Annotated in this window: 47 protein-coding genes (1 of these 47 running past the window's edge); 31 read left to right on the top strand and 16 right to left on the bottom strand. The window is 70.9% G+C overall.

Annotated features, from left to right (window positions below):
• Positions 1–239: the 5' portion of a 4-aminobutyrate--2-oxoglutarate transaminase gene (gene gabT / locus NBY69_RS00235; RefSeq protein ID WP_250297474.1), read on the bottom strand. The gene continues 1,093 nt to the left of window position 1, outside the view; only the first 239 of its 1,332 coding nucleotides appear in the window; the start codon lies at positions 237–239; the stop codon falls past the left edge of the window.
• Positions 240–464: 225 nt separating this feature from the next.
• On the opposite strand from gabT, the gene NBY69_RS00230 reads away from it, so the two are divergent.
• The 13 genes from NBY69_RS00230 to NBY69_RS00170 all read left to right on the top strand — a co-directional run bounded on the left by NBY69_RS00230 (position 465) and on the right by NBY69_RS00170 (position 18,740).
• A complete protein-coding gene (locus NBY69_RS00230; protein ID WP_250297473.1) occupies positions 465–2,837 on the top strand; it encodes an ATP/GTP-binding protein in 2,373 nt (790 codons plus the stop codon).
• Between the two features lie 103 nt (positions 2,838–2,940).
• Positions 2,941–4,509 (top strand): PucR family transcriptional regulator, encoded by a 1,569-nt coding sequence (locus tag NBY69_RS00225; protein WP_250297471.1) that lies wholly within the window; start codon positions 2,941–2,943, stop codon positions 4,507–4,509.
• A 260-nt stretch (positions 4,510–4,769) separates the two neighbouring features.
• Entirely contained in the window at positions 4,770–6,215 is a 1,446-nt protein-coding gene (locus NBY69_RS00220; protein ID WP_250297470.1) for an aldehyde dehydrogenase family protein, read from the top strand.
• A gap of 169 nt (positions 6,216–6,384) precedes the next feature.
• Positions 6,385–8,322, top strand: a complete 1,938-nt coding sequence (locus NBY69_RS00215) for an acyl-CoA dehydrogenase family protein (protein ID WP_250297468.1) — start codon at positions 6,385–6,387, stop codon at positions 8,320–8,322.
• 73 nt (positions 8,323–8,395) lie between these two features.
• Positions 8,396–9,625: a 3-phosphoshikimate 1-carboxyvinyltransferase gene (aroA, locus tag NBY69_RS00210; RefSeq protein ID WP_250297467.1), complete on the top strand. Its 1,230-nt coding sequence runs from the start codon at positions 8,396–8,398 to the stop codon at positions 9,623–9,625.
• Between the two features lie 88 nt (positions 9,626–9,713).
• The gene (locus NBY69_RS00205) at positions 9,714–10,490 is read left to right on the top strand and encodes a hypothetical protein (RefSeq protein WP_250297465.1); all 777 of its coding nucleotides are present in this window, start codon (positions 9,714–9,716) and stop codon (positions 10,488–10,490) included.
• A gap of 21 nt (positions 10,491–10,511) precedes the next feature.
• Positions 10,512–11,771 (top strand): 1-deoxy-D-xylulose-5-phosphate reductoisomerase, encoded by a 1,260-nt coding sequence (dxr, locus tag NBY69_RS00200; protein ID WP_250297464.1) that lies wholly within the window; start codon positions 10,512–10,514, stop codon positions 11,769–11,771.
• Positions 11,768–13,072, top strand: coding sequence for an RIP metalloprotease (locus NBY69_RS00195; protein ID WP_250297463.1), 1,305 nt, complete (start codon positions 11,768–11,770; stop codon positions 13,070–13,072). Before dxr ends, NBY69_RS00195 begins: the two co-directional genes overlap by 4 nt.
• Positions 13,073–13,253: 181 nt before the next feature.
• Complete coding sequence (gene ispG, locus NBY69_RS00190; RefSeq protein WP_250297462.1) at positions 13,254–14,408, top strand: flavodoxin-dependent (E)-4-hydroxy-3-methylbut-2-enyl-diphosphate synthase; 1,155 nt, start codon at positions 13,254–13,256, stop codon at positions 14,406–14,408.
• 105 nt (positions 14,409–14,513) lie between these two features.
• Complete coding sequence (locus NBY69_RS00185; protein ID WP_250297461.1) at positions 14,514–15,374, top strand: GNAT family N-acetyltransferase; 861 nt, start codon at positions 14,514–14,516, stop codon at positions 15,372–15,374.
• A 155-nt stretch (positions 15,375–15,529) separates the two neighbouring features.
• The gene (locus NBY69_RS00180; protein WP_250297460.1) at positions 15,530–16,264 is read left to right on the top strand and encodes a DUF1684 domain-containing protein; all 735 of its coding nucleotides are present in this window, start codon (positions 15,530–15,532) and stop codon (positions 16,262–16,264) included.
• Between the two features lie 88 nt (positions 16,265–16,352).
• Complete coding sequence (locus NBY69_RS00175) at positions 16,353–16,976, top strand: GNAT family N-acetyltransferase (RefSeq protein WP_250297458.1); 624 nt, start codon at positions 16,353–16,355, stop codon at positions 16,974–16,976.
• 69 nt (positions 16,977–17,045) lie between these two features.
• A complete protein-coding gene (locus NBY69_RS00170; RefSeq protein ID WP_250297456.1) occupies positions 17,046–18,740 on the top strand; it encodes a proline--tRNA ligase in 1,695 nt (564 codons plus the stop codon).
• A gap of 120 nt (positions 18,741–18,860) precedes the next feature.
• Here NBY69_RS00170 and NBY69_RS00165 read toward each other — a convergent pair whose 3' ends face one another.
• The 3 genes from NBY69_RS00165 to NBY69_RS00155 are packed head-to-tail and all read right to left on the bottom strand — an operon-like array spanning position 18,861 to position 20,739.
• Complete coding sequence (locus tag NBY69_RS00165) at positions 18,861–19,763, bottom strand: aminoglycoside phosphotransferase family protein (protein ID WP_250297455.1); 903 nt, start codon at positions 19,761–19,763, stop codon at positions 18,861–18,863.
• Positions 19,760–20,212, bottom strand: a complete 453-nt coding sequence (locus tag NBY69_RS00160; RefSeq protein WP_250297454.1) for a ferritin-like domain-containing protein — start codon at positions 20,210–20,212, stop codon at positions 19,760–19,762. The genes NBY69_RS00165 and NBY69_RS00160 overlap by 4 nt, the downstream gene beginning before the upstream one ends.
• Positions 20,212–20,739 (bottom strand): hypothetical protein, encoded by a 528-nt coding sequence (locus NBY69_RS00155; RefSeq protein ID WP_250297453.1) that lies wholly within the window; start codon positions 20,737–20,739, stop codon positions 20,212–20,214. The genes NBY69_RS00160 and NBY69_RS00155 overlap by 1 nt, the downstream gene beginning before the upstream one ends.
• Positions 20,740–20,888: 149 nt before the next feature.
• Here NBY69_RS00155 and rimP point away from each other — a divergent pair, with 149 nt between their 5' ends.
• The 9 genes from rimP to NBY69_RS00110 all read left to right on the top strand — a co-directional run bounded on the left by rimP (position 20,889) and on the right by NBY69_RS00110 (position 32,702).
• On the top strand, positions 20,889–21,386 hold the full coding sequence (rimP, locus tag NBY69_RS00150; protein ID WP_250297452.1) for a ribosome maturation factor RimP: 498 nt from the start codon (positions 20,889–20,891) through the stop codon (positions 21,384–21,386).
• 2 nt (positions 21,387–21,388) lie between these two features.
• Positions 21,389–22,381 (top strand): transcription termination factor NusA, encoded by a 993-nt coding sequence (gene nusA, locus NBY69_RS00145; RefSeq protein WP_250297451.1) that lies wholly within the window; start codon positions 21,389–21,391, stop codon positions 22,379–22,381.
• A 109-nt stretch (positions 22,382–22,490) separates the two neighbouring features.
• Positions 22,491–22,769, top strand: a complete 279-nt coding sequence (locus NBY69_RS00140) for a YlxR family protein (RefSeq protein WP_250297450.1) — start codon at positions 22,491–22,493, stop codon at positions 22,767–22,769.
• 147 nt (positions 22,770–22,916) lie between these two features.
• The gene (gene infB / locus NBY69_RS00135; RefSeq protein WP_250297449.1) at positions 22,917–26,036 is read left to right on the top strand and encodes a translation initiation factor IF-2; all 3,120 of its coding nucleotides are present in this window, start codon (positions 22,917–22,919) and stop codon (positions 26,034–26,036) included.
• Positions 26,037–26,206: 170 nt separating this feature from the next.
• Entirely contained in the window at positions 26,207–26,503 is a 297-nt protein-coding gene (locus NBY69_RS00130) for a DUF503 domain-containing protein (protein WP_250297448.1), read from the top strand.
• A 26-nt stretch (positions 26,504–26,529) separates the two neighbouring features.
• Complete coding sequence (gene rbfA / locus NBY69_RS00125; protein WP_250297447.1) at positions 26,530–26,988, top strand: 30S ribosome-binding factor RbfA; 459 nt, start codon at positions 26,530–26,532, stop codon at positions 26,986–26,988.
• Positions 26,985–27,911: a tRNA pseudouridine(55) synthase TruB gene (gene truB, locus NBY69_RS00120; protein WP_250297446.1), complete on the top strand. Its 927-nt coding sequence runs from the start codon at positions 26,985–26,987 to the stop codon at positions 27,909–27,911. Before rbfA ends, truB begins: the two co-directional genes overlap by 4 nt.
• A 227-nt stretch (positions 27,912–28,138) precedes the next feature.
• Entirely contained in the window at positions 28,139–31,711 is a 3,573-nt protein-coding gene (locus NBY69_RS00115; RefSeq protein WP_250297445.1) for a serine protease, read from the top strand.
• 37 nt (positions 31,712–31,748) lie between these two features.
• Positions 31,749–32,702 carry a bifunctional riboflavin kinase/FAD synthetase gene (locus NBY69_RS00110; protein WP_250297444.1) on the top strand — a complete coding sequence of 318 codons (954 nt, stop codon included), beginning with the start codon at positions 31,749–31,751 and terminating at the stop codon, positions 32,700–32,702.
• Between the two features lie 57 nt (positions 32,703–32,759).
• On the opposite strand, the gene NBY69_RS00105 is transcribed toward NBY69_RS00110, so the two are convergent.
• A complete protein-coding gene (locus tag NBY69_RS00105) occupies positions 32,760–33,722 on the bottom strand; it encodes a helix-turn-helix domain-containing protein (protein WP_250297443.1) in 963 nt (320 codons plus the stop codon).
• Between the two features lie 59 nt (positions 33,723–33,781).
• Here NBY69_RS00105 and NBY69_RS00100 point away from each other — a divergent pair, with 59 nt between their 5' ends.
• Positions 33,782–34,984, top strand: coding sequence for an MFS transporter (locus tag NBY69_RS00100; RefSeq protein ID WP_250297442.1), 1,203 nt, complete (start codon positions 33,782–33,784; stop codon positions 34,982–34,984).
• 33 nt (positions 34,985–35,017) lie between these two features.
• Here the strand turns inward: NBY69_RS00100 and NBY69_RS00095 are convergent, their stop codons facing one another.
• The 9 genes from NBY69_RS00095 to ctaD form a co-directional block, all read right to left on the bottom strand.
• A complete protein-coding gene (locus tag NBY69_RS00095) occupies positions 35,018–36,022 on the bottom strand; it encodes an ABC transporter ATP-binding protein (protein WP_250297441.1) in 1,005 nt (334 codons plus the stop codon).
• Positions 36,019–37,029 (bottom strand): ABC transporter ATP-binding protein, encoded by a 1,011-nt coding sequence (locus NBY69_RS00090; protein ID WP_250297440.1) that lies wholly within the window; start codon positions 37,027–37,029, stop codon positions 36,019–36,021. Before NBY69_RS00090 ends, NBY69_RS00095 begins: the two co-directional genes overlap by 4 nt.
• Positions 37,026–37,931, bottom strand: coding sequence for an ABC transporter permease (locus tag NBY69_RS00085; RefSeq protein ID WP_250297439.1), 906 nt, complete (start codon positions 37,929–37,931; stop codon positions 37,026–37,028). Before NBY69_RS00085 ends, NBY69_RS00090 begins: the two co-directional genes overlap by 4 nt.
• Complete coding sequence (locus tag NBY69_RS00080; protein ID WP_250297438.1) at positions 37,928–38,998, bottom strand: ABC transporter permease; 1,071 nt, start codon at positions 38,996–38,998, stop codon at positions 37,928–37,930. The genes NBY69_RS00085 and NBY69_RS00080 overlap by 4 nt, the downstream gene beginning before the upstream one ends.
• Before the next feature lie 3 nt (positions 38,999–39,001).
• Positions 39,002–40,876: an ABC transporter substrate-binding protein gene (locus NBY69_RS00075; RefSeq protein WP_250297437.1), complete on the bottom strand. Its 1,875-nt coding sequence runs from the start codon at positions 40,874–40,876 to the stop codon at positions 39,002–39,004.
• Between the two features lie 179 nt (positions 40,877–41,055).
• Complete coding sequence (locus NBY69_RS00070) at positions 41,056–44,262, bottom strand: SCO5717 family growth-regulating ATPase (RefSeq protein ID WP_250297436.1); 3,207 nt, start codon at positions 44,260–44,262, stop codon at positions 41,056–41,058.
• A 398-nt stretch (positions 44,263–44,660) separates the two neighbouring features.
• The gene (locus NBY69_RS00065) at positions 44,661–44,954 is read right to left on the bottom strand and encodes a DUF397 domain-containing protein (RefSeq protein ID WP_250297435.1); all 294 of its coding nucleotides are present in this window, start codon (positions 44,952–44,954) and stop codon (positions 44,661–44,663) included.
• Between the two features lie 119 nt (positions 44,955–45,073).
• Complete coding sequence (locus NBY69_RS00060) at positions 45,074–45,382, bottom strand: hypothetical protein (RefSeq protein WP_250297606.1); 309 nt, start codon at positions 45,380–45,382, stop codon at positions 45,074–45,076.
• Between the two features lie 62 nt (positions 45,383–45,444).
• Complete coding sequence (ctaD, locus tag NBY69_RS00055; protein WP_250297434.1) at positions 45,445–47,175, bottom strand: cytochrome c oxidase subunit I; 1,731 nt, start codon at positions 47,173–47,175, stop codon at positions 45,445–45,447.
• 298 nt (positions 47,176–47,473) lie between these two features.
• On the opposite strand from ctaD, the gene rpsO reads away from it, so the two are divergent.
• The 5 genes from rpsO (at position 47,474) to NBY69_RS00030 (ending at position 52,926) form a co-directional block, all read left to right on the top strand.
• On the top strand, positions 47,474–47,764 hold the full coding sequence (rpsO, locus tag NBY69_RS00050) for a 30S ribosomal protein S15 (protein ID WP_250297433.1): 291 nt from the start codon (positions 47,474–47,476) through the stop codon (positions 47,762–47,764).
• A gap of 305 nt (positions 47,765–48,069) precedes the next feature.
• Entirely contained in the window at positions 48,070–50,295 is a 2,226-nt protein-coding gene (locus NBY69_RS00045; protein WP_250297605.1) for a polyribonucleotide nucleotidyltransferase, read from the top strand.
• Complete coding sequence (locus tag NBY69_RS00040) at positions 50,292–51,692, top strand: pitrilysin family protein (protein WP_250297432.1); 1,401 nt, start codon at positions 50,292–50,294, stop codon at positions 51,690–51,692. The genes NBY69_RS00045 and NBY69_RS00040 overlap by 4 nt, the downstream gene beginning before the upstream one ends.
• A 19-nt stretch (positions 51,693–51,711) precedes the next feature.
• Complete coding sequence (gene dapB, locus NBY69_RS00035; protein WP_250297431.1) at positions 51,712–52,467, top strand: 4-hydroxy-tetrahydrodipicolinate reductase; 756 nt, start codon at positions 51,712–51,714, stop codon at positions 52,465–52,467.
• A 6-nt stretch (positions 52,468–52,473) separates the two neighbouring features.
• Positions 52,474–52,926, top strand: coding sequence for a tetratricopeptide repeat protein (locus NBY69_RS00030; RefSeq protein ID WP_250297430.1), 453 nt, complete (start codon positions 52,474–52,476; stop codon positions 52,924–52,926).
• A 27-nt stretch (positions 52,927–52,953) separates the two neighbouring features.
• Here NBY69_RS00030 and NBY69_RS00025 read toward each other — a convergent pair whose 3' ends face one another.
• Together NBY69_RS00025 and NBY69_RS00020 are read right to left on the bottom strand one after the other, a co-directional pair.
• Complete coding sequence (locus NBY69_RS00025; protein ID WP_250297429.1) at positions 52,954–53,514, bottom strand: hypothetical protein; 561 nt, start codon at positions 53,512–53,514, stop codon at positions 52,954–52,956.
• A gap of 93 nt (positions 53,515–53,607) precedes the next feature.
• A complete protein-coding gene (locus tag NBY69_RS00020) occupies positions 53,608–53,847 on the bottom strand; it encodes a hypothetical protein (RefSeq protein WP_250297428.1) in 240 nt (79 codons plus the stop codon).
• Positions 53,848–54,046: 199 nt separating this feature from the next.
• Here NBY69_RS00020 and thyX point away from each other — a divergent pair, with 199 nt between their 5' ends.
• From thyX to NBY69_RS00005, 3 genes are all read left to right on the top strand, one after another.
• Entirely contained in the window at positions 54,047–54,787 is a 741-nt protein-coding gene (thyX, locus tag NBY69_RS00015; RefSeq protein ID WP_250297427.1) for an FAD-dependent thymidylate synthase, read from the top strand.
• Positions 54,788–54,965: 178 nt separating this feature from the next.
• Positions 54,966–55,865, top strand: a complete 900-nt coding sequence (dapA, locus tag NBY69_RS00010; RefSeq protein ID WP_250297426.1) for a 4-hydroxy-tetrahydrodipicolinate synthase — start codon at positions 54,966–54,968, stop codon at positions 55,863–55,865.
• A gap of 110 nt (positions 55,866–55,975) precedes the next feature.
• Complete coding sequence (locus NBY69_RS00005; protein WP_250297425.1) at positions 55,976–57,661, top strand: ribonuclease J; 1,686 nt, start codon at positions 55,976–55,978, stop codon at positions 57,659–57,661.
• Positions 57,662–57,671: the final 10 nt, after the last annotated feature.

Raw genomic sequence — 57,671 nt, 5'->3', positions numbered from 1 at the left:
CGGCGCACCACGGCCTCGGCGGACGCGCCGACCGAGGTCACGGCGATGCCGGAACCGAAGTCGATCAGCCGGTTGCCGTCGACGTCCTCGATGATGCCGCCGCCCGCGCGGGTCGTGAAGACCGGCAGCACGGAGCCGACACCCGCGGCGACCGCGGCGTTGCGACGGACCTGCAGCTCCTGCGACTTCGGGCCGGGGATGGCGGTGACGACGCGGCGCTCCTGCGGGAGAGCGGACATGGGGGGCTCCTGTGGGACGAAATCGGACGCTTCCTCTTTTCAGCAGGCTAGGGGTGCGCTCCGGGCCGCGGCATGCTCCGTTCGGGAGTGATCGGGGCGTGTCGTTGTCCGTGACGGACATAGGCGCGTGACGGCGCCCGGCAGTGGGCACGTGGCACTAGATTGAGGCGCGAGATCGAGGCGCACCGCACAGGGCAGACCTGGCTGGTACAGGGGGCAGGGGTCATGGACACCGAAGGCACGTACGACGCACGCGGCACCCGGGGGGCCACCCCCTTACCGCGTCCTGCCGGGCCGCCCGTGGTCCCGCCCGCGCCGACCTACGCACCCGCGACCGGCCCGGTGCTCACCGAGTGGCTGGACGCCCCGCGCCATCACGCGGGGCCGGGCGTCTGGGCGTACGGACACGTGGAGCGCCCGCCGGAGTCCGCGCACGTCCCCGGCCGCACCCTGGTCAGCGGCGCGGTGATCTCGCTGCTGGCCTGTGTGCTGGTCTGGTCGTTGTGGCGCAACGGCTACATCCCGTACTGGCGCATCCCGCTGGAACTCTTCACCCCCGGCGACTGGTGGAGCCGCCAGCGGATGGGCGAACCCGCGCCGGAGGGTGCCGTCCGGGCCCTGGAGTTCTACCGGTTCCTGATCGCCGGTGCGCTGCTCTACGGATTCGGCCGGCTGGGGAACTGGCGCGCGCTCTTCGAGCGCACCGTCGACGGCCGGGGGCCGCGCGTCCGCGCGGTGGCCGCGGCGGCCGTCGGGTTCGTCGTCTGGATGTTCGTCTGGGCGGGCACCCTGCCCGGTCTCGACCTGGTCTTCATGCTGCTGCCGCGGCCCTGGCTGACCGGCGGCGGCGACCCGGTCGCGGCGGCGGCCGTGGCGTACACGGTGTACGCGCTGATCACACTCGCCATCGCCTGGCCGTTCGCCAGGCTCGGCCGCTGGGGTTCGCTGCTGCGGACCGCCCGCCACCCGCAGGACCGCCCCGCGCCGCCGCACGCCGCGACCGCGCACCGCGCCGCGCCGGACGCACCTGCCACCGGCCCGGCCGACTGGCCGGAGCTGCGGGCCCAGGGCCTCGTCGAACTCGCCGACCGGCTCTCCGACGAGGTGCGCTCCGGGCGGATGAACGACGTCGACTACACCCGGGTCCGCCGCGCCTGGCGCTCCGTGCAGGCGGATCCCTCCCGGCTCGAATCCTTCACCGACGCGGTGCGCAGGATGGGTTCGGCGGCCTGTGTGCACCCCTCCGGCGCCCGTGACCTGCCGGTGCGTGCGGCCCGGCACGATCTGTTCGAACGCCAGGTCAGGCTCGGCACGGTCGAGCCCGGCGAGCGCAATCCGTACGCCAGGCGCGGCACCGGACTCGCCCTCGACCCCGAACTGCTCGGCACCTCGCTGCTGGCCGTCGGCCCGCCCGGCACCGGGAAGACCCGCCATCTGGTGCGGCCCGTGGTCGAATCGCTGGCCCTCCAGGCGCTCGCGGGCCAGGCCGCCGTCATCGTCGTCGCCGCGGCGGGCACCCAGCTCGGGCCCGACGACGCGTACGACGTGGTGGTCAAGTTCGGCGACCCCGCCTCCGTGTACGACTTCGACCTCTACGGCGGCACCACCGACCCCGACGAGGCCGCGGCCGTACTCGCCGAGGCCTTCACCGGCGACCTCCCCGAGGTGGACAGCAGGCGCGCGTCCACCGCGCTCGCCCAGCTGCTCGGCCCCTACCGCGCGGCCCACGGCCACTTCCCCTCCGTGCCCGAGCTGCGCGAGCTCCTCGACGGAGTGCCCGCGGCGCTCGCCACCCTGCGCGAGGCGCTCGACGCGGGCGGCCACTTCGGCCTCCAGCGCGAACTCGACGCCCGCGCCCGGCAGTCCGGAGCGCCCGGCGATCCCGGACCCGCGCTCGCCGACCGGGTCGCCACCCTCGACCGGCCCGCTTTCGCCGGGTTCTTCGACACCGACGGCAGGTCCAGGCCCTTCTCGCTGCGTTCCCTGGAACACCCCGTCCGGGTCCGGATCGACCTGCCCGAGCGCGGCCACGCCGAGGCCTCGCGGGTGCTCGCACGGCTGGTGCTCGCCCAGTTCACCGCGAGCGCGTCGGTCCGCGCCGACCGCTCGCTCTTCGCCTGCCTCGTCCTCGACGACGCGACCCGTACCGTCACCGCCGACTCGGTCCGCTCCGTCCAGCGGCTGCGCTCCGCCCACGCCGGGGCGGTACTCACCCTGCGCAGTCTCAGCGACGTCCCGGAGGAACTGCACACCGCGCTGCTCGGGGCCGTCGGCTGCCGGATGGCCTTCTCCGGTGTGACCACCTGGGAGGGCCGGTCGTTCGCGGAGGCGTGGGGCACCGAGTGGGTGGAGACCAGGGACGTCACCCAGCGCACGGTCTTCGCAGATCAGCCGCTGACCCGGGCCATCCACTCGTTCAGGAAACTTGTCACAGGGAAGGCGGTGACGACGGACGCGGTGACGGTACGGAAGGTCGAGCGCGAGCGGTGGTCGGCCTCCGACCTGGCACATTCCGTGCCCGCGAGCCACGCGGTGCTGTCCCTGACCACGGTGCGCGGCGAACACGCGCCACCGCTCCTGGTGGATCTGCGCGGCTGATCCGGTACAGCGACTCGTACGCCCTGGCAGAATCGGGGGAGCCGTTCATACGGGACGGCGCACTTCTCACCCGTTCTTCAGCCGAAGGTCCTACGGTCCTGCCATGCCGCCCACGCTCGCCTCGCTCGTCCACCACTCCACGCTCAAACTGACCGTGCGAGCGGGGGAGGGCCGCCTGGACACGCCGGTGCGCTGGGCCCATGTGAGCGAGCTCGCCGACCCCGTTCCGTACATGGAGGGCGGTGAGCTCCTCCTCATCACCGCCATGACGCTGGACACCGAGGACCCGGAGGCGATGCGGCGGTACGTACGACGGCTCGCCAAGGCCGGAGTGGTCGGGCTCGGCTTCGCGGTGGGCGTCCACTACGAGGACATCCCGGCAACTCTGGTCACCGCGGCCGAGGAGGAGGGCCTGCCCCTCCTGGAGGTGCCCCGCCGTACGCCGTTCCTGGCCATCAGCAAGGCGGTCTCGGCGGCCATCGCGGCCGACCAGTACCGCTCGGTGACCGCGGGTTTCGAGGCCCAGCGCGAGCTGACCCGGGCCGCGCTGGGCGGCGACGGCCCCGGCGACCTGCTGGCGCGGCTCGCCTCGCACGTGAACGGCTGGGCCGCGCTGTACGACGCGTCCGGAGCCGTCGTGGCCGCCGCCCCGGAGTGGGCCGCCCGCCGGGCCGCCCGGCTCACCCCCGACGTGGCGCGGCTCGGCGGGCGCCCGGCCCCGGCGAGCGCCGTCGTCGGAGGCTCGGACGACCGCGTCGAACTCCAGTCCCTCGGCACCGGCCGCCGCCCGCACGGCGCGCTCGCCGTGGGCACGGGCGCGCCCCTGGGCACCGCCGAGCGGTACGCCGTGCACTCCGCGGTCGCCCTGCTCACCCTGACCACGGAGCGCTCGCGTGCACTGCGCGCGGCCGAGCAGCGGCTGGGTGCGGCGGTGCTCCGGATGCTGCTGGCCGGGGAGCCCGACCACGCGCGGACGGTCGCCGGGGACCTCTACAACGGTCTGCTGGACGCTCCGTACCGACTCCTCATCGCCGAGGGCGCACCGACCGCTCTCCACGAACTGGCCGAGGCCCTGGAGTCCGGTGCGTCCCGCGCGGGCGAGATGGTGCTCGTGGTCCCCGAGGGCGAACGGCTGGTCGTGCTGGCCGCCGACGCGGGAGCGGCGGTCACGGCCTGCACGGCGTACGCCCGCGGGCTGGAGGCCGACCGCGCTCGTGTGGAGCCCCCGGTCCCCACGGGCGAGGAGAGCGAGGTGGTCGTCGGCCAGTCGGCCCCGGCCGGCACGATCGCCGCGGCCTCCGCGTACCGCCAGGCCGAACAGGCGCTCTCGGTCGCCCGCCGCCGGGGCCGGGTCCTGGTCGAGCACGAGGACCTGGCGGCCGGTTCGGTGGTCCCGCTGCTCGCGGACGACGCGGTACGGGCGTTCGCCGACGGGATGCTGAGGCCGCTGCACGAGCACGACGCGACCGGCCGCGGCGACCTGGTGGCGTCCCTGCGCGCCTGGCTCGCCCACCACGGCCAGTGGGACGCGGCGGCGGCGAACCTCGGGGTGCACCGCCACACGCTGCGCTACCGGATGCGGCGTGTGGAGGAGATCCTGGGGCGGTCGCTGGACGATCCGGACGTACGCATGGAGCTGTGGCTGGCGCTGAAGGCGACCAGCATGCCGTGACCAGCGGTGCCGTGCCCGGCCGACTCGTGCCCGGCCGACCCGCGACCGGCCGAGCCGTGACCAGGCAGGAGGCGGCGGACCCGCGATCGGGGAACGGTCCGTGGTGACGGGGCGGGGCGCAACTCACCGCCCCGCCCTGTCACGCGACATTCCGTCACCCCGCACCGCCCCCACCACTCCACCCCGGACAAACACAACGCCGCTCCGGTACCCCTACCGTTGGAATCAACCACCCACCACCACGGAAGGGCCGGAATCTCATGACTTCCACCCATGCCTTCTGGCTCGCCGGCCGCCAGGCCACCGGCGAGGACACCTTCGACGTCACCTCACCCTGGGACGGCCGGACCGTCGGCACGGTCGCCGTTCCGACCGACGCGCAGGTCGAGGAGGCCGTCGCCGCCGCCCACGCGGTCCGCGACGCATTCGCGGCGACCCCCGCGCACGTACGCGCCGCCGCCCTCGACCACGTCTCGCGCCGCCTGGTCGAGCGCACCGAGGAGATCGCGCAGCTGATCACGGCCGAGAACGGCAAGCCCATCAAGTGGGCCCGCGGCGAGGTCGGCCGGGCCGTCTCGGTGTTCCGGTTCGCCGCCGAGGAGGCCCGCCGCTACAACGGCGGCGAGGCACAGCGCCTGGACACCGACGCCGGTGGCGTGGGCCGCCTCGCGCTGACGCGCCGCTTCCCCCGTGGTGCGGTCCTCGGCATCGCGCCGTTCAACTTCCCGCTCAACCTGTGCGCCCACAAGATCGCCCCGGCGATCGCGGTCGGCGCGCCGATCATCCTCAAGCCCGCCCCGGCGACGCCCCTGTCGGGACTCGTGCTCGGCGAGCTGCTGGCCGAGACCGAGCTGCCCGCGGGCTCCTGGTCGGTCCTCCCGGTGAGCAACGACCGGATGCCCGCCCTCGTCCAGGACGAGCGGCTCCCGGTCATCTCCTTCACGGGTTCCGACAAGGTCGGCTACGCGATCATGGATTCGGTTCCGCGCAAGCACATCACGCTGGAGCTCGGCGGCAACGGCGCGGCCGTCGTCCTCGCCGACTACGCCTCCGAGAAGGACCTCGACCAGGCCGCGTCCCGGATCGCCACCTTCTCGAACTACCAGGGCGGCCAGTCCTGCATCTCGGTGCAGCGGGTGATCGCCGACGCCTCGGTGTACGACCGGCTCGTCCCGAAGATCGTCGCGGCCGTGGCCGCGCAGGGCACCGGCGACCCCGCGGACGCCGCCACCGACGTCGGCCCGCTGGTCAGCGAGGACGCGGCCAGGCGCGTCGAGACCTGGGTGGACGAGGCCGTGAAGGCGGGCGCCCAGCTGCTCGCCGGCGGTACCCGCGACGGCGCCGCCTACGCGCCGACCGTGCTCGCCGACGTACCGGCGGACACCACGGTCGCCCGCGAGGAGATCTTCGGCCCCGTCATGACCCTCACCAGGGTCGACGGGGAGGAAGCGGCGTTCGCCGCCGTCAACGACTCCAAGTACGGCCTGCAGGCGGGCGTGTTCACGCACGACGTGCAGGCGGCGTTCCGCGCCCACAGCGCCCTGGAGGTCGGCGGCGTGATCGTCGGCGACGTCCCGTCGTACCGCGCGGACCAGATGCCCTACGGCGGTGCCAAGCAGTCCGGCGTCGGCCGCGAGGGCGTGCGCTTCGCCATGGAGGACTACACCTACGAGCGGGTCATGGTCTTCACGGGCGTCTCGCTGTGACCGTAGTGACCGCGTGACCTGAACGGACGCAGCTGTTCCCGGCCCGGCCACTCCTCGTACGCGCGAGGGGTGGCCGCAGTGGCAGGAATGGGGTAGATACGGACGAGTAGCACCACCCTGGTCGCAGGCAGGTGTGTCCACCCCACATCCGCGGTGAGGAGTACCCCTCATGACCGCACCACTCGACAAGCCCCGGGTCACCGAGCGTGAAGCGCGCCAGGTCGCCGAGGCCGCGCGGGAGCAGGACTGGCACAAGCCGTCCTTCGCCAAGGAGCTGTTCCTCGGCCGCTTCCGCCTCGACCTGATCCATCCCCATCCGCTGCCCGACGCGGAGGCCGCCCGGCGCGGCGAGGCCTTCCTGGCGAAGCTCCGCGTCTTCTGCGAGACGCGGATCGACGGCGCGCTGATCGAACGCGAGGCGCGGATCCCCGACGAGACGGTCGACGGGCTCAAGAAGCTCGGCGCGCTCGGCATGAAGATCGACACCAAGTACGGCGGTCTCGGCCTCACGCAGGTGTACTACAACCGGGCACTGTCCCTGATCGGTTCGGCCAGCCCGGCCGTCGGCGCGCTGCTCTCCGCGCACCAGTCCATCGGTGTCCCGCAGCCGCTGAAGCAGTTCGGCACCCAGGAGCAGAAGGACACCTTCCTGCCGAGGCTGGCCCGCACCGACATCTCGGCGTTCCTGCTCACCGAGCCGGACGTCGGCTCCGACCCGGCCCGCCTGGCGACCTCGGCGGTCCCGGACGGCGACACGTACGTCCTCGACGGGGTGAAGCTCTGGACGACCAACGGTGTCGTCGCGGATCTGCTCGTCGTGATGGCCCGGGTCCCGAGGACCGAGGACCGCAAGGGCGGCATCACCGCCTTCATCGTCGAGGCGGACTCCCCGGGCATCACCGTCGAGCACCGCAACGCCTTCATGGGCCTGCGCGGCCTGGAGAACGGCGTGACCCGGTTCCACCAGGTCCGGGTCCCCGCCGCGAACCGCATCGGCCCGGAGGGCGCCGGTCTCAAGATCGCCCTCACCACCCTCAACACCGGGCGCCTCTCGCTTCCCGCGATGTGCGTGGGCGCCGGCAAATGGTGTCTGAAAATCGCCCGCGAGTGGTCGGCCGAGCGGGAACAGTGGGGCAGGCCCGTGGCCCGCCACGAGGCGGTCGGCGCCAAGATCTCCTTCATCGCCGCGACCACCTTCGCCCTCGAAGCAGTCGTCGACCTCTCCTCCCAGATGGCCGACGAGGACCGCAACGACATCCGCATCGAGGCCGCGCTCGCCAAGCTCTACGGCTCCGAGATGGGCTGGCGGATGGCGGACGAACTGGTCCAGATCCGCGGCGGCCGGGGCTTCGAGACCGCGGACTCCCTCGCGGCCCGCGGCGAACGGCCCGTCCCCGCCGAGCAGATGCTCAGGGACATGCGCATCAACCGCATCTTCGAGGGCTCGACGGAGATCATGCACCTGCTGATCGCCCGGGAGGCCGTCGACGCCCACCTCTCGGTCGCGGGCGACCTGATCGACCCCGACGCCTCGCTGAAGGACAAGGCACGGGCGGGCGGACAGGCCACCGCGTTCTACGCCCGCTGGCTGCCGAAGCTGGTCGCGGGCCCGGGACAGCTCCCCGGCGCGTACGCCGCGTTCCACCCGCACGGCCACCCGGACCTCTCCGTACACCTGCGCCACGTCGAACGCTCTGCCCGCAAGCTGGCCCGCTCGACCTTCTACGCCATGTCGCGCTGGCAGGGAAAGATGGAGACCAAGCAGGGCTTCCTGGGCCGCATCGTCGACATCGGCGCGGAACTCTTCGCGATGAGCGCGGCCTGCGTACGGGCCGAACTCCTGCGCTCGTCGGACGACCACGGGCGCGAGGCGTACCAACTGGCCGACGTCTTCTGCCGCCAGGCCCGCATCCGGGTGGACGAACTCTTCACCCGGCTCTGGAGCAACACCGACGACCTGGACCGCACGGTGGTCTCGGGGGTCCTGTCCGGTACGTACACCTGGCTGGAACAGGGCATCGTCGACCCCTCCGGCGAAGGCCCCTGGATCGCCGACGCGACCCCGGGACCGTCCACGACGGACAACGTCCACCGCAGAATCCGCTGACCCCCTGCCCGGGGCGGTCCACTGTCCGGACCGCCCCGGCGCCCGGCGCGCACGCACGGCAGAATGTCCGTCCGTGACCGTGATCGAAATCCCCGGCTCCAAGTCCGTCACCGCCCGCGCCCTGTTCCTGGCCGCGGCGGCCGAAGGCACCACCACCCTGCTGCGCCCCCTCGTCTCCGACGACACCGAGGGGTTCGCCGGGGGACTGACCGCACTCGGCTACCAGGTGGACCGCGGCCCGGACGCCTGGCGCGTCGAGGGCCGCCCCGAAGGCCCCGCGGTGGCCGAGGCGCAGGTGTACTGCCGGGACGGCGCCACCACGGCCCGCTTCCTGCCCACCCTCGCGAGTGCGGGCCGCGGCGTCTACCGCTTCGACGCGTCACCGCAGATGCGCCGCCGCCCGCTCGCCCCGCTCACCCGCGCCCTCCAGGAGCTGGGCGTCGACCTGGTGCACGAGGAGGCCGAGGGGCACCACCCGCTGCGGATCGACGCGACGGGCATCAAGGGCGGGGAACTCACCCTCGATGCGGGCCAGTCGTCCCAGTACCTCACCGCGCTGCTGATGCTCGGACCGCTCACCGAAACGGGTCTGCGCATCACCGTCACGGACCTCGTCTCCGCCCCGTACATCGAGATCACCCTCGCGATGATGCGCAGCTTCGGCGTCGAAGTGGTCCGCGAGGGCCAGGTGTTCACGGTTCCGCCCGGCGGCTACCGGGCCACCGAGTACGCCGTCGAGCCGGACGCCTCCACCGCGAGCTACTTCTTCGCCGCGGCGGCCGTCACCGGGCGCAGCGTCACCGTCCCCGGCCTCGGCACCGGCGCGCTCCAGGGCGATCTGCGGTTCGTGGACGTGCTGCGGCGGATGGGCGCCGACGTCCGGACGACCGGGACGGGAACCACCGTCACCGGCCCCGACCGCCTCGGCGGGCTCACGGTCACCATGCGCGACATCTCCGACACCATGCCGACGCTGGCCGCCATCGCCCCCTACGCGGCGTCCCCGGTCCGGATCGAGGACGTCGGCAACACCCGGGTGAAGGAGTGCGACCGGCTGGAGGCGTGCGCGCAGAACCTCCGCGCGCTCGGCATCGACGTCGCCACCGGGCCGGACTGGATCGAGATCCGGCCGGGTGCGCCCCGCCCCGCCCGGATCACCACGCACGGCGACCACCGCATCGTGATGTCGTTCGCGGTCACCGGCCTGGGTACGCCGGGCATCACCTTCGACGACCCCGGCTGCGTACGGAAGACGTTCCCCGGTTTCCACGAGGCGTTCGCGGAGCTTCAGCGCACCTGGTGAGGGGAGCGGGTGCCGATTGCCCGATCGGCCGGACCCGGAGCACTTCCGTGCCCGAGAATCGGACCTTGATCGGAAGCAAGGGGTGACGATGTACCAGACGGAGACCCGGCAGTGGTGCCGCGCGGCTGCTGCCGCGCTCATCACCGTCCTGTGCGCGGGCGCGGTGGCCTGCGGCGGCCAGGACCGCAAGGACGCGAAGTCGGCCGCCGCGAAGCCCGCCGGTGTGCCCGGCCCGCTCAGCAGGGCCCGGCTCACCGCCGCCTCTTTCACGCCGGGCGAGGACGTGGGGTCGTTCACCGCGAGCGAGTACGGTCTCGGCGCCCCCTTCGGCGACGAGTACACCGCCCGGCCCGCCGACTGCCTGCCCCTCGTCAGCCTCAAGGACGCGGGCAGCCGCTACGGCGCCCCGCACGCCGAGGTCAACCGCGAGCTCCGCAGGCCCGGCCGGCTGCTGGGCGAGGACATCGCCGTACAACTGCGGTCGTACGCACACGGGGACGCCGCCCGGGTCATGAAGGCGCTCGCCGTGGCGGGCACCCGGTGCAGGGGCGGCTTCACCGAGGACCGGTCCGTCGTGGAGGCCGGATACCTCAGGACCGAGACGATCCGGTCACCGCGGATCGGCGACGAGGCGAAGGCCTTCCGCCTCACCGTCCGCGAACCCGAGGGGAAGGCGGAGCGCTACGCGTACCTGACCGTCGTACGGTCCGGATCGACCACCCTCTCCTTCCGCTCCGGGGGCGGCTCGGCGGACGACGACGGGGGAGTGCCGGCGGCCGTCGTCGACGAGCAGTGGCAGAAGTTTCTGGCCGCGACCGGCCCGGACACCCCGTCGGCCCGGCCGAACCGGGGCGCACTGTCCTGACGCACAGCAGATGCGGCAACAATGGGGGGCATGAGCGACAGCCCCGTCACCCTCGCCGACCCGCACATCGTCTTCGACCCCACCGAAGGACGCCGGGACATCGTCGTCCTCGGCTCGACCGGGTCCATCGGCACCCAGGCCATCGACCTGGTGCTGCGTAACCCCGACCGCTTCCGTGTGACGGCGCTCTCCGCCGCCGGCGGTCGGGTCACCTTGCTCGCCGAACAGGCCCGCCGGCTGCGCGTCCGTACCGTCGCTGTCGCCCGCGAGGACACCGTGCCCGCGCTGCGCGAGGCACTTGAGGCGGAGTACGGCTCCGAACCGCTCCCGGAGATCCTCGCCGGACCCGAGGCCGCCACCGAACTCGCGGCGTCCGACTGCCACACCGTGCTCAACGGCATCACCGGATCGATCGGGCTGGCGCCCACCCTGGCCGCACTCCGGGCGGGCCGTACGCTCGCCCTCGCCAACAAGGAGTCGCTCATCGTCGGCGGCCCGCTGGTGAAGGCACTCGCCAGGCCCGGCCAGATCATCCCGGTCGACTCCGAGCACGCCGCGCTCTTCCAGGCGCTGGCGGCGGGCAAGCGCGCGGACGTCCGCAAGCTGATCGTCACCGCGTCGGGCGGCCCCTTCCGCGGCCGGACGCGGGCCGAGCTGGCGGACGTCACACCCGATGCCGCGCTCGCGCACCCCACCTGGGCGATGGGCCCGGTGATCACGGTGAACTCCGCGACCCTCGTCAACAAGGGTCTTGAGGTCATCGAGGCGCACCTGCTCTACGACGTGCCGTTCGACCGTATCGAGGTCGTCGTGCACCCCCAGTCGTACGTGCACTCCATGGTGGAGTTCACCGACGGCTCGACGCTCGCCCAGGCCACCCCGCCCGACATGAGCGGCCCGATCGCCGTCGGACTCGGCTGGCCGCAGCGGGTCCCGGACGCGGCCCCCGCCTTCGACTGGTCCAAGGCGTCCAGCTGGGAGTTCTTCCCGCTCGACACCGAGGCCTTCCCGTCCGTCGGGCTCGCCCGCCACGTCGGCTCGCTCGGCGGCACGGCCCCCGCGGTCTTCAACGCGGCGAACGAGGAATGCGTCGACGCCTTCCTGGCCGGAAAACTCCCGTTCAACGGGATCATGGACACGGTCACCGCGGTCGTGACCGAGCACAGCGAGCCGCGTACGGGAACTTCTCTCACGGTCGCGGACGTCCTGCATGCGGAGACCTGGGCACGCGCCCGGTCCCGTGAACTCGCCCAGAAGGCCACAGCGGAGGCTCGCGCATGACCACGATTCTGTTGACGGTCATCGGCATCGTCATTTTTGTGTTCGGGCTGCTCTTCTCGATCGCCTGGCACGAATTGGGCCACCTCTCGACGGCCAAGCTCTTCGGCATCCGCGTACCGCAGTACATGGTCGGCTTCGGCCCGACCATCTGGTCGCGGAAGAAGGGCGACACGGAGTACGGGGTCAAGGCGATCCCGGCCGGCGGCTACATCCGCATGATCGGCATGTTCCCGCCGGGCCCGGACGGCCGGATCGAGTCCCGGTCCACGTCCCCCTGGCGCAGCATGGTCGAGGACGCGCGGTCCGCGGCCTTCGAGGAGCTGGAGGAGGGCGACGAGCAGCGGCTCTTCTACACGCGCAAGCCGTGGAAGCGCGTCATCGTGATGTTCGCGGGCCCCTTCATGAACCTGATCCTGGCGGTCGTGATCTTCGTCGGGGTCGCGATGTCCTTCGGTTTCGAGACCCAGACCACCAAGGTGGCGGGCGTCCAGCAGTGCGTCATCTCGCAGAGCGAGAAGCGCCAGACCTGCCAGAAGGGGGACGCGGTCTCACCCGCCAAGGCCGCCGGGCTCAAGGCGGGCGACAAGATCGTCGCCTTCGACGGCGCGAAGGTCTCCAGCTGGAACGAGTTGTCCGACCACATCCGCGACACCATCGGCCCCGCCACGCTCACGGTCGTACGCGACGGCAAGCAGCAGACCCTGCACGCCGACCTGGCCAAGAACATGGTGGCGAAGAAGGACTCCAACGGGGACGTGATCCCGGACAAGTACGTTCCGGCCGGGTACCTCGGCTTCGCCGCGCTCACCGAGATCAAGCCGCTCTCCTTCGGCGCCTCGGTGGGCCGCATGGGCGACATGGTCGGGAACGGCGTCGACTCGATCATCGCCATGCCGTCCAAGATCCCGGACCTCTGGAACGCGGCCTTCGACGGCGGCGAGCGCAAGGCGGACTCCCCGGTCGGGGTGGTCGGCGCGGCCCGGATCGGCGGTGAGGTGATGACGCTGCACGTACCGGCGCAGAACCAGCTGGCGATGATGCTGTTCCTGCTGGCCGGTTTCAACCTCTCGCTGTTCCTCTTCAACATGCTGCCGCTGCTGCCGCTGGACGGCGGACACATCGCGGGGGCCCTGTGGGAGGCGCTGCGGCGCAATCTGGCCAAGGTCTTCAAGCGGCCGGATCCGGGCCCGTTCGACGTGGCGAAGCTGATGCCCGTCGCCTACGTCGTCGCCGGGGTGTTCATCTGTTTCACCCTGCTCGTCCTGGTCGCCGACATCGTCAACCCGGTCAAAATCACCTGATACCGACCGGAAACGGCCCCGGGCCGGACGTTCCGGGACGGCCGCACACCTTCCGTGTGCGGCCGTCCGCTTTGGGTGGTTCGTGGGCGCGGGTGTTCGTGTGGCGCCCGGGGTGACGTAATCTCGGAGGCCGAAGCCCGGTGATCCGGGACCTCGATCCACCCTTGGGGATGCACTGCGCATGACTGCGATTTCTCTCGGAATGCCGGACGTTCCGACCAAGCTCGCCGACCGGAGGGTCAGCCGCAAGATCCAGGTCGGCACGGTCGCCGTCGGCGGGGACGCACCGGTGTCGGTGCAGTCGATGACGACGACGCGGACCTCGGACATCGGGGCGACGCTCCAGCAGATCGCCGAGCTGACGGCGTCGGGCTGCCAGATCGTACGGGTGGCGTGCCCCACACAGGACGACGCGGACGCCCTGGCCACGATCGCGAAGAAGTCGCAGATCCCCGTCATCGCGGACATCCACTTCCAGCCGAAGTACGTGTTCGCGGCGATCGACGCCGGGTGCGCGGCGGTGCGGGTGAACCCCGGGAACATCAAGCAGTTCGACGACAAGGTGAAGGAGATCGCGCACGCGGCCTCCGACGCCGGCACGCCGATCCGTATCGGGGTCAACGCGGGCTCCCTGGACGCGCGGCTGCTGAAGAAGTACGGAAAGGCCACCCCGGAGGCGCTGGTGGAGTCGGCGCTCTGGGAGGCGTCGCTCTTCGAGGAGCACGGCTTCCGTGACATCAAGATCTCGGTCAAGCACAACGACCCGGTGATCATGGTCAACGCCTACCGGCAGCTCGCCGCGCAGTCGGACTACCCGCTGCACCTCGGGGTGACGGAGGCCGGTCCGGCCTTCCAGGGCACCATCAAGTCCGCCGTCGCGTTCGGTGCGCTGCTCAGCGAGGGCATCGGCGACACGATCCGCGTCTCGCTCTCGGCGCCGCCCGCCGAGGAGGTCAAGGTGGGCATCCAGATCCTGGAGTCCCTGAACCTCAAGCAGCGCCGTCTGGAGATCGTCTCCTGCCCGTCCTGCGGGCGGGCGCAGGTGGACGTGTACAAGCTGGCCGACCAGGTCTCCGCAGGCCTGGAGGGCATGGAAGTACCGCTGCGCGTGGCCGTGATGGGCTGTGTCGTCAATGGTCCGGGTGAGGCACGCGAGGCCGATCTGGGTGTGGCGTCCGGCAACGGCAAGGGCCAGATCTTCGTCAAGGGCGAGGTCATCAAGACCGTCCCCGAGTCGAAGATCGTCGAGACCCTCATCGAAGAGGCCATGAAGATCGCCGAGCAGATGGAGCGGGACGGCATCCCCTCCGGTGAGCCCGAGGTCTCCATCAGCTGATCCGGGTCCGTACCCGGGAAGCCCCGTCCACCAGGTGGACGGGGCTTCTTCCATGCACGGCGCCCGGCCGACACGCCAGGTACAGTGCGGAGATCAGCAGACAGTATGGTGAGGCCCCACGTGTTGACGCAGACCACCACCCGGGTCCTCGAACCCAGCGATCTCGACGCGGCGCTCGCACTGCTCCACAGCGAGCCCGTCGTCAATGCCTTCGTGACCTCCCGCGTTCAGGTCGCCGGGCTCGACCCCTGGCGCCTCGGCGGCGAGATGTGGGGCTGGTACACGGAGGGGCGGCTCCGCTCGCTCTGTTACTCCGGCGCCAACCTCGTCCCGATCTGCGCGGGCCCCGACGCGGTACGCGCCTTCGCGGACCGGGCCCGGAAGGCCGGCCGCCGCTGTTCCTCCATCGTCGGTCCCGCCGAGCCCACCGCGCTGCTCTGGCGACTGCTCGAACCGAGCTGGGGCCCCGCCCGTGACGTCCGCGCCAATCAGCCGCTGATGGTCACCGAACAGCCCTCGGCCGACATCGCCCCCGATCCGCTCGTCCGCCGGATCCGCCGCGACGAGCTGGATGTGGTCATGCCCGCCTGCGTGGCCATGTTCACCGAGGAGGTCGGTGTGTCACCTATGGCCGGGGACGGCGGGCTGCTCTACCAGGCCCGCGTCGCCGAACTCGTGGGCTCCGGCCGCTCCTTCGCCCGCATCGAGGACGGCAAGGTCGTCTTCAAGGCCGAGATCGGCGCCGCCACTTCGCTGGCCTGCCAGATCCAGGGTGTCTGGGTCGCCCCCGAGTACCGCGGCCGTGGACTCTCCGAAACGGGCATGGCCGCGGTGCTGGAGTACGCGCTCGCCGATGTCGCCCCCGTGGTCAGTCTCTACGTCAACGACTTCAACTCCGCCGCGCGCGCGGCCTACCGGCGGGTCGGCTTCCGCGAGGTCGGCGCCTTCATGAGTGTGCTCTTCTGAGACGAGCCCCACAGGGGGCGGTTCGGCCGTTTCGCGGCGTTTGACATCAGCGAGCCTTATGGTCGATAAAGAAATCCCTTTGGTGTGAGCCTCACGCGGTGTCCGATCCCTCGTGGTGCGACAACCGACGAGCGTCCGAGCGAATGAGTGCTGCCATGTCCGGTCCCGAAGTCCCCGCCGTACCCGCTGTCCCCGCCGGCTCCGGCGAGCAGGCATGGGAGGCCTGGCGTGCGGAACGGCACCGCTCCGTCACCGGCCCCACCGGAAACCTGGCACTCGTCGAGACCCGCTGGCTGCCCGCGGGGGAACGCCCCGACCTCGACGCGGTCCGGGCAGGACAGCCGGAGACCGTGACGGTCACCGCGGTCGAGCGCACCGACATGGTCAGCGGAGAGCCGGAGTACGGACTGCGCGTCTGGGACGCGGCCTCCCCCGCCGTCCGGCACTTCGAGCACATCGACGTCTTCCCGTACGACCCCGAGTGGGTGCGGGAGGCCGAGTACATCCCGGTGCCCGGCGCGCGCCGGGTGGGGTTCGAGCACATCAGGGACAACGGCGGCAGCCGCGACCTCGTCGTCCCGGGCGACATCGTGCTCACCGTCGACGGCACGCCGTACACGCTGAGCGCCTTCGACGACGACGGCACCCTGCTGCTGGTCCTCGGCGACCCGACCAACGGCGACTCGACGTACGGAGCCGGGCGCTTCCTCTTCGTCACCCACACCGGTGACGGCAAGGTGCTCCTCGACTTCAACCGTGCCTTCGTGCCGCCCTGCGGATTCTCCGACCAGTACAACTGCCCGATGCCGCCCCGGCAGAACCGCTTCCACCTGCCCGTCGAGGCGGGCGAGAAGCTTCCCGTCTTCCGCGAGGGTTTCCCCGCCCACTGACCACTCGCCGACCAGCCACCGATCGGGGCCGGCGGGGGAGTACCGGGACTCCCGGCGTGACCCGTCCGGGGCCAGGTAGTCTCCCGTCATGGTGCGCTTCCCCGGGGACCGGCCCCCGAACCAGGACGACGTCGGGATCGGTCCGGTCGATCTCGACGGGCGCGTGGACGAGGCGCTGGCCGTGCAGGCGCTCGCGTTCGGGCTGAGCGAGGCCGAGGTCGCCGTACGCCGCCACATCGTGCTGCGGCATCTGCAGAACCCGGGCGCCCGTGCCCTGGGTGCGACGACCCGCACCGGGCGGCTGGTCGGCTTCGTCTACGGGATGCCCAACGACCGCTCCCACTGGTGGTCCACGGTGGTCGAGCCGTACCTGCACAACACCGGCTGCGACTCCTGGCTCGACGATGCCTTCGTCATCACCGAACTGCACGTCCACCCCGGCTTCCAGGGCCGCGGCATCGGCCGCGGGCTGATCACCACGATCACCGACAGCGCCGGCCAGCCGCGCTCCATCCTGTCGGCGATCGACAAGGAGAGCCCCGCCCGCAGTCTCTACCGGACCCTGGGATACCGGGACCTCGCGCGCCGGGTCCACTTCCCGAGCGCGGCGATGCCGTACGCCGTGATGGGCGCCCCGCTCCCGCTGAACAGGCCCGGTCGGCCCGGTCCCGCCCACGGGACCGATTTCCGCCCGCCCACCGGGCCCGGCTAACCTCCTGACATCACCGACGGGGGTCCGGGGGGTCTCCCCCGGAAAACACAGCCAAGCAGGAGAGTCACCATGGCCCAGGTCCAGCGCATGTCCCGGTTGATGGTCAAGACCTTGCGCGACGACCCGGCGGACGCGGAGACGCTCAGCCACAAGCTGCTGGTCCGCGCCGGATACGTACGCCGCAACGCCGCCGGGATCTGGTCCTGGCTGCCGCTGGGCAAGAAGGTCCTGGACAACGTCTCCCGCGTCGTGCGCGAGGAGATGGACGCCATCGGGGCGCAGGAGGTCCTGCTGCCCGCGCTGCTGCCCAAGGAGGCGTACGAGGCGTCCGGCCGCTGGGAGGAGTACGGCGACCTGCTCTTCCGCCTCAAGGACCGCAAGGGCGGTGACTACCTCCTCGGCCCGACCCACGAGGAGATCTTCACCCAGACCGTCAAGGACCAGTGCTCGTCCTACAAGGACCTGCCGGTGATGCTCTACCAGATCCAGACGAAGTACCGGGACGAGGCGCGTCCGCGCTCCGGTGTGCTGCGCGGCCGTGAGTTCCAGATGAAGGACTCGTACTCGTTCGACACCACGGACGAGGGCCTGGCCGAGTCCTACCGCCTGCACCGTGAGGCGTACATCAAGATCTTCCAGCGGCTCGGTCTCGACCACCGCATCGTCTCCGCGGTCTCCGGCGCGATGGGCGGCTCGGCCTCCGAGGAGTTCCTGGCCCCGGCCGCGGCGGGCGAGGACACCTTCGCGGACTGCCCGTCCTGTGCCTACGCGGCGAACACCGAAGCCGTGACCTTCGAGGCCCCGCCGGTGGCGGACCAGCAGCACGGCCCGGTCGAGGAGCTGGACACCCCCGACACCCCCACCATCGAGACCCTGGCGGCGCACCTCGGTGTCCCCGCCGCCGACACGCTGAAGAACCTGCTGGTGAAGGTGGACGGCGAGATCGTGGCCGTCGGCGTCCCCGGCCACCGCGAGGTGGACCTCGGCAAGCTGGGCGAGCACCTGGCCCCCGCCGTGGTCGAACTCGTCACCGCCGAGGACTTCGAGGACCGCCCCGACCTGGTACGCGGCTACGTCGGCCCGCAGGGCCTGGAGAAGGTCCGCTACATCGCCGACCCGCGGGTCGCGGCCGGCACGGCCTGGATCACCGGCGCCAACAAGCCCGGCAAGCACGCCCGCAACGTCGTCGCCGGACGCGACTTCGAGGTCGACGACTACCTGGACGTCGTGGTGGTCGAGGCGGGCGACCCCTGCCCCTCCTGCGGCGCGGGCCTCAAGCTGGACCGGGCGATCGAGATCGGCCACATCTTCCAGCTGGGCCGCAAGTACGCGGACACCTTCCAGCTCGACGTACTCGGCCAGCAGGGCAAGCCGGTCCGGGTCACCATGGGCTCGTACGGCATCGGTGTCTCCCGCGCGGTCGCGGCACTCGCCGAGCAGTCCGCGGACGAGAAGGGCCTCTGCTGGTCCGCCGAGGTCGCACCCGCGGACGTGCACGTCGTCGCCGCGGGCAAGGCCCTCCAGACCGAACTGGCGCTGGACGTGGCCGAGAAGCTGAACGCGGCAGGCGTACGGGTGCTGGTCGACGACCGCCCCGGGGTCTCCCCGGGCGTGAAGTTCACCGACTCCGAGCTGATCGGTGTCCCGACGATCCTGGTGGCGGGCCGCCGGTCCGCGGACGGTGTCCTGGAGCTCAAGGACCGCCGTACCGGGGAGCGCGAGGAGCTGACGGTGGACGAGGCCATCGCGCGGATCGTCGGCTGATCCCCCGGGGGCCGCGCCCCCGGACCTCCTGTGTCCTCGCCGGACGGGCTCCGTGCCCGTCCGGCGTTCTCATGTGCGTCCGGCGAGGGACACCGGTGCGCCCCTCCGCGGGCAGCGCGGCTACAGCCACCCCGCGAATTCCAGCAGCAGTTCCCCGTCCTGGCGCCGCCCGGCGGCAACGGCCCGCACCCCCGACTCCACGGCACGGAACAGCGTCCACCCGTGCAGCCGCGCGTGCTCCACCTCCAGCGAGTCCGCCAGCCGGTTCACCCGGCGCCGCACCGTCGAAGGCCCGACCGCCGCGGCCACCAGGTCGTCCACCCGGTCGCGTACCAGCCGCGCCAGGTCGTACGCGCGCTCGCCGACCACCGGGTCGGGACCCACGGCGAGCCACGGCGTGCGTCCGCCCGCCAGGACCTTGCTCTGGCGGAAATTGCCGTGCAGCAGCAGCTGCTCCGGGGGAGCGGCGAGCAGTTCGTCGCGCGCCGCCAGAGCCGCCTCGACCAGCGGGAGCACCAGCGGCTCGGCCGTCGCGCGCATCGCTTCGCCCTGCCGGGCCGTCCGCTCGGCCACCGTCTCGAAGGGGTGCCCGGCCGGTGGCTCGACCCAGAGCTTGCGGACCGTGTCCGCGGCCTCCAGCAGCGCCTTGGCCTCCGGCAGGGAGTGCAGCGAGACCTCGGGGTGCAGCCGCTCCAGCAGCAGAACGGTGGCGTCGGGCGACGGCTCGTCCAGCAGCCGCGCCGCGCCCCAGCCGGCCCAGTGCGCCAGAGCGGCCCGCTCCAGGTCGGGCCTGGCGAAGGGCGGAGCCAGTTTCAGTACCGCGGGGCCGCCGTCGGGCCGGCGCACCAGGACGATCAGGCTGCTGCGGCCGCCCGGCGCCTGTACCCGCTCGGCGGTCAACTCCCGTACGTCGAGGGCCACTTGCGCATCAGTCGGAATCCGGTGCAGCCAGTCGGTGGCGGCGGCTTCCCCGTACGTCTCGCCGAGCGCCCGGACAAGCCGCTGCGGCGGTTCGAAAGTCATACGTGCGTGGTTCCCTTTCCGGCGCTTGCGGCAGCCCGCTCGACGAGCCCCGGAAAGGCTACGCTGTCGGCGCCCCGCCACCGCGCAGCCCGCACCGCGGCCTCCCGCAGGGCCAGCGCGGCCTCGTGCCGCAGCGGCCCCCGGGCGGCCCGCACCAGGTCGGAGTAGACATCCGCCACCCGGTCCTCCAGCTCCGCGGCGAGCCGCACCGCGTCGGCCGGGCCGGCCACCTTGAAGGGCAGCGCGTACGCGGCCGACGCGGCGACCGGCTTGCCGCCCAGGTCCCGCACGGTGCGGACCAACGAGTCACGCCGGGCGCGGTGGGCGTCGTACGCCTGGTGCGCCTCGGTCCTGCGGCCCGCGGCGACCCGGCCGCCCACCACCCCGTACCCGTACACGGCGGCGTGCTCGGCGGCCAGCGCCGCCTGCGCCGCTTCCAGCGAGCTCATCAGTGGTCCCCCCGGGTCAGCAGATACGCGTGGACGGCGCCTGCCGCAGCGACCGAGGCCAGCAGCCTGGCCAGCTCCGGCGGGGCGTCGGCGAGCGCCGTGGTGTGGGCGTCGGTGGTGTGCCGCTCGGCCTTCGCGAGGGCCCGCACCGCGGCCTTCCGGTCGGCGGGGACCGCGGGCGCCGCCGGTCCTCCTGCCGCGGGGCCGTGGCCCGACGGCGACGGTGCGGGAGCGGCTCCGCCGGCCCCCGTCAACACCGTGACGTGCTGTGCCACCGTGTCCCGCAGCGGTCGCACCAACGACTCCGTGGCCCGGTCCGGATGGCGTGTGAGCACCGCGTCGTACAGGGCGAGGAGCGTCCCGCTGGTGCGCGCGGAGCGCCGTCGCAGGGCGGCCTCGGCGTCAGGGGCACCCGCACCCTGTGTACGGTGGGCAGCGGGCTGCTCCGAGCAGCCGGTCAGCAGACCGGCAGTGGCAGCCGCCGTCACGCTCAGCACATGCCTGCGTGTGGTCCCCGTGCGCCGCACGTGTTCTCCCTCGGCCCGAAGTGATCACCGCAGGCGAGCGTACCTGCGGGTCAACGGCGGCAGGACGGCAACACCCCTCGCGACCGGATACCCTTTGATCCGACACGCGACGATCCCACAACAGCACACGCGGCCGAGGAGTCACCCGGATGAGCACCACCCAGAGCGAGAGGCTGCGCGGGCTGCTGGAACCGCTCGTCGCCGCCAAGGACCTGGATCTGGAAGAGATCGAGGTGTCCCGGGCCGGCCGGCGTGGCGTACTGAGGATCACCGTGGATTCCGACGAGGGCGTGGAACTGGACACCTGCGCCGAGCTGAGCCGGGCCATCTCGGAGAAGCTCGACGAGAGCGACCTGATGGGCGAGGGCGAGTACGTCCTCGAAGTCAGCTCGCCGGGCGCGGACCGCCCGCTCTCGGAGCACCGCCACTACGTCAGGGCCGTCGGCCGCCTGGCCAAGCTGACCCTGGACGACGGCGGCGAACTGATCGCGCGCATCCTCGGGGTGGACGACGAAGGTCTCGATCTCGAAGTGCCGGGCGTGAAGGGGCGCAAGCCCACCGCCCGCCGGATCGCTTTCGCGGAGATCGCCAAGGCGCGCGTCGAGCTCGAATTCAACCGCAAGGACAAGAAGGAAGAGGAGGCGTAGCCATGGACATCGACGTAAAGCTTCTGAAGGGCTTGGCGAAGGAGAAGGAGATTTCCTTCGACCTGCTGGTCGAGGCGATCGAGTCGGCCCTCCTCATCGCCTACCACCGCACCGAGGGAAGCCGCCGTCACGCGCGCGTGCACCTCGACCACGACAACGGTCATGTGACGGTCTGGGCGAAGGAGGACCCGGCTGATCTCGAAGAGGGCCAGGAGGCCCGGGAGTTCGACGACACCCCGTCCGACTTCGGCCGGATCGCCGCGACCACGGCCAAGCAGGTCATCCTGCAGCGGCTGCGCGACGCGGAGGACGACCTGACGTTCGGCGAGTACGCCGGGCGCGAGGGCGACGTCGTCGCCGGGGTCGTGCAGCAGGGCAAGGACCCGCGGAACGTGCTGGTCGACATCGGCAAGCTGGAAGCGATCCTGCCCGTGCAGGAGCAGGTGCCCGGCGAGAACTACACGCACGGCCTGCGGCTGCGTACGTACGTGGTCCGCGTCGCGAAGGGGGTCCGTGGCCCGTCCGTGACCCTCTCCCGTACGCACCCGAACCTGGTGAAGAAGCTCTTCGCGCTGGAGGTCCCGGAGATCGCGGACGGCTCGGTCGTCATCGAGGCGATCGCCCGCGAGGCCGGTCACCGCAGCAAGATCGCCGTACGGTCCACGCGTTCGGGCCTCAACCCCAAGGGCGCCTGCATCGGCCCGATGGGCAGTCGGGTACGCAATGTCATGGCCGAGCTGCTGGGCGAGAAGATCGACATCGTGGACTGGTCGGACGACCCGGCCGAGCTGGTGGCCAACGCGCTGTCGCCGGCCCGGGTCACCAAGGTCGAGGTCGTGGACCTGGGCGCCCGTTCCGCGCGGGTCACGGTCCCCGACTACCAGCTCTCCCTGGCCATCGGCAAGGAAGGGCAGAACGCCCGTCTGGCCGCCCGGCTGACCGGCTGGCGCATCGACATCCGCCCGGACACCGAGCAGGGGTCCGACGAGGACTGAGCGTCCCCGGCCGGAGCCCGGAGTCGTAAGATCCAGAAAAGTTCAAGACAACATCCGTTCGATTCCTGCCCCAAATGGGTGAGGTCGATACGGGGAGGTAGACTTAATCGTGTCTGGCCGGACAGCCGACCGAGCGTGCCCTGAGCGAACCTGCGTGGGATGCCGGGAGCGTGCGGTCAAGAGCGAACTGCTGCGCATCGTCGCGGTCGGGGGCAAATGCGTCCCTGATCCGCGCGGTACGCTGCCCGGCCGGGGTGCGTATCTGCATCCCGCCTCGGTCTGTCTCGACCTGGCGGTCCGCCGTCGGGCGTTCTCCAGGGCCCTCAAGGCCCCGGGCCCGCTCGACAGTGCGGAGCTGAACGAGTATGTCGAGCAGGCAGCACCGTAAGAAGAGAACGGCACGGGTCCCCGTGCGGTCAGGTACCTCGCGAGTTGGAAGTAGGTCGAGATTGCGATGAGCACTCGATGAGTACGCGATGAGTACGCCCATGAAGTAGCGACGGTCCGGCGGTAACCCGGACCTAAAAGGAGCGAAGTGGCTAAGGTCCGGGTATACGAACTCGCCAAGGAGTTCGGAGTTGAGAGCAAGGTCGTCATGGCCAAGCTCCAAGAACTCGGTGAGTTCGTACGTTCGGCGTCCTCGACGATCGAGGCGCCGGTTGTACGCAAGTTGACTGACGCTTTGCAGGGGCCCGGCGGCAACGCCGGCAAGTCCGCTGCCAAGCCCGGCGCGCCCCGCAAGGCAGCGCCTTCCCCCGCCCCCCGTGCGGCGGCGCCCTCTCCGGCTGCCGCGGCCCGTCCCGGTGCTCCGAAGCCCGGTGCCCCGGCTCCCAAGCCGGCCGCCGCCGAGGCTCCGCAGAGCGCCGCACCCAGCACTCCCGCGGCGCCTTCCCCGGCTGCCGCAGGACCGCGTCCGGGTCCGAAGCCCGCAGCGGCCAAGCCCGCTCCGGCGGCTCCGGTTCCCGCTGCCGAGTTCTCGGCCCCCGCGCCCGCTCAGCCCGCAGCCCCGCAGGCCCCGCGTCCCGCGGGCGCCACGCCTGGGCCCCGTCCCGCCCGTCCGGCTCCGGCCGGTCAGCGTGAGGGTGGCCAGCGCGACGGCGGCCAGCGTGACGGCGGTCAGCGTGGCGGCGAGCGTCCGGCACGTCCCGCAGGCCAGGGCGCCCCGCGCCCCGGCGGCAACCGTCCGGCCGGTCCCCGTCCGGGCAACAACCCGTTCACCTCCGGCGGTTCCACCGGCATGGCGCGCCCGCAGGCGCCCCGCCCCGGCGGTGCCCCGCGCCCCGGCGGCGGTCAGGACCGCCCCGGCGGCCCGCGTCCGCAGGGTGGTCCCGGTGGCGCTCCGCGTCCCCAGGGTCAGGGCGGCGCCCGTCCGAGCCCCGGTGGCATGCCTCGTCCGCAGGGCGGCGCCCCGCGTCCCGGCGGTGCCCCCAGCGGTAACCGTCCGAACCCCGGCATGATGCCGCAGCGTCCCGCTGCCAGCCCCCGCCCCGGCGGCGGTCCCGGCGGTGGCGGTCGTGGTCCCGGTGGCGGCGGTGCTCGTCCCGGTGGCGGCGGCGCACGTCCGGGCGGCGGCGGCTTCGCCGGTCGTCCGGCAGGTCCCGGCGGCGGCGGTCGTCCCGGCGGTGGCGGCGGCTTCGGCGGTCGTCCCGGTGGCGGCGCCCCCGGTGGCGGCTTCGGTGGACGTCCCGGCTTCGCCGGCCGTCCCGGCGGCCCCGGTGGCCGTGGTGGGACACAGGGTGCCTTCGGCCGTCCCGGCGGGCCCGCCCGCCGTGGCCGCAAGTCGAAGAGGCAGAGGCGCCAGGAGTACGAGGCCATGCAGGCCCCGTCGGTGGGCGGCGTCATGCTGCCTCGCGGCAACGGGCAGGCTGTCCGGCTGTCGCGCGGTGCTTCCCTCACCGACTTCGCGGAGAAGATCAACGCCAACCCGGCGTCGCTCGTCGCCGTGATGATGAACCTCGGCGAGATGGTCACTGCCACGCAGTCCGTCTCCGACGAGACGCTGAAGCTGCTCGCGGACGAGATGAACTACGTCCTCGAGATCGTCAGCCCGGAGGAGGAGGACCGCGAGCTCCTCGAGTCCTTCGACATCGAGTTCGGTGAGGACGAGGGCGGCGAAGAGGCTCTGGTCTCCCGTCCGCCGGTCGTCACCGTCATGGGTCACGTCGACCACGGTAAGACCCGGCTGCTGGACGCGATCCGCAAGACGAACGTCGTTGCGGGCGAGGCCGGCGGCATCACGCAGCACATCGGTGCGTACCAGGTCGGCGCCGAGGTCAACGGCGAGGACCGCCGGATCACCTTCATCGACACCCCGGGTCACGAGGCGTTCACCGCCATGCGTGCACGTGGTGCGAAGTCCACCGACATCGCGATCCTCGTGGTGGCGGCGAACGACGGTGTGATGCCCCAGACGATCGAGGCGCTGAACCACGCCAAGGCGGCCGACGTGCCGATCGTGGTCGCGGTCAACAAGATCGACGTCGAGGGTGCGGACCCGACCAAGGTCCGCGGCCAGCTCACCGAGTTCGGGCTGGTGGCCGAGGAGTACGGCGGCGACACGATGTTCGTCGACATCTCCGCCAAGCAGGGCCTCAACATCGAGGCTCTTCTGGAGGCCGTCGTCCTCACCGCCGACGCCTCGCTCGACCTGCGGGCCAACCCGGAGCAGGACGCGCAGGGTATTGCGATCGAGTCCCACCTCGACCGCGGCCGTGGTGCCGTCGCGACCGTCCTGGTCCAGCGAGGCACCCTGCGGGTCGGCGACACGATGGTGGTCGGCGACGCGTACGGCCGAGTCCGCGCGATGCTCGACGACAAGGGCGAGAACGTGGAAGAGGCGGGTCCCTCGACCCCGGTCCTCGTCCTCGGTCTCACCAATGTCCCGGGTGCCGGCGACAACTTCCTGGTGGTCGACGAGGACCGTACGGCCCGTCAGATCGCCGAGAAGCGTGCCGCTCGTGAGCGCAACGCCAACTTCGCCCGCAAGGGTGTCCGGTTCTCCCTGGAGAACCTGGACGAGGCGCTCAAGGCCGGTCTGGTCCAGGAACTCAACCTCATCATCAAGGGCGACGCGTCCGGTTCGGTGGAGGCTCTCGAGTCCTCGCTGCTCCAGCTCGACGTCGGCGAAGAGGTCGACATCCGGGTCCTGCACCGCGGTGTGGGTGCGGTCACCGAGTCGGACATCGACCTGGCGACCGGCTCCGACGCCATCGTGATCGGCTTCAACGTGCGGGCCGCAGGCCGGGCCGCGCAGATGGCCGAGCGCGAAGGCGTGGACGTCCGGTACTACTCGGTCATCTACCAGGCGATCGAAGAGATCGAAGCGGCCCTCAAGGGCATGCTCAAGCCGGAGTACGAAGAGGTCGAGCTCGGCACGGCGGAGATCCGCGAGATCTTCCGCTCGTCCAAGCTGGGCAACATCGCCGGTGTGCTGGTCCGCTCCGGCGAGGTCAAGCGCAACACCAAGGCGCGCCTGCTGCGCGATGGCAAGGTCATCGCGGAGAGCCTCAACATCTCCGGTCTGCGCCGCTTCAAGGACGACGTCACCGAGATCCGCGAAGGCTTCGAGGGCGGTATCAACCTCGGGAACTTCAACGACATCAAGATCGACGACGTCATCGCGACGTACGAGATGCGCGAGAAGCCCCGCGGCTGATCCGTATCGCGGTTGAGCCGCACTGCGGCTGATCCGTACAGCGTCAGTCGGGGCCGCTCGGCGGGAGTTATATCCGTCGAGCGGCCCCGGCTGTTGCGTGTACGGTTCTGGTGTCCCCGTCAAGTGGTTGGCGGGGCGCGACCCCGAACCGGCGGGACATCCGGACGTGCATGTATGTGGGGACACTGTCCTTCGATCTGCTTCTCGGCGACGTACGGTCGCTGAAGGAGAAACGCTCCGTCGTACGGCCCATCGTGGCCGAGCTCCAGCGGAGATTCGCGGTGAGTGCGGCAGAGGTCGGCGACCAGGATCTTCATCGCAGGGCCAGGATCGGCCTCGCGATGGTGTCCGGCGAGACGGAGCACCTCACCGAAGTACTCGACCGGTGCGAGCGCCATGTCGCCGCCCGGCCGGAGGTGGAGCTGCTGTCCGTACGACGGCGGCTGCACGGCGACGAAGACGATTGAGCACGGCTTAAGAAGGAGACGGACCAGTGGCCGACAACGCGCGGGCGAAGAAGCTGGCGGACCTCATCCAGGAGGTGGTCGCCGAGAAACTGCAGCGTGGCATCAAGGACCCCCGGCTGGGCACGCACGTGACCATCACGGACACCCGGGTCACCGGCGACCTGCGGGAGGCCACGGTCTTCTACACGGTCTACGGCGACGACGAGGAGCGGGCCAGCGCGGCAGCGGGCCTGGAGAGCGCCAAGGGCATCCTGCGCTCGGCGGTCGGAGCGGCGGCCGGGACGAAGTTCACCCCGACCCTCGCCTTCGTGGCGGACGCCCTGCCGGAGAACGCCAAGGCGATCGAGGACCTGCTCGACCGGGCCAGGGCCTCGGACGCCAAGGTGCGCGAGGCGTCCTCGGGCGCCACGTACGCGGGCGGCGCCGACCCCTACCGCAAGCCGGAAGAGGACGCCGAGAACGACGGGGACACCGCCTCCGAATGACACAGCAGAACACGACCCCCCCGGCCGGCGCCGGGAAGGGCCCGCTGGACGGTCTTGTCATCGTCGACAAGCCGTCCGGCTTCACCTCGCACGACGTCGTGGCCAAGATGCGCGGGATCGCGCGGACGCGCCGGGTGGGCCACGCGGGCACGCTCGACCCGATGGCCACCGGCGTTCTCGTCCTCGGTGTCGAGAAGGCCACCAAGATGCTCGGCCATCTCGCCCTGACCGAGAAGGAGTACCTCGGTACGATCCGGCTCGGCCAGAACACCGTCACCGACGACGCGGAGGGCGAGATCACCTCGTCCACCGACGCCTCCCGGGTGACCCGCGAGGCCATCGACGCGGGGGTGGCCGCGCAGACCGGCGCCATCATGCAGGTGCCGTCCAAGGTCAGCGCCATCAAGATCGACGGCAAGCGGTCCTACGCGCGGGTGCGCGGCGGCGAGGAGTTCGACATCCCGGCCCGCCCGGTGACCGTCTCCTCGTTCCGGGTGTACGACGTGCGGCACGAGGTCGCCGAGGACGGGACCCCCGTGGTCGACCTGGTCGTCTCGGTGGTCTGCTCGTCCGGTACGTACATCCGGGCCATCGCCCGCGACCTCGGCGCGGCCACCGGGGTCGGCGGCCATCTGACGGCGCTGCGCCGCACCCGCGTCGGCCCGTACGGACTGGACGCGGCCCGGACGCTGGACCAGCTCCAGGAGGAGCTCACCGTGATGCCGGCCGCCGATGCCGCCGCCGCCGCGTTCCCGCGCTGGGACGTGGACGACCGGCGGGCCCGGCTGCTGCTCAACGGGGTCCGGCTCGACATGCCCGCGTATCCCGCGGGAGCGGTAGCGGCCTTCGGTCCCGAGGGGCGCTTCCTCGCGCTGGTCGAGGACCAGGGCGGCAAGGCGAAGAGCCTCGCCGTCTTCGGCTGACACCGACCGGGTCCCGGCCCGGCGGCCGGGGACCCGTCGCTCCACCCACCGTGGAGCGGGCAGCGCCGCTTGCCCGCTCCACGATCCCCCTCGCAAGAGGTCTGTCCATCCCGGCACCTGGATTCACTCCTTTGGGCAGGCGCTCGGAGTGAACGACCGGAGCGTTGGGGGGCGCTTTCGGCTTGCGCGCTTCTCCCCGCGATCACTGCGCGCCTACGGTCGGACCTATGGGAAGCGGGGACCGGGAAACGCTGGTGCGCATCTGCGATCCGTCGGGCAGGCCGAGGGGCACCGGCTTCGTCGCCGACGACCGGGGCACGGTGGTGACCAGCCACGAGGCGGTCGACGGGCTGACCGGAGCCGTGCTGCACGGCGCGCCGGGGCTGACCTGCCGCGCCGAATCCGATGACATCACCGCCCTGCCCGGCCTGGGGCTCGCGCTGGTGCGGACCGACGGTCTGGACGTCCCGCCGCTGCCCATCTCGGCCAGGGACCGGATCGAGACCGGCACCTACGTACGGGTCGCCGCCCTCGGCTGGCGCGAGGCGCGCGTCCTGGGCGAGTCACCGGCGACCTACACCACGGGCGGAAGCACCCATCTGCTGGGCGCCGCAGTGGAGTTGGCGATCGGCACCCAGGGCAGTGACGCCCTCAGGCAGGGCGGGTCGGCCGCCGGGGGACCGGTGGTGGACGCGTCCACCGGGGCGGTGCTCGGGGTGCTCGGCACGGCACTGCGCGGGACCTACCCGGCCGCAGGTCTGGCCGTCCCGCTGCGCGGGGCCGCGCTGGCCCCGCTGCTGCGGCGCAACGCGGCCACCGTGCCGGGGTACGGAAAAGACCTCAACCTCGCGGGTGTGCTGGAGCTGACGGCCACCTCCCTCGGGCTGTCGGCGGAAGCGGACCTCTGCCGCGATCCCGTGGAACGGGCCGACATCGTCAGCGAGTTGGCGGCCTTCCCGGACGGCGGCGCACCCGTGCTCGGGCTGGTCGGCGCCCCCGGCACCGGACGTACGACGGAACTCACCGCCCTCGCGGCGCGACGGGCGCGCGGGGCGCAGCCCGCCCCGACGCTGTGGCTGCGCGGCGCCGATCTGCGGGCCGAGGACACCTCGGTCGCCGACGCGATGGCCCGTACGGTGCGCCAGGCCGGGCGGATCGTGGGCACCGACGGCATGGACGGCGCCACTCCCGAGCGGATCGCCGCACTCGCCGACGCAGCCGGGCAGCCGCTGCTCGTGCTGCTCGACAGCCCCGAGGAGATGCCGCCCCGACTGGCCCGCGCACTGCCGGAGTGGACCGCCGGGACGGCCGGGTGGCTGCGCGGGCACCGGGCGCGGATGGTGGTCGCCTGCCGCCCGGAGTACTGGGAGCAGGCCGTGGCCCTCCAGGGGCCGGGCAGCGGCTGCGTCCGGATCGGGGATCTGCCGCCCCGGGAGGCCGAGCGGGCCCGGCTGGGATACGGCATTCCGGAGGGGATGCTCACCGCGCGGGACGCGGGCCACCCGCTGACGCTGCGGATGCTCGCCGAGGTGCGGGCGGCCCTCCCCGGCGGGGTGGACGGCCGACCCACCCGGGAGGACGTCTTCGCCGCGTACCTGGACCTGATGTGTCTGCGGATCGCCGTGCGGATCGCCGCCACGGAGCGTCCGGCGCCGCGCGGCACCGCGGTGCGGCGGCTGGCCGCCACCGTCTCCGGGCAGGTGCACGAGGCGGCCCGCCGCTGTCTGGGGCCCGGCCAGGGGGAGTTGGACCGGACCTCCTTCGAGGAGCTGTTCCCCTGGCGCACCGGATGGGCGTCCGCGGTGCTGACCGAACGGCTGCTGGTCCCCGCGGGCTCCGGCTACCGCTTCGCCCACGGCGAGCTCGCCGACTGGGTGCAGGGGGAGCACCTCGACGTCGACGCGGCGCTGTACGCGCTGGTGCACCGCCGCCACGAGGAGACGCCCGGCGGGCCCGCCACCCGGCTGCCGTCCCGGCCGGGCGCCGAGTCCGGGGGCACCCCGGCTCCCGGCACGGAGGTCAGGGAGCGCCCGCTCACCGTGCCCAGGCACCGGATCGGCCCGGTGGTCCAGGCGCTGCTCCTGCTGGGACGCCGGGAGGGGGCCCATGAACTGGGGCGCAGGCTACGCGAGTTGATCGAGGAGCTGGACCGGCTGCAGGACGCGTCCGCTGCCGGGGCTCCCGTCGGACCACGGGTTCCGCGGCCGGGACGGGGACCTGAAGCAGCCGAGCCCCCGGCGCCGCTCGGGGACGCCGAGTGGTGGGCCGCACATCTGCTGGGCGACGTCCTGCTGGGGGTCCCCGACTGCCGCCCCTACATCGGGGTGCTACGGCTTCTCGCCGACCGGATCACGCTGCTCTCCGTCCGCTCCGGCGGGCCGCGCCACATCGGCGGCTTCCGCGTCTTCGACAGCGCGTTCTGGGAGCGGCTGCGGCTCGGCGAGGGCGGGCGGCTCGATCTGCTGCGGCGGCTGGTGCCCGCCGACGGCGCACCGGGTGGGCAGGGGGGCGACCGCTATCTGGATGCCGCGGCCCGGCGGCTCGCGGCCGAACCCCGGTCCGTACAGCCGCTGCTCTGCCGGTGGTTCAGCGACGAACGGCCGCTGCCGTCCGAAGCCCACGCCGAGCTGCGGCCCACCGTCGCCGGAGCGGCCCAGGCGCTGCTGTACACCCGGCGGGCGCTCGCCGTCGACGATCTCGCCGAGGCGCTGGTCGCCACCGCCCACCCCCGCGCCGACGAGCTGCTCGTCGCGCTCGCCGAGGACGAACCGGCCGCGCTGTGCCGCGCCGTCGACCGCTGGGCGCACGACGACCGGCCCGAACGCCGGGCCGCCGCAGCGGACTTCGGAGTGCGGGCCGCCGTACACGCCCGGACCGGCCCCGACCGCGAACTGCTCAGGTACGCGGCGCTCGCGCTGCTCGCCCGCCCCGCCGACAGCGCGCTGCACGGGGCCGCGCTGGCCCTCCTCGTACGGGATCCGCACACCCGCACCCGCCATCTGCCGTGCGCGCTGGCGCTGTTCGCCGCGGAACCGTCGTCACCGCTGCTCGTCGCCGCGCTGGCCGAGGCGCTGCCCACCCACCCGGAGCCGGTCTTCGCGGCCTTCGAGGCGGCGCTGCGCCGGCGGCCCCGGGACGCGGCCGAGATCCTGGGCGCGCTCGCCGGGATCAGTACCCCGGCTCCCGCCCGCCGCGCCGCCGCCCTCGTCCACGAGTACGTCGACCGCCACCCGGCGGGAGCCGTGCACGCCGCGGCGTTCGTCGACCGCCGCCTGGAGGATGGCCCGGCGGCCCGTTCCCTTCTCTTCCCGCTGGTCACCGGACTGCTGCGCGGGCATCCCCGCCAGGTGCGCGTCGCCCTGGCGCCGGTGCTCGCCGCGCCCGGCGGCCGGGGCTCGCGCGCCATGCGGGCCGAGCTGCTCGACGTACTCCTGGAGTACGAACGGTACGAGGCCAGGGACGGCCTGGAGGTACTGGAGGCACTGCTGCGGGCGGCGGCGCTCGGCTCGGACCGCCGCACCGACCCCAGGACCCGTGACCTGGTACGCCGCACCGGTCTGCTGCTGGTCCGGACGCCCGAGGGGGCGGCCTGCTTCGACCGGCACCTGGTCGAACTGGCCGGGGAGGTGCCGGGCTTCGCCGGGCAGCTCGCCGACTGGCTGGCCCTGGCACCGCAGGAGTGGGCGCTGCTGGTCGGACCGAGTACCCGGCACATGGTTCAGAAGCTGGCAGCGCCCATGCCGATGCAAGCCGCACGCGCCGGACATGGCAGTCTTAGACCTGTTGTACCTACAGAGTAGTGATCACGTACACGGGTTCGGGCGAGGAGCGGTCTCAGTGCAGCGCTGGCGTGGCTTGGAGGACATCCCCCAGGACTGGGGGCGCAGCGTCGTCACCATCGGCTCGTACGACGGCGTGCACCGCGGGCACCAGCTCATCATCGGGCGGGCCGTGCGGCGGGCCCGGGAACTGGGCGTGCCGTCGGTCGTCGTCACCTTCGACCCGCACCCCAGCGAAGTCGTCCGCCCTGGTAGCCATCCGCCGCTGCTCGCCCCGCACCACCGGCGGGCCGAACTGATGGCGGAACTGGGCGTGGACGCGCAGCTGATCCTCCCCTTCACCAGCGAATTCTCGAAGCTGTCACCCGCCGACTTCATCGTGAAGGTGCTGGTCGACAAGTTGCACGCGCTGGCGGTCATCGAGGGCCCCAATTTCCGCTTCGGCCACAAGGCCGCCGGGAACGTCGGCTTCCTCGCCGAGCTGGGCGGGACGTACGACTACGAGGTCGACGTCGTGGACCTCTCGGTGAGCGGCGAGGCGGGCGGCGGCGAGCCGTTCTCCTCGACCCTGACCCGCCGCCTCGTCGCCGAGGGCGACATGACGGGCGCCGCCGAGATCCTCGGCCGTCCGCACCGCGTCGAGGGCGTGGTGGTGCGGGGCGCGCAGCGCGGCCGGGAGCTCGGCTTCCCCACGGCGAACGTGGAGACGCTGCCGCACACCGCGATCCCGGTCGACGGGGTGTACGCGGGCTGGCTCACCGCGGACGGCGAGCGGATGCCCGCGGCGATCTCGGTCGGCAGCAACCCGCAGTTCGACGGCACGGAGCGCACGGTCGAGGCGTACGCGATCGACCGCGTCGGCCTCGACCTGTACGGGATGCATGTCGCCGTCGACTTCCTCGCGTACGTACGCGGCATGGAGAAGTTCGAGTCGATCGACGCGCTGCTGGTGGCCATGGCGGACGACGTGAAGCGTTGCACCGCCCTGATCGAGGCGTACGAGGCGCGCTGACCGGGCCTGTCCGGCCGTGGGCAGAGGGGGGTGGGCCGAGAGGCGTGGGCTCAGCGCTCAGGCCTGCGCGGCCACCAGCATGTCCCCGGCGGTCGTGCGGTAGTAGAGCACCGACCGTCCGGCCCGCCGTCTGAGCACCAGCCCGGCGTCCAGCAGCACTTTCAGATGGCGCCCCACGGACCCCAGCCCCTGCCCGGACAGCGCCACCAGCTGGGTCGTGCTCTTCGGCGCGTCGAGCAGCACGAGGACCCCCGCCCGGCCGGTGCCCAGCAGCCTGCCGAGCGCGCCGGGATCCGCCCTCCGGTCGGGCTCCGCCAGCTGGCCCACGCACGGGTAGGCCGCGGAGAACCGGTGCGGCTTGTCCCAGGAGACCCAGCCGGTGCGTCCGCTCGCCGGGACGAAGAGCAGCTGCGCGCCCGAGACCTCCAGCGGCGGATTGACGTAGTGGTTGATCTGCAGCCTGCCCTCGCCCAGCCAGCGCATCCCCGGCCGGATGCCCTCCAGCGCTGCGGCCCAGCCGCCCGTGGTCAGCAGCCGGGTGCGCGCCAGGATGTCGGCCTCGAAGAGACGCTTGCGCCGGGGCCAGTACGGGAGCACCGTCCGGGTCCACACCCACTCCAGGAGGTCGGCCGCGCGCTCCGGCAGATCGTTCCGGTACAGCGCGGCGGGCAGCCGGCCGCCCACCCCCATGGCCAGGTCGTAGCGGGCCTCGGACGGTGCGGTGGCGCGGATCACCGCCAGTTCGTCGTGGAACTCCGCGCCGTCGGGCGGCGGCGCGGGCACCAGGAAGTCCGCGATCCAGTGCGGACGCAGGGCCGTCCGCACCAGGAGCCGGGTGACCGGATCCGCGTCCAGCAGCTCCTGGTAGGCGGGCCGGTGCGCGGCCAGCCAGTGCTGCTCGCCGGGGTGCGCGGCCAGCCCGGAGTCCAGCGTGACCAGACAGGCGAAAGCCTCCGTGAGCTGTGAGATCACGAACCGGCTGCGCGCCAGTGTGTCCGCGTCGAGCACCCACAGCCCCATGTTTCGCCTCCCCGCGAAACATTATCCGCGCAGGGAGGCGCCTGTTCAGAATCCAGCGCATGCGCACCTACCGACACCTGTTCAGGGCACCGGAGTTCACCCCGCTCTTCACCGCCGTCTCGCTCTTCGTCGCGGCGTCGACCGTCAGCGGGATCGCACTGGCCTCGCTGGTCTACTCGGCGACCCGTTCGCCGCTGCTCTCCGCGCTGAGCATGTTCGGCGGCTCCTTCGCGCAGGTGGTCGGCGCCGTCGCACTGCTCTCCGCGGCCGACCGGCTGCCGCCCAGGGCGGCGATGACCGGCCTGGCGCTGACCGCCGGCGCCGGCACCGCCGTGCTCGCCGTTCCGGAACTGCCGATCCAGGGCACCTTCGTGGTCCTGTTCGGCCTCGGCCTGGCCGGCTCGGTGGGCGGCGGGGTGCGCTACGGGCTGCTCGCCGAGATCCTCCCCAAGGAGGCGTACGTACTGGGGCGTTCGGCCCTGAACATGTCGGTGGGGATCATGCAGATCGCCGGGTTCGCGGTCGGCGGAGCGCTCGTCACGGCCCTGTCGCCGCGCGGCACGCTGCTGGTCGCCGCCGCACTCGATCTGCTCGGGGCCCTCGTCGCGCTCATCGGACTGCGGACCCGCGCGGCCCGCTCGGCGGGCAACCCCGGCAGGGGCCCGGTCCGGGAGACCTGGCGGGTCAACACCGTGCTCTGGTCGTCCGCGCCGCGCCGGTACGTCTATCTCGCCCTGTGGGTGCCCAACGGTCTGATCGTCGGCTGCGAGGCGGTCTTCGTGCCGTACTCGCCCCGGCACGCGGGACTGCTGCTCGCGGTGGCGGCGTTCGGGATGCTGGCCGGGGACGTGACGGTCGGCCGGATCGTGCCACCGGGGTGGCGGGCCCGGCTCGCCACCCCGCTGCGCCTGTTGCTCGCCGCGCCCTACCTGGTCTTCGCGCTCCGTCCCGCCCTGTGGGTCGCGGTGGCCGCCGTCGTACTGGCCTCCGTCGGCTACTCCGCGAGCCTGGTGCTGATGGAACGCCTGGTGGAGCTGGTCCCGGACGACGTGCAGGGCCAGGCCCTGGGCCTGCACACCGCGGGGATGCTCACGCTCCAGGGCGTCGGGGCGGCGCTGGCGGGCGCCCTGGCCCAGCACACGTCGGCCGCGACGGCGATGACGGTGATGGCCCTCGCCTCCGTCGTGGTCTCCCTCGCGCTGACGCCCGGACTGCGCGTCCGGGGCGCCGGGCCCGTGACACCGGTGGGAACGGCTCCCTGACGCGCCGCTCCCACTCCACCGGCCGGACAGGTCCTAAGCCGCCGGGACCGTCCCCGTGGGTTTCCGTGCCGTCACCCAGTGGCACGCCACCTGGCTCTCCCCGCCGCTCGCCAGCACCGGCAGTTCCTTCGTACGGCAGGCGTCGGCCACCCCCGCGCGCTCCGCCTCGCCCGAGGCGAGAATGTGGCAGCGGGCGTGGAACCGGCAGCCGGACGGCACCCGGGACGGGTCCGGCGGCTCCCCCGTGAGGATCACCGGATCGGTCCCCGCGTCCGGCATGACCGACAACAGCGCCTGGGTGTAAGGGTGTTGGGGCGCGGTCAGGATCTGGTCCACCTCACCCGTCTCGACGATCCGGCCGAGGTACATCACGGCGACCCGGTCGGCGATGTTCCAGGCCAGGCCCAGATCGTGGGTGACGATCAGCGCGGAGAGCCCCAGTTCGTCCCGCAGCCGCAGCAGCAGCGCCAGTATCTCCCCGCGTACGGAGGCGTCCAGGGAGGCCACCGGTTCGTCGGCCACGACGAGTTCGGGCTCCAGTACCAGCGCACCCGCGATCACCACCCGCTGGCGCTGGCCGCCCGAGAGCTCGTGCGGATACCGCAGGAAGAACCGCTCGGGGGGCCGCAGCCCGGCCCGGGACAGCGCCTCGGCCACCGCGGCCCGCTCGTCGCCCTGGTACCGGTGTATTCGCAGCCCCTCGGCCACCGCCTCGTACACGGTGTGCCGGGGGTTGAGCGAACCGCTGGGGTCCTGGAGCACCAGCTGCACCCGCTTGCGGTACGCCTTGAGCGCGCGGGACGAGTGGTCGAGCGGTTCACCGCCGAAGGTGACCTCGCCGGACGTCGGCCTGACGAGCCCCAGCAGCGCCCGCGCGAGAGTCGTCTTGCCGCATCCCGACTCGCCGACCAGCGCGACGATCTCACCGGGCCGGATGTCGAGATCCACCCCGTCGACGGCGCGGGCGGGCGCGGCACCGCGACGGCCGGGGAAGGTCACCTTCAGTCCGGCCGTGCTGAGCAGGGGAGCGGTGGTCATGACGTACTCCTTGCTTCCTCGGTGCCGTGCTGCGCGGGCGTACCGGCCCCGGGCTCCACGAGCAGACAGGCCGCCTGCCGACCCGGGCCCGCGTCCCGCAGCGCCTGGTCCCGGGTCGCGCACGCGTCCACGGCCACCGTGCAGCGCGGGTGGAACGTACAGCCCGCGGGCAGCGAAGCCGGGTCCGGCGGATCCCCCGGCAGGCCGCGCGGAGCCCGCCGGGAAGCCGGGTCGCCGATCCGCGGGAACGCGCCGGACAGCGCCCGGCTGTACGGATGCGCGGCGGCGGTGAAGACCTCCTGGGCAGGGCCCTCCTCGACGACCCGGCCCGCGTACATCACGGCCAGCCGGTCGCAGGTGTCGGCGAGCACCGCCAGGTCATGGCTGATCATCAGCAGGCTGATGTCCTGGTCCGCCACCAACTGCTCGATCAGCCGCAGGATCTGGGCCTGGATCATCACGTCGAGCGCGGTGGTCGGCTCATCGGCGACGATCACCTGGGGACCGCAGGCCAGCGCCATCGCGATCATCACGCGCTGCCGCTGCCCGCCGGAGAGCTCGTGCGGGTAGGCGTTCGCCCGGCCCGCGGGCAGACCGACCTGCTCCAGCAGCTCGCAGGCACGCTTGCGAGCGGCGGCCGGGGACGCCTGGTGGTGGACGAGCAGCGGCTCGGCTATCTGGTCGCCGATCCGGTGCACCGCGTTGAGGGAGTGCATCGCGCCCTGGAAGACGATCGAAGCACCCGCCCACCGCACGGCCCGCAGCCGGCCCCACTTCATGGTGAGGACGTCCTCGCCGTCGAGCAGGATCTCGCCGCTCAGCGTGGCCGACGCGGGCAGCAGCCGGAGCAGGGCCAGCGCCAGCGTCGACTTCCCGCACCCCGACTCACCGGCGATCCCGAGCTTCTGCCCGGAACCCACGGTCAGGTCCACCCCGCGTACGGCAGGGACGGCGGCGGCCCCCGACCCGTAGGTCACCCGGAGGTCCTTGATTTCGAGGAGGCTCAACGGGCCACCCCCAGCTTCGGGTTGAGCACGGCCTCGACGGCACGGCCGCAGAGAGTGAAGGAGAGCGCGACGAGCGCGATGGCGATGCCGGGCGGCGCCAGGTACCACCAGTGCCCGGACGAGACCGCGCCGGCCTCGCGGGCGTCCTGGAGCATGCCGCCCCAGGAGATGACCGTCGGATCGCCGAGGCCGAGGAAGGCCAGCGTCGCTTCGGTGAGGATGGCGCCGGAGATGCCGAGGGTGGTCTGGGCGAGCACCAGCGGCACGACGTTGGGCAGGACGTGCCGGGACATCACATGCCCGTGACCGCCGCCCAGCGCCCTGGCCCGTTCGATGTAGGGACGCGACTCGACGGCGATGGTCTGGGCCCGGACCAGCCGGGCCGTCGTCGGCCAGCTGGTGACACCGATCGCCAGGATCACCGTCCACACGGAGTGGTCGAGCACGGTCGCGAGCACGATCGCCAGCACCAGGGTCGGCATCACCAGGAACCAGTCGGTGATCCGCATCAGCACGGTCGCGAACCAGCCGCCGAAGTGCCCGGCGATGATCCCCACCAGGGTGCCGATCGCCACCGACAGCGCGGCGGCCAGCAGCCCCACGGTCAGCGAGATCCGCGCCCCCCAGACCAGCAGACCGAGCAGCGAACGCCCGAACTGGTCGGTGCCCAGCGGGAATTCACCGCTGGGTGCCTCCAGGGCCGTACCGGGGGCCTTGGTCACGCTCTGGACGTCGCTGCCGACCAGCAGCGGAGCGGTCAGGGCGATCAGCGCGATGAGCACCAGCCCCACCAGGCCGACGACACCGGCCCGGTGCGTGCGGTACTGCTGCCAGAAACGGGCCACGGAGTGTCGCCGCCGGGTCCAGGCCAGCGAGCCCGCGGTCGGTTGTGCGGTCGTCATCGGCCCACCCTGGGATCGAGCAGCGGATAGAGCAGATCGGCGAGGAGGTTCATCAGGATCATCGCGCCGGCGAAGACGACGAACAGCCCCTGAACCAGCGGCAGATCGGGCACGCTCAGCGCCGAGTAGAAGAGGCCGCCGAGGCCGGGCCAGGAGAACACCGTCTCGACCAGGATCGAACCGGCCGCCACATGACCGAAGTTGATGAAGACCATGGTGACGGTGGGCAGCAGTGCGTTCGGCACCGCGTGGCGGCGGCGTACGAGATCGTCGCGCAGCCCCTTGGCCCGCGCCGTCGTCAGGTAGTCGCTGCCCATCTCGTCGAGCAGCGAGGAACGCATGACCAGCAGCGTCTGGGCGTATCCGACCGCGACGAGGGTGATGACGGGCAGCACCATGTGGTGCGCCACGTCGGCGACGTAGGCGAACCCGTGCAGACCGCCCGACTCCATCCCGCCGGTCGGGAACATCCCCGGGATCGGGCCGATGCCCACCGAGAAGACGATGATCAGCAGCAGCCCGAGCCAGAAGGCCGGCACCGACCACAGGGTGAGCGCCACCCCTGTGCTGATCTTGTCGCCGATCCCGCCGTGGCCCCACGCGGAACGGGTGCCGAGCCAGAGGCCGAGAGCGGAGTAGACCACCACGGCCACCCCGGTGAGCAGCAGGGTCGCGGGCAGTTTCTGCGCGATCAGCTCGCCGACGGGCGCGTGGAACTGGTACGAGGTGCCCAGGTCGCCGCTGAGCGCCTTGGTGCAGTACTCGGTGAACTGCTGCCACAGCGGCAGGTCCAGTCCCAACTGCTTGCGCAGCTGGTTGAGTTGGCCCTGGGTGACCGGGTGGCCGTGTGTCATCGTGCGGACCGGGTCGCCCGGGATGATCCGGAACAGGAAGAAGCTGGTGACCAGCACGGCGAGCAGGGAGACGGCCGCGCCGCCCAGTTTGCCCGCCACGTACAGCAGATACGCGGTCGCGTTACGGGTGCGGGGGCCGGACGGCCCGGTCCTGACCGGGACCGGGCCGTCGGCCGCACCCTCCGCGAGCGAAGTGGTGCTTGCAGCGCTCATGGGTTATTCACGGTCTTCCGCGGTGGAACGGCGGCGCAGGGCGACGAAGCCTCCGAGCCCGATGACGACGACGACGGCGACGATCCCGATGACGAGACCGGTCGACGAGCCCGACGACGAGGAGGAGGACCCGTCGCTGCTCGTCGGGACGGCCGACCACCAGCTCCAGTAGCCGTCCTGGCCCCAGATGTTCCCCGCGGCCGACGGCATCGTCTCGATCGACTTGATCTGGTCGGTGCGGTACGCCTCGACCGCGTTCGGGTACGCCATGACATTCATGTACCCGGTGTCGTACAGCCGTGACTCCATCTGCTTGACGAGATCGGCTCGCTTGACCGGGTCGTACTCGGCGGCCTGCTCGGCGTACAGCGCGTCGAACTGCTTGTCGCAGATGAAGTTGTCGGTGGCCCCGGTGCTCTTGGGGGTGCTCGGCAGTGCGGCGCAGGTGTGGATGGAGAGGACGTAGTCCGGGTCGGGGTTGACCGAGTAGCCGTCGAAGGCCAGGTCGTACTCGCCCGCCAGCCAGGGGTCGGAGACGTTGTCGAGGCAGTCGACCTTGAGGCCGATGCCGAGTTTGCCCCACCACTCCTGCATGTACTTGCCGATGGCCTTGTCGTTCGGGTCGGTGGCGTGGCACAGCAGCCGGAAGCTGAGCGGCTTGCCGTCCTTGCCGACGCGCTTGCCGTCACCGTTCTTCTTGTAGCCCGCCTGGTCGAGGAGGCTCGCGGCCCTGGCCGGGTCGTACGCGATCTTCTGGTCGGCGGCGGGCTTCCAGAAGTAGTCGCTGAAACGCGGCGGGATGTATCCGGCGCCCTCGACGGCGTGGCCCTGGAAGACCTTGTCGATAATGGTCCTGGTGTCGGTGGCGGCGAACAGCGCCTGGCGCACCCGCTGGTCGAGCAGCGCCGGGTTGCCGTCGCCGATCTTCTTGCCGTCCTTGGCCTTGGCCCCCGGGTTGGTGGCGAGCGCGTAGAAGCGCCGGCCCGGAGCGTCGTTGACCTTGATGTTCTTCTCGGTCTTCAGCGCTGCCGTCTGGGCCGGGGTGAGGCCCGAGACGAAGGAGACCTCGCCCTTCTGCAGGGCCGCGACGGCCGCGTCGTTGTCCTTGTAGTACTTGAAGTCCAGCTCGTCGAACTTCGGAGCGCCGCGCCAGAACTTCTTGTTCGGCTTGAACTTCAGGTACTGGTCGACCTTGTAGTCGGTGAGGATGAACGGCCCGTTGCCGACGACCGGGAACTGCTTGTCGTTGTTGAACTTCGAGAAGTCCCCGACCTTCTCCCAGACATGCTTCGGCACGATCGGCACATCGAGCGCGGTCATCGTGGCCTGCGGCTTCTTCAGCTGCACGACCAGCGTCCGCGGGTCCGGGGCGGTGACCTTCTTGAAGTTCGAGGTGAAGCTCCCGTTGGCGGTGGCCGCTGCCTCGTCCGTCATCATCTTGTTGAACGTCCAGGCGGCGTCGTCCGCGGTGGCCTGCTCGCCGTCCGACCACGTGGAGTTCTTGCGGATGGTGAAGGTCCAGGTGAGCTTGTCCGCCGACGACTTCCACGCGGTGGCGAGCCCGGGGACGGTGTGGCCGTCCTTGACGTCGTAGTTGGTCAAGTAGTCGTACATCAGGCGCAGCGCGGTGGTGGAGACCAGGCGCGTGGCGAGGAACGGACTCATGGAGTCGACGCTCTGGTTGACGGCTACGGTGAGGACCTTCTTGCCGCCGGACCCGGAACCTGCCTTGGCCTCGGCGGCGTGGGCCTGCTGCGGGACCGGGTTCAGCGGGGTCGCGGCCCCGGCCACCAGGGCGAACGCGGTGACACCCGTGGCCAGGAGCAGACGGGAACGGGATCGGTGTCGGGATATGCCGGTCGGAACTCTTCTGTCCATGGGGCGTTGACCTCGCGTCAGGGTGAATCATGGAGTCGCCAGCTGGTGAAGCGAAGGTTTATCAGCGGTGCTCCAAAGGTGTCAACGGTCCTCCAGACACGGCCTGGTCTGCGTAAATGGCTGAAGGCCCACACCGTTACCGCCGGTGTGGGCCTTCAATGGTCTATACCCTTATCGCCTTACTGCTGAGGGGCCGGCGGCTGCTGCCAGCCTTGCTGCTGCGGGGGATAGGGCTGCTGCGGAGGCTGCTGACCACCGTACGGCTGCTGCGGCTGCGACCCTTGCGGATACTGCGGATACGGCTGTGGGGGATGCGGCTGCTGAGGGCTCTGAGGTGCCTGCGGTCCGTGAGGGCTCTGCGGCCCCTGAGGTGCCTGCGGCGCTTGCGGAGCGTACGGCTGTTGCTGCTGGCCCGGCATCGGCGGCGCCATGTGCGGCGGCGCCCCCTGACCGTTGCCGGTCCACAACCCCTGTGCCTGCTGGGCACGTTGGAAGTCCTCCGCGACCAGGGCGGAGAGATTGAAGTACGCCTCCCGGGTCTTCGGCCGCATCATGTCGAGGTCGACCTCGGCGCCCGCCGACAGATGCTCGTCGAACGGCACGACGACGACCGCGCGGCAGCGGGTCTCGAAGTGCTGCACGATGTCGTCGACCTTGATCATCTTGCCGGTCTCGCGAACCCCGGAGATGACGGTGAGCGAGCGCTGCACGAGTTCCGCGTAGCCGTGCGCGGAGAGCCAGTCGAGCGTGGTGCTCGCGCTGGACGCACCGTCCACGGACGGGGTGGAGATGATGATGAGCTGGTCGGCGAGGTCGAGTACGCCCCGCATCGCGCTGTAGAGGAGTCCCGTACCCGAGTCGGTCAGGATGATCGGGTACTGCTTGCCCAGGACGTCGATCGCGCGCCGGTAGTCCTCGTCGTTGAACGTCGTGGAGACCGCGGGGTCCACGTCGTTGGCGATGATCTCCAGACCGGAGGGCGCCTGGGAGGTGAACCGGCGGATGTCCATGTACGAGTTCAGGTACGGGATCGCCTGGACCAGGTCACGGATGGTCGCCCCGGTCTCACGGCGCACCCGACGGCCGAGGGTTCCGGCATCCGGGTTCGCGTCGATCGCCAGGATCTTGTCCTGCCGCTCGGTGGCGAGCGTGGCACCCAGCGCGGTCGTCGTCGTGGTCTTGCCGACGCCGCCCTTGAGGCTGATGACGGCGATCCGGTAGCAGGACAGCACCGGCGTACGGATGAGTTCGAGCTTGCGCTGCCGCTCGGCCTCCTCCTTCTTCCCGCCGAGCTTGAAGCGGGACGCGCCCGCCGGGCCGCTGCGACTGCTCCTCGCCTTCTGCTTATTGCGGATCAGCCGGTCGGAGGAGAGCTCGACGGCCGCCGTGTACCCGAGAGGCGCGCCGGGAACGGAACGCTCCCGCTGATCGTGCGCGACGGGCTGCGGCCAGGCGGCGCCGGTACGCGGGTCGACCGGCGCGCCGGGCTGCTGCTGCTGATGCTGCGGCGGGGGCGGCTGGTTGGGGTCCTGGGGCTGCTGGGCCTGCGGTTGCGGCTGCGGAGCGTGCGGTTGCTGCTGGGGTACGGCGGGTGCGGCCGGAACCGGTGCCGGCTGCGGGAATCCGTATCCCGCCTGGGGAGCCTGTCCCTGAGGTGCTTGTCCCTGGGGTGCCTGCTGCGCGGGCGGCTGCTGGAAGCCGTACCCGCCCTGCGGCGGCTGGGGTGCCTGGTGAGGGAGGGGCTGCGGCTGGGGCTGCTGCGGGAACCCGTAACCACCGGTCGGCGGGGGCACTTGGGGCGCCTGGGGCTGGTGGGGTACGGCGGGCGGCAGCGGATTCGGTGTCGGCTGGGGGAATCCGTAGCCCGCGTGCTCTTGCGGCGGCTGGGGCTGCTGCGGGATGGGCGCCGAGGGCTGCGGGAATCCGTAACCCGCCTGGGGTGCCTGCTGCTGCGGTACCTGGGGCTGGTGTGCGTGGGGAGCCTGGGGCGGAGTGGGCTGCGGGAATCCGTACCCGTCCGACGGACCCGGAGCCCCGGCCGCCTGTTGCGCGGGCCAGGACGGCGGCGCCGTCGGAGAGCCCAGCGGAGGGGCCTGAGGCGGCTGCGACTGCTGTTGCTGCGGGTGAGGCTGGTAGGGCTGGGACTGATCTGCGGTCGGCGCACTCATCGGCCACTGCGGCGCCGGGGCCGGCGTCGCGGGCTGGAACGCGGGCGGCAGCGGCGGCAGTTCGTTCTGCGGGGGCGCCGACGGCGTGGGCGACCAGGGCTGGGCCGGTGCGGGCGGAGCGTCCTGCGGCTCCGGCGCGGGCCGTACCTCCTGCGGTACCGCATCCGTGATCGGCCCGGTGGGCACAGCGTCGAAGGGCTCGAAGGGCTCGAAGGGCTCGACGGGCTCAGCGGATCCGGCGACCGGTGCGGTCTCCGCGCTGCTCTCCACGGCGGTCTCGGCCTCGGGCTCCGCCGGAGCCGGCTCGTCCTCGACGTCCGGGTGCGGAGCGGACGTCCGCGCAGCACCCGAAGCACCCGAAGCACCCGCCGTACCTGCGGCATCCGCGGCGACCGAGGCGTCGAACGCGGCGGAGATCTCAGCGAACGCATCGGACAGACTCGTGCGGGGAGGACGCTCCACCGCTTCGGCAGCGGGCGCGGGGGGCTCCACGGGGGCGCTTTCCGGTCCGGAGCGCGCCGGTGCGACGGCCTGCTCCCGCGCCGCCTTGGCTGCCGCTTCGAGCTTCTCGAACTCCCGCTTCAGCGCGGAGGGCGAGAACTTCATGGTCGCGCCGCTCTCCAACTCCCCACCACCGAACGCCTCGCCGGCCTTCTCGGGAACGGGCTCGGGCTCAGGATCAGCCGCAGGTTCCGGCTCCGGTTCCGGCTCCGGTTCCGGCTCCGCCTCCGGCGCAACCTCGGCCACAGGAGCGCCGTCCACATCGCCATCCACATCGGCTTCGGAAGCGGTCTCGGGCTCAGGCCCGGACGCAGCCCCGGACCCACGTTCGGGTTCCGGCGTCGCAGTGAACGCGGGCTCGGCCGCTGCCTCCTGCGCGACGGGCGGCGGTGTGGGAGCCCAGTTCGGCTGGAACCCACCGGTCAACGGCAGACCCGGTACGGCTGCGGGACCCCCGACCGGCGGCGCGGGCTCCGACGGCCGAACCGGCTGAACCGGCGGTGCGGGCGGCGCGGGTGAAGGTGTCACGGGCGCGGGCGGCGGAGGGGTCGGTGCCGACTCCTGGGCCTGGGCCTGCGCCTCGGACGCATTCTGCGTGTACCAGGCGGGCGGGGTGTAGTCGATGGTGAACTCACCCGACTCGGCGGGATCCGCGTCGGACTGGTCGTCCACGGGTGAGTTCGTTCCCCCGCGAATCTCGTCCCGATCGCTGTTCACAATGCCTCCCGCTGGTGTGGCCGTGCACCCTCGTGCCGTAGTGGTGGGGCGACCGTTGTCGTCCGAACCGCCTGGCTCTCCCCGTAAGGACGCGTACGACCCGCTCACGGGTTCTGACGTGCGCCCGGTCCCAGCCTAATCACCAATCGCACCGGCACGGCATGGCGGAGCACCCCGGGAGTAGTGACCTATCCGTCAGGACCCGCCCAAAGGAGCCTCTGCTACGCCGTATCACCTGAGGCAAAACGGAGGGAAGGCGTCAAAAGCCTTCCAAAATCGGTCTGTCACCCTTTTCGGGAGAGGAACTCAACGATCGGGTCTCGGCCGGAGACGTTCACGGCCGGAACACCCCGGCCGTGAGCCCCGCCGGGACGTGGACTGCTCCTGGCGGCGGACGGCTACTCCGACGCGTTCGCGAGCCCGCCATTGTGCGGAGCCGGCTCCAGGTCGAATTCCCCGTCCCGCGCGCCGAGTACGAACGCCCGCCACTCCGCTTCCGTGTACCGCAGCACCGTGTCGGGATCGATCGACGACCTCATGGCCACCGCCCCGTCCGGCAAGTACGCGATCTCGACCCGCTCCTCGTGCTCCGAGGTGCCGGGCGCGCTCTTCCACTCGACACCGGAGATGTCGAGGGCGTAGAGCTCCTCCTTCTCGCGTTCCTTGCGTGCCTTGTCGCTTGCGTCAGCCATGGCGCGATGGTTCCTTCCGAGGTGCGAACGAGCTCCCCTCCCACCTTACTTGGGGAGCCCGGCCCGCTCACGGCTTCGGAAGGAGACCCCGTACGGACGGCCCACCGGTGACGGGAGGGTCACCGGATGAGCATCGTGACCGCGGTGCAGGTTCCGCCCGCGGCGCCCACGGCCATGACGGCGACCGCCATGCAACGCCTCTGGAGCTGCTGGTAGCGCGCCGTGTACTCGTCCCGCAGCTCGGCGATGCGGGACGTGATCCGCAGCAGCGCGTCCCGTGAGGCGGCCATCCGGTCCGCGGCGTAGACCCGCTCCACGTCCTCGCGCTGCGCGGTCGTCAGCCACGGCAACTGCGCGACGAAGTCGGAGGCCCGGCGCCGGGCCTCCTCGACCTCCGCATTCCACAGGAGGTACCCCTCGATCCGCATCAGACCCCGCGCACTGTCCCTGTCGGTGTCCGCCCCTTCTCGCCCGCTCCGGGGTGTGGGCGTCACCGCCGCTCGTCCTCGCCCGCCACGGCCGCCGTGCTCTTGTGGTGGTTCTGGGCCACGTCCAGAGCCGCGATGTGCGGATAGTGCAGGTCGAACGCCGGGGACTCGGAACGGATCCGCGGCAGAGTGACGAAGTTGTGCCGGGGCGGCGGGCAGGACGTTGCCCATTCGAGGGAACGCCCGTAGCCCCACGGGTCGTCGACCTCGATCTTCTTCCCGTACTTGGCGGTCTTCCAGACGTTGTAGAAGAACGGCAGGAGTGACAGGCCCAGCAGGAAGGAGCTGATGGTCGAGATCGTGTTCAGCGTGGTGAAGCCGTCAGCAGCGAGATAGTCGGCGTACCGGCGCGGCATGCCCTCGACACCCAGCCAGTGCTGCACCAGGAACGTGCCGTGGAAGCCCACGAACAGCGTCCAGAAGGTCATCTTGCCCAGCCGCTCGTCCAGCATCTTGCCGGTGAACTTCGGCCACCAGAAGTGGAATCCCGCGAACATCGCGAACACCACGGTGCCGAAGACGACGTAGTGGAAGTGCGCGACGACGAAGTACGAGTCGGAGACGTGGAAGTCCATCGGCGGCGAAGCCAGGATCACACCGGTCAGACCACCGAAGAGAAACGTCACCAGGAAGCCGATCGACCACAGCATCGGCGTCTCGAAGGACAGCGAGCCCGTCCACATCGTGCCGATCCAGTTGAAGAACTTCACGCCGGTCGGCACCGCGATCAGGAAGGTCATGAAGGAGAAGAACGGCAGCAGCACACCGCCGGTGACGTACATGTGGTGCGCCCACACCGTCACCGAGAGACCGGCGATCGAAATCGTGGCGGCGACCAGGCCGATGTACCCGAAGATCGGTTTGCGGCTGAAGACCGGGATGATCTCGGACACGATCCCGAAGAACGGCAGCGCGATGATGTACACCTCGGGATGGCCGAAGAACCAGAAGAGGTGCTGCCAGAGCAGCGCCCCGCCGTTCGCCGCCTCGAAGACACGCGAGCCGAACTTGCGGTCCGCCTCCAGGACGAGCAGCGCCGCGGCGAGGACCGGGAAGGCCAGCAGCACCAGTACGGCGGTCAGCAGGGCGTTCCACACGAAGATCGGCATCCGGAACATCGTCATGCCGGGCGCGCGCATGCAGACGATCGTGGTGATGAAGTTGACCGAACCGAGGATCGTGCCGAAGCCCTGGAGCGCCAGCCCCATGATCCACAGGTCGCCGCCGACCCCGGGCGAATGAACCGTGTCGGTCAGCGGGGAGTAGGCGAACCAGCCGAAGTCGGCCGCGCCGTTCGGGGTGAGGAAGCCGCCCATCACGATGAGCGCGCCGAAGAGGTACAGCCAGTACGCGAACATGTTCAGCCGCGGGAACGCCACATCGGGCGCGCCGATCTGCAACGGCATGATCCAGTTGGTGAACCCGATGAACAGCGGCGTCGCGAACATCAGCAGCATGATCGTGCCGTGAATCGTGAACGCCTGGTTGAACTGCTCGTTCGACACGATCTGCGTGCCCGGCCGGGCCAGCTCGGCCCGCATCACGAGGGCCATCACCCCGCCGATGCAGAAAAAGGCGAACGAGGTGCACAGGTACATGGTCCCGATCGTCTTATGATCGGTGGTGCTGGCCCAGCTCGCCAGAATGCTGCCGGGGCGCCTCTTGCGTACCGGCACCTCGTCCTCGTAGGAGTCGTCCGCCTCGGCCGGTCCCTCGTCGGTACTCGTCGTCACTGCGACGCCCCTTCTGCTGTCGTTGACCACGCCCGGACAGCACTGTGTGCCCGGAGCAGAAGAGGAGCATGACGCAGCTCACATCGCGGAGATCAGATCCCGGGGCCGTGCGGCGCGTCGCGTTACGCCGTTCAGGTACATGGAAAAGGCTGGTACGCTGTGTGACGGCCGCTTGTGTACGCGTCTCCGGGTTTTCCGGGGGCAGCGCCCAGCGGATCCCCGCCTCCCGAGTAACGGAAGCTCCCCAGAGTATTCGACCTGGGGCACTCGGTGGCCTGAAGACTCACGAGGAGTACGCGTGTCGCTCGACGCCGCTACGAAGAAGCAGATCATGACCGAGTTCGGCCAGAAGGAGGGCGACACCGGTTCCCCCGAGGTTCAGGTCGCCATGCTCTCCCGCCGTATCTCGGACCTGACCGAGCACCTCAAGATGCACAAGCACGACCACCACTCCCGCCGGGGTCTGCTGATCCTCGTCGGCCAGCGTCGCCGCCTTCTCCAGTACCTGGCCAAGAAGGACATCCAGCGCTTCCGTGCGCTGGTCGACCGCCTCGGCATCCGTCGCGGTGCGGCCGGCGGCGCCAAGTAAGAACGTTGTGCGAGGGAGCGGGCCCCATTTCCTGGGGACCGCTCCCTTTGCCGTACGTACGGCTTCCGTACGGACGACCGCTGTACGTGCGGAACCAGGACCAAGCTCAGTAATCTGGGTGTACAACGCAGTACCGAACGAGGGGAAGCGCGCTCACGCCGCCGCCGGTCCTCGGTAGTGGCCCCCGGGACATCACCCGGGTGCTTCGATCGAAGACCGGCCCCGCAATCAAGGCGCGCTTCTCCACACCGTTCCCCGCCACACGGGCAGGGGGACGAAAGACGACGAGTATGGAGAAAACGCTAGTGGAGAACGAGACCCACTACGCCGAGGCCGTTATCGACAACGGAACCTTCGGCACCCGCACCATCCGCTTCGAGACGGGCCGGCTGGCCAAGCAGGCCGCCGGTTCCGCCGTGGCGTACCTGGACGACGACACCATGGTGCTGTCGGCCACCACCGCTTCCAAGAAGCCCAAGGACAATCTCGACTTCTTCCCCCTCACGGTGGACGTCGAGGAGCGGCAGTACGCGGCCGGCAAGATCCCCGGCTCCTTCTTCCGCCGCGAGGGCCGGCCCTCCGAGGACGCGATCCTCACCTGCCGCCTGATCGACCGCCCGCTGCGCCCCTCCTTCAAGAAGGGCCTGCGCAACGAGATCCAGATCGTCGAGACGATCATGGCGCTCAACCCCGACCACCTGTACGACGTGGTCGCGATCAACGCCGCCTCCTGCTCCACGCAGCTGGCCGGCCTGCCCTTCTCCGGCCCGATCGGCGGCACCCGTGTCGCCCTGATCAAGGGCCAGTGGGTCGCCTTCCCGACGCACACCGAGCTCGAGGACGCCGTCTTCGACATGGTGGTCGCCGGTCGCGTCCTGGAGGACGGCGACGTCGCGATCATGATGGTCGAGGCCGAGGCCACCGAGAAGACCATCCAGCTCGTCAAGGACGGCGCCGAGGCCCCGACCGAAGAGGTCGTCGCCGCCGGTCTCGAAGCCGCGAAGCCCTTCATCAAGGCGCTCTGCAAGGCCCAGGCCGACCTCGCCGCCAAGGCTGCCAAGCCCACCGGCGAGTTCCCGGTCTTCCTCGACTACCAGGACGACGTCCTGGAGGCGCTCACCGCCGCGGTCCGCCCCGAGCTCGCCAAGGCGCTCACCATCGCCGGCAAGCAGGAGCGCGAGGCCGAGCTGGACCGCGTCAAGGAGATCGCCGTCGAGAAGCTGCTCCCGAAGTTCGAGGGCCGCGAGAAGGAGATCTCCGGCGCGTACCGCGCGCTGACCAAGTCCGTCGTGCGTGAGCGCGTCATCAAGGACAAGGTCCGCATCGACGGCCGTGGCGTCACGGACATCCGTACGCTCGCCGCCGAGGTCGAGGCCATCCCGCGTGTGCACGGCTCGGCGCTGTTCGAGCGTGGCGAGACCCAGATCCTGGGCGTCACCACCCTCAACATGCTCCGCATGGAGCAGCAGCTGGACACCCTCTCCCCGGTGACCCGCAAGCGCTACATGCACAACTACAACTTCCCGCCGTACTCCGTCGGTGAGACCGGCCGCGTGGGCTCGCCCAAGCGCCGCGAGATCGGCCACGGCGCGCTCGCCGAGCGCGCCATCGTGCCGGTGCTGCCGTCGCGCGAGGAGTTCCCCTACGCGATCCGTCAGGTCTCCGAGGCGCTGGGCTCCAACGGCTCGACGTCCATGGGCTCGGTCTGCGCCTCCACCATGTCCCTGCTGAACGCCGGTGTGCCCCTCAAGGCCGCCGTCGCCGGTATCGCCATGGGCCTCATCTCGCAGGAGATCGACGGCAAGACGCACTACGTCGCCCTCACCGACATCCTCGGTGCGGAGGACGCCTTCGGTGACATGGACTTCAAGGTCGCCGGTACGAAGCAGTTCGTGACCGCGCTCCAGCTCGACACCAAGCTCGACGGCATCCCCGCCTCGGTCCTGGCCGCCGCGCTGAAGCAGGCCCGTGACGCCCGCCTCCACATCCTCGATGTGATGAACGAGGCCATCGACGTCCCGGACGAGATGTCCCCGAACGCCCCGCGGATCATCACCGTCAAGATCCCGGTGGACAAGATCGGTGAGGTCATCGGCCCCAAGGGCAAGATGATCAACCAGATCCAGGAGGACACCGGCGCCGACATCACGATCGAGGACGACGGCACCATCTACATCGGTGCCCAGGCCGGCTCGCAGGCCGAGGCCGCGCGCGCCACGATCAACTCGATCGCCAACCCGACCATGCCGGAGGTCGGCGAGCGCTACCTGGGTACGGTCGTCAAGACCACCACCTTCGGTGCGTTCGTGTCGCTCATGCCGGGCAAGGACGGCCTGCTGCACATCTCGCAGATCCGCAAGCTCGCCGGTGGCAAGCGCGTGGAGAACGTCGAGGACGTGCTCGCGGTCGGTTCCAAGGTCCAGGTCGAGATCGGCGAGATCGACTCCCGCGGCAAGCTGTCCCTGGTCCCCGTGATCGAGGGCGAAGCCGACTCCGACAACACGGAGAAGAAGGACGACGCCGACAAGTGACGTCCCGTAGTTCCGTGACGACGGCCCGCACCTCCTCGGAGGCGCGGGCCGTCGCCCGTACCCCAGTGCTTCTCAAGGACGGAAAAGTGAGCAAAGGCGCAACGCAGAGCAGCGGCGCGGTCCGCAGGACCACCCTCCCGGGCGGCCTGCGCGTCGTCACCGAGACCCTGCCCTCCGTACGCTCCGTCACTTTCGGGATCTGGGCCAACGTCGGATCACGCGACGAGACCCCCACCCTGAACGGCGCGACGCACTACCTCGAACACCTCCTCTTCAAGGGCACGGCCAAGCGCAGCGCCCTCGACATCTCCGCCGGGATCGACGCGGTCGGCGGCGAGATGAACGCCTTCACGGCGAAGGAGTACACCTGCTACTACGCGCGGGTCCTCGACACCGACCTGCCGCTCGCCATCGACGTGGTCTGCGACATGCTGACCGGCTCGCTGATCACCGCCGAGGACGTCGAAGCCGAGCGCGGCGTCATCCTCGAAGAGATCGCGATGACCGAGGACGACCCGGGCGACGTCGTGCACGACCTCTTCGCACAGACGATGTTCGGCGACACCCCCCTCGGCCGCCCGGTGCTCGGCACGGTCGACACCGTCAACGGACTGGACCGCAGCCGGATAGCGCGCTTCTACAAGAAGCACTACGACCCGACGAACCTGGTCGTCGCGGCGGCGGGCAACATCGACCACGACACGGTCGTCACTCAGGTCCGCGAGGCGTTCGACCGGGCCGGCGCCCTGTCGCGCACCGACGCGGTCCCGGTCGCACCGCGCGGCGGCTCCCGGACCCTGCGCACCGCGGGCCGTGTCGAGCTGCTGAACCGCAAGACCGAACAGGCCCACATCGTCCTCGGCATGCCCGGCCTGGCCCGGACCGACGACCGCCGCTGGGCGCTCGGCGTCCTCAGCACCGCACTCGGCGGGGGCATGAGTTCACGCCTCTTCCAGGAGGTGCGGGAGAAGCGAGGCCTCGCCTACAGCGTGTACTCGTACACCTCGGGCTTCGCCGACTGCGGGCTCTTCGGCATCTACGCGGGCTGCCGACCGAGCCAGGTCCACGACGTACTGAAGATCTGCCGCGACGGACTCGACCAGGCCGCGAACGAGGGCCTGACCGACGAGGAGATCCGCCGCGCGATCGGCCAGCTCTCGGGCTCCACGGTGCTCGGCCTGGAGGACACCGGCGCGCTGATGAACCGCATCGGCAAGAGCGAACTGTGCTGGGGCTCCCAGCTCTCGGTCGACGAGATGCTGGAGCGGATCGCGGCGGTCACCCCGGAGGAAGTCCGGGAGGTCGCCCACGACATCCTGGGACAGCGTCCCTCGCTGTCCGTCATCGGGCCGCTGAAGGACAAGCAGGCCGACCGCCTCCACGAAGCGGTCTCCTAACCACAAGGAAGAGCGAGCAATGAGCAACAAGCTGCGCGTGGCGGTTCTCGGCGCCGGGGGTCGCATCGGCTCCGAAGCGGTACGGGCCGTCGACGCCGCCGAAGACATGGAACTGGTCGCCGCCCTCGGGCGGAACGACGAGCTCGATGTACTCACCGCTTCCGGTGCACAGGTCGCCGTCGACCTGACCCACCCGGACTCGGTGATGGACAACCTGGAGTTCTGTGTACGCAACGGAATCCACGGCGTCGTCGGTACCACCGGCTGGACCGACGAGCGCCTCGCGCAGCTCCGCTCCTGGCTCGACGCATCCCCTTCGACGGGCGTTCTCATCGCCCCGAACTTCTCCATCGGTGCCGTGCTCACCATGACGTTCGCCCAGGCGGCGGCACGTTTCTTCGAGTCGGTCGAGGTCGTCGAGCTGCACCACCCGAACAAGGCCGACGCCCCGTCCGGCACCGCCCGGCGCACCGCACAGCTGATCGCGGCCGCCCGCGACAAGGCCGGCTGCGCTGCGCAGCCGGACGCGACGAGCACCGCACTGGACGGCGCCCGCGGCGCAGACGTCGACGGCGTACCGGTGCACTCCGTACGGCTGCGCGGCCTCCTGGCGCACCAGGAGGTGCTGCTCGGCGGCGAGGGCGAGACGCTCACCATCCGCCACGACTCCCTGCACCACAGCAGCTTCATGCCGGGCATCCTGCTCGGCGCGCGCCGCGTGGTGACCACCCCCGGCCTCACTCTCGGCCTGGAACACTTCCTCGATCTGGGCTGACACACGATGCGCGCAAAGATCACTTACCTCGTCACGGCCGCCGTCCTGGTCTTCTACTTCGTCCTGGTCGGCAGCCGCGGCGTCCTGCTCATCCAGAACGGCACGCTCCTCACGGTCACCTTCGGCGTGGCCGTGCTGATCCTGCCGCTGATCGGCATCTGGTTCCTGTGGAAGAACACCCAGTTCGTGCAGCGGGCCAACCGGCTCGCCGCCGAACTGGACGCCGAAGGCGGCCTGCCGGTCGACGAGTTGGTGCGGACGCCCAGCGGTCGTATCGACCGTGACTCGGCCGACGCGGTCTTCACCCGCCGCAAGGAGGAGACCGAGGACAGCCCGGACGACTGGCGCTGCTGGTTCCGGCTCGCGATCGCCTACCAGGACGCCCGGGACACCCCGCGGGCCCGCAAGGCGATGCAGCGCGCCATCGCCCTGCACGCAGGCAGGCCCGTCAGCATCTGACGGGCCTGCGGGCGGTACTTCGTTCCCTCACGTACGCGCGTACTCCGCGCTCCACGCCTCGACGGTGTCCGCCGCCCGGTCGAAGGCCTCGTGACGTGACAGGAAGTCGGCGTTGTGGTCGGTGAGCAGCGGTGCCAACTGCGCACCACCCTGCTGCACGAGTACGAGAGCCTGGCCCTGCACGGTGCGCGGCAGCCCGAGCCAGCGGACCGGCTGCTGCACCGTGCGCACGGCCTGTGTCTTGTCCCACGGGACGGTATGCGTCATGAGGAAGCCCACACGACGCACTCCGTGCCTGCTCACCCAGGTGCCGACGCGCAGCAGTCGCAGTGCGCAGAGGACGACCACGAGGCCGAAGCCGAGACAGGCGGCGGCGCCCGGCAGCGCACCGGCGAAGGCAATGATCATCGCTGCCAGCAGGATGAACGAGGCGAGCAGCAGAAGCAGAGCTGCCGCCCCGACCCGCCAGGGTCCGGGGCGGTAGGGGCGGCGCCACAGGTCGTGGTCGTCGAACGGCAGCGCGACATCGTCGGCATTCTCGGCGGCTGCGTCAAACGCGCGGTCGGCCGTCAGGAAAGGCAGGGGCACGACTGATCCTCACTCACAAGCACGCTCGATTGGCTGTGCCCGGTGAGGCTACCGATGAGATCATCGTCGGACCACCTCAGGGGTCCGGACGAGTCAGTGTCCGTGCGACGCTTCGGACTGATGCGTCTGGCTGGGGGGCTGATCGGCGGCCAGGGCGGGCAGCCCGAACAGTACCGAGCCGACGAGACCGGCGACCACCGTGAGGCCGAGCAGGGTGCGCCCGGCGAACTGGGACTTGCTGGGACGCTGACGGGGCGGCGGCTCGACATTGCTTCGGAAGCGTTCGGCGTCAGCGACGAATGTGAAGGGTACGGCCTCTCGCCGGCGGAACATTTGGGGCACTTCTCCTTGGGTCACGCATCATCCGGTTCCACTGTGGTTCCACTGGTTCAGACGTCCGAAGTCGCCGATCGGTGCCCGATTTCCGGGAATGGGCAGAAGTTTTCTGCTGACGGTTCGTCCGACCCCGGCTGTCGGTGCCGCGCCGTAGAGTGGGCGCCGCCCGAGCGATGCAACTGGAAGGACCCCGCCGGTGAGTAGCACTCCCACCCCAGACCACAAGCCGAGCTTCCGCAGCGACGTCACCGTCGAACTGGTGAAGCACAGCGCGAGCGACTCCGACGTGCTGTGGGCGGCCCGAGTCTCCACGGCGGGTGAGCAGTCGCTGGAGGAGCTCCAGAAGGACCCCGAGCGCTCCAAGGGGCTCATCAACTACCTGATGCGGGACCGCCACGGCAGCCCCTTCGAGCACAACTCGATGACCTTCTTCATCAGCGCTCCGATCTTCGTCTTCCGTGAATTCATGCGGCACCGCGTCGGCTGGTCGTACAACGAGGAATCGGGCCGCTACCGGGAGCTGGAGCCGGTCTTCTACGTCCCCGGCAAGGCCCGGAAGCTGGTCCAGCAGGGCCGCCCCGGCAAGTACGAGTTCGTCGAGGGCACCGAGGCCCAGCAGGAGCTCACCGGCCGCGCGATGGAGGACTCCTACCGGCAGGCGTACGACGCGTACCAGGAGATGCTGGCCGCCGGTGTGGCCCGCGAGGTGGCCCGCGCGGTCCTGCCCGTCGGCCTGTTCTCCTCGATGTACGCGACGTGCAATGCGCGCTCGCTGATGCACTTCCTCGGCCTGCGCACCCAGCACGAGATGGCGAAGGTGCCCTCGTTCCCGCAACGGGAGATCGAGATGGTCGGCGAGAAGATGGAAGAGCACTGGACGAAGCTCATGCCGCTCACCCATGGGGCCTTCAATGCCAACGGCCGGGTCGCCCCATAGGGCACAGATGTACGGTTGGGCCGCGCGAGGTGTCCGTATTGCACCGTTTGGTGAAGTTCATCTAGGCTGATCAAACGGACCCGGCACTGCTTGAACCCCCGAGCAGGCAGTGCCGGGCTCCGTAGCTCTCGTCCCCCGAGGGGACGGCACGTACTGAGCAGCGAGTAGCGTGGTACCCATGGCTCCGATCTCCACTTCGCAGACCCCCTTCGGGCGGGTCCTCACCGCCATGGTCACGCCCTTCACGGCGGACGGCGCGCTCGATATCGAAGGCGCGCAGCGACTCGCCACCCATCTGGTGGACGCCGGTAACGACGGCCTCGTCGTCAACGGCACCACGGGCGAGTCCCCGACCACCAGCGACGCGGAGAAAAACGACCTGGTACGGGCGGTGCGTGAGGCGGTCGGCGACCGCGCCCACGTGATCGCAGGTGTAGGTACCAACGACACCCGGCACAGCCTGGAGCTGGCCCGCGCCGCCGAGCGCGCGGGCGCCCACGGGCTGCTGGCTGTGACCCCGTACTACAACAAGCCGCCGCAGGAGGGCCTGCTCCGGCACTTCACCGCGATCGCCGATGCCACCGAGCTGCCGGTCATGCTCTACGACATCCCTGGCCGCAGCGGTGTCCCCATCAACACCGAGACGATCGTCCGGCTCGCCGAGCACCCGCGGATCGTCGCCAACAAGGACGCCAAGGGTGACCTCGGCCGCGCCAGCTGGGCCATCGCACGCAGTGGTCTGGCCTGGTACTCCGGCGACGACATGCTGAACCTCCCGCTGCTCTCGGTCGGCGCCTGCGGATTCGTCTCCGTCGTCGGCCACCTCGTCACCCCCGACCTGCGCGCCCTCCTGGAAGCGCACCTCGCGGGCGAGGTCGGGAAGGCGACCGAGATCCACCAGCAGCTGCTCCCGGTCTTCACCGGCATGTTCCGTACGCAGGGAGTGATCACCACCAAGGCGGCGCTCACCCTCCAGGGCCTGCCTGCCGGACCGCTGCGTCTGCCCATGGTGGAACTCACCCCTGAGGAAACGGCGCAGCTCAAGATCGATCTTGCCGCCGGCGGGGTAGAACTTTAAACACAGACTTCACAACTGAATACGCAAGATCACCCTGACAACAGCAAGTGCACGAATGTCATGCGCGCCACGTGCCCCAGGTACGTGGCGTGTGTGGTGAGGAGAGTCTTTTGAGTCATCCGCATCCCGAACTCGGCGCACCGCCGAAGCTTCCCAAGAACGGCCTGCGCGTCACGCCACTCGGCGGTCTCGGTGAGATCGGCCGGAACATGACGGTCTTCGAATACGGAGGCCGGCTGCTGATCGTCGACTGCGGCGTGCTCTTCCCCGAGGAGGAGCAGCCCGGTATCGACCTGATCCTGCCGGACTTCACCACGATCAAGGACCGCCTGGACGACATCGAGGGCATCGTGCTCACGCACGGCCACGAGGACCACATCGGTGGCGTGCCCTATCTGCTCCGTCTGAAGGCGGACATCCCGCTGATCGGCTCCAAGCTGACCCTCGCCCTGATCGAGGCGAAGCTCCAGGAGCACCGCATCCGCCCGTACACCCTCGAAGTCACCGAGGGCCAGCGCGAGCGCATCGGCGTCTTCGACTGCGAGTTCATCGCGGTCAACCACTCCATCCCGGACGCCCTCGCGGTCGCCATCCGTACCCCCGCGGGTATGGCTGTGGCCACGGGCGACTTCAAGATGGACCAGCTCCCGCTGGACGGTCGTCTCACCGACCTGCACGCTTTCGCCCGGCTGAGCGAAGAAGGCATCGACCTTCTCCTCTCCGACTCGACGAACGCGGAGGTCCCCGGCTTCGTCCCGCCCGAGCGCGACATCTCCAACGTCCTGCGCACGGTCTTCGCGAACGCTCAGAAGCGCATCATCGTGGCGAGTTTCGCCAGCCATGTGCACCGCATCCAGCAGATCCTCGACGCGGCGCACGAGTACGGACGCAGAGTGGCGTTCGTCGGCCGGTCGATGGTCAGGAACATGGGCATCGCCCGTGACCTGGGCTATCTGAAGGTCCCGGCGGGCCTGGTCGTCGACGTCAAGACGCTCGACGACCTTCCGGACCACGAGGTCGTACTGGTCTGTACGGGCTCGCAGGGCGAGCCGATGGCTGCCCTCTCCCGGATGGCCAACCGGGACCACCAGATCCGGATCGTCCAGGGCGACACGGTGATCCTGGCCTCGTCGCTCATCCCGGGCAACGAGAACGCGGTCTACCGGGTGATCAACGGCCTGACCCGCTGGGGCGCCAACGTCATCCACAAGGGCAATGCCAAGGTCCACGTCTCGGGCCACGCCTCGGCCGGCGAGCTGTTGTACTTCTACAACATCTGCAGGCCGAAGAACCTGATGCCGGTGCACGGCGAATGGCGCCACCTCCGTGCGAACGCGGAACTCGGTGCGATGACAGGGGTCCCCAAGGACCACATCGTCATCGCCGAGGACGGCGTCGTCGTCGACCTGGTGGACGGCAAGGCGAGGATCGTCGGCAAGGTCCAGGCGGGCTATGTGTACGTCGACGGCCTCTCGGTCGGCGACGTCACGGAGACCTCGCTCAAGGACCGTCGCATCCTCGGCGACGAGGGCATCATTTCTGTCTTCATCGTGGTCGACAGCTCCAGCGGCAAGATCGTGGGCGGTCCCCACATCCAGGCCAGGGGCTCGGGTATCGACGACGCGGCGTTCAGTGCCGTCGTGCCGAGGATCGAGGACGCCCTCAACAAGTCGGCCCAGGACGGCGTGCTGGAGCCCCACCAGCTCCAGCAGCTGATCCGCCGCACGGTGGGCAAGTGGGTCTCCGACGCCTACCGCCGGCGCCCGATGATTCTTCCCGTCGTCGTCGAGGTCTGACGCGCCGTCC

The sequence above is a fragment of the Streptomyces sp. A 4/2 genome, from assembly GCF_940670765.1.
Classification (GTDB): domain Bacteria; phylum Actinomycetota; class Actinomycetes; order Streptomycetales; family Streptomycetaceae; genus Streptomyces.
The sequence above is the reverse complement of the archived record's forward strand: the minus strand, read 5'-3'. Positions and strand labels throughout refer to the sequence as shown.

What these genes read in the sequence shown, in the direction of transcription:
- NBY69_RS00230 (WP_250297473.1), top strand. Translation starts at nt 465, where the DNA reads ATGGACACCGAAGGCACGTACGACGCACGCGGCACCCGGGGGGCCACC.
- NBY69_RS00225 (WP_250297471.1), top strand. Translation starts at nt 2,941, where the DNA reads ATGCCGCCCACGCTCGCCTCGCTCGTCCACCACTCCACGCTCAAACTG.
- NBY69_RS00220 (WP_250297470.1), top strand. Translation starts at nt 4,770, where the DNA reads ATGACTTCCACCCATGCCTTCTGGCTCGCCGGCCGCCAGGCCACCGGC.
- NBY69_RS00215 (WP_250297468.1), top strand. Translation starts at nt 6,385, where the DNA reads ATGACCGCACCACTCGACAAGCCCCGGGTCACCGAGCGTGAAGCGCGC.
- NBY69_RS00205 (WP_250297465.1), top strand. Translation starts at nt 9,714, where the DNA reads ATGTACCAGACGGAGACCCGGCAGTGGTGCCGCGCGGCTGCTGCCGCG.
- dxr (WP_250297464.1), top strand. Translation starts at nt 10,512, where the DNA reads ATGGGGGGCATGAGCGACAGCCCCGTCACCCTCGCCGACCCGCACATC.
- NBY69_RS00195 (WP_250297463.1), top strand. Translation starts at nt 11,768, where the DNA reads ATGACCACGATTCTGTTGACGGTCATCGGCATCGTCATTTTTGTGTTC.
- ispG (WP_250297462.1), top strand. Translation starts at nt 13,254, where the DNA reads ATGACTGCGATTTCTCTCGGAATGCCGGACGTTCCGACCAAGCTCGCC.
- NBY69_RS00185 (WP_250297461.1), top strand. Translation starts at nt 14,514, where the DNA reads ATGGTGAGGCCCCACGTGTTGACGCAGACCACCACCCGGGTCCTCGAA.
- NBY69_RS00180 (WP_250297460.1), top strand. Translation starts at nt 15,530, where the DNA reads ATGTCCGGTCCCGAAGTCCCCGCCGTACCCGCTGTCCCCGCCGGCTCC.
- NBY69_RS00175 (WP_250297458.1), top strand. Translation starts at nt 16,353, where the DNA reads ATGGTGCGCTTCCCCGGGGACCGGCCCCCGAACCAGGACGACGTCGGG.
- NBY69_RS00170 (WP_250297456.1), top strand. Translation starts at nt 17,046, where the DNA reads ATGGCCCAGGTCCAGCGCATGTCCCGGTTGATGGTCAAGACCTTGCGC.
- NBY69_RS00165 (WP_250297455.1), bottom strand. Translation starts at nt 19,763, where the DNA reads ATGACTTTCGAACCGCCGCAGCGGCTTGTCCGGGCGCTCGGCGAGACG.
- NBY69_RS00160 (WP_250297454.1), bottom strand. Translation starts at nt 20,212, where the DNA reads ATGAGCTCGCTGGAAGCGGCGCAGGCGGCGCTGGCCGCCGAGCACGCC.
- rimP (WP_250297452.1), top strand. Translation starts at nt 20,889, where the DNA reads ATGAGCACCACCCAGAGCGAGAGGCTGCGCGGGCTGCTGGAACCGCTC.
- nusA (WP_250297451.1), top strand. Translation starts at nt 21,389, where the DNA reads ATGGACATCGACGTAAAGCTTCTGAAGGGCTTGGCGAAGGAGAAGGAG.
- NBY69_RS00130 (WP_250297448.1), top strand. Translation starts at nt 26,207, where the DNA reads ATGTATGTGGGGACACTGTCCTTCGATCTGCTTCTCGGCGACGTACGG.
- truB (WP_250297446.1), top strand. Translation starts at nt 26,985, where the DNA reads ATGACACAGCAGAACACGACCCCCCCGGCCGGCGCCGGGAAGGGCCCG.
- NBY69_RS00115 (WP_250297445.1), top strand. Translation starts at nt 28,139, where the DNA reads ATGGGAAGCGGGGACCGGGAAACGCTGGTGCGCATCTGCGATCCGTCG.
- NBY69_RS00105 (WP_250297443.1), bottom strand. Translation starts at nt 33,722, where the DNA reads ATGGGGCTGTGGGTGCTCGACGCGGACACACTGGCGCGCAGCCGGTTC.
- NBY69_RS00100 (WP_250297442.1), top strand. Translation starts at nt 33,782, where the DNA reads ATGCGCACCTACCGACACCTGTTCAGGGCACCGGAGTTCACCCCGCTC.
- NBY69_RS00095 (WP_250297441.1), bottom strand. Translation starts at nt 36,022, where the DNA reads ATGACCACCGCTCCCCTGCTCAGCACGGCCGGACTGAAGGTGACCTTC.
- NBY69_RS00085 (WP_250297439.1), bottom strand. Translation starts at nt 37,931, where the DNA reads ATGACGACCGCACAACCGACCGCGGGCTCGCTGGCCTGGACCCGGCGG.
- NBY69_RS00080 (WP_250297438.1), bottom strand. Translation starts at nt 38,998, where the DNA reads ATGAGCGCTGCAAGCACCACTTCGCTCGCGGAGGGTGCGGCCGACGGC.
- NBY69_RS00075 (WP_250297437.1), bottom strand. Translation starts at nt 40,876, where the DNA reads ATGGACAGAAGAGTTCCGACCGGCATATCCCGACACCGATCCCGTTCC.
- NBY69_RS00065 (WP_250297435.1), bottom strand. Translation starts at nt 44,954, where the DNA reads ATGGCTGACGCAAGCGACAAGGCACGCAAGGAACGCGAGAAGGAGGAG.
- NBY69_RS00060 (WP_250297606.1), bottom strand. Translation starts at nt 45,382, where the DNA reads ATGCGGATCGAGGGGTACCTCCTGTGGAATGCGGAGGTCGAGGAGGCC.
- dapB (WP_250297431.1), top strand. Translation starts at nt 51,712, where the DNA reads ATGAGCAACAAGCTGCGCGTGGCGGTTCTCGGCGCCGGGGGTCGCATC.
- NBY69_RS00030 (WP_250297430.1), top strand. Translation starts at nt 52,474, where the DNA reads ATGCGCGCAAAGATCACTTACCTCGTCACGGCCGCCGTCCTGGTCTTC.
- NBY69_RS00020 (WP_250297428.1), bottom strand. Translation starts at nt 53,847, where the DNA reads ATGTTCCGCCGGCGAGAGGCCGTACCCTTCACATTCGTCGCTGACGCC.
- dapA (WP_250297426.1), top strand. Translation starts at nt 54,966, where the DNA reads ATGGCTCCGATCTCCACTTCGCAGACCCCCTTCGGGCGGGTCCTCACC.